Here is a 57,311-nt window from a genome sequence, read left to right as displayed (position 1 = left end):
CGTTTGGTGTTACATCCAGCCGCGTTCCTTGTAGTAGCGGATGGCGCCTTCGTGCAGCGGTGCCGAGAGGCCGTCCTTGATCATTTCCTCTTCCTTCAGGGTGGCAAAGGCCGGGTGCAGGCGCTTGAAGCGGTCGAAGTTCTCGAATACCGCCTTCACTGTCTGGTAGACAGTCTCGTCATCGGTAGCTGTGGAGGCTACCAGCGTTGCACGCACGCCGAAGGTCTCGGTGTCGGCGTCATTGCCACGATACAGGCCGCCCGGAATGATCGCCTTGGCGTAGTAGGGGCGCTCGCTGATCAACTGATCGATTTCCGGCCCGGATACCGATACCAGGTTGGCGTCGACAGTGGTGGTGGCCTCCTGAATGGAGCCGTTCGGATGACCGACGACATACACCATGGCGTCGATGTTGTTGTCACCCAGCGCAGCGGCCTGCTCGGCTGCATCAAGCGCAGAGGCCAGGGCAAAGTCGTCAACTGTCCAGCCCAGCGCCTGCATAACAACGTCCATGGTATCGCGCTGACCTGAGCCCGGATTGCCGATGTTGACGCGCTTGCCCTTGAGGTCCTTAACGCCGGTGATGTTGGCGTCGTTACGGGCTACGATAGTGAGCGGCTCACCATGCAGGGCGAACAGGGCACGCATGTCACTGAAGGGGCCTTCGGATTCAAAGCTCTGAATGCCTTCATAGGATTTGTACTGAATGTCCGATTGCACCACGCCCATGTTCATCTCACCGCCACGGATAGCGTTGACGTTGGCAACCGAACCACCGCTGGAGGGAGCGTTGCAACGAATGCCGTGTTCGGCTGAATTGCGGTTGAGCAGGCGGCAGACCGATTGACCGACGACGTAATAAACACCGGTCTGACCACCGGTACCGATGGTGACAAAGGTTTCGGCTGCCGCGGTTGTTGCACCCAGTGAAGCGTATCCGATTGTGGCTGAGAACAGCAGGGCAAGGGATTTGCGCATCATGTGATGTAGCTCCTTTTTCTGATTGTCTGTGGCGACTGCAAGACAGCAGCCCGCCAGCGTGCAAGGCCCGATCCTGTAACAGGGCCGAACACATTCACCTGTTCAGTGTAGTGGATGATTTGAAATCCATTAGGACCTTAACCGCAGCGCCGCGGTCGGGCAACCCTGATGGGGAAACGAAAACCCGGCCTGAAGCCGGGTTTTACGTGCGGATTACTCTACGGGTGGCCAGCCGCCCATCTCGCGCCAGCGATTGACAATGGTGCAAAACAGGTCTGCTGTCTTCTCCGTGTCATATCGCGCCGAGTGGGCCTCGCGGCCGTCGAAGTCGATACCGGCAGCGCTGCAGGCTTTCGCCAGCACTGTCTGACCGTAAGCCAGGCCGCCCAGCGTCGCAGTATCGAAACAGGAGAACGGATGAAACGGATTACGCTTGATCTGTGTGCGCTCGACCGCCGCGTTAAGAAAGCCCAGATCGAAAAAAGCGTTGTGGCCAACCAGAACGGCCCGCTTGCAGCCGGCAGATTTAACGGCCTTTCGGATGTGCTTGAAGATCTCGGTCAGTGCATGCTCTTCGCTTACTGCCTGGCGCAGCGGGTGGTCCAGCTTGATGCCGGTAAACTCCAGTGCCGCCTGTTCAATGTTGGCACCCTCGAAGGGCTCGACACGAAAGAAGGTCGTGTGGTCCGGGTAGACCATCCCTTCTTCATCCATGTTGATGGTGGTGGCTGCGATTTCCAGAAGCGCATCGGTCGCTGCATTGAAACCGCCGGTTTCAACATCAATGACCACCGGGAGAAAGCCCCGGAAACGATAGGCCAGAGGGGATTTGGCCTTGCCGCTTGGCAAGACGTCCTGTTCTTCGCCTTCGAAGTCGAACTCGCTCACGAAATATCCTTTGCTGTGTCGATGTGGAAGGTCAGACCAGGCGCCAGCGAATCTGTTCGCCGGCACGCAGTGGAACAATGCATTGATCGCCGAAGGGCAACTGATCGGCCACGGTCCAGCTGTCGCGTTCCAGGGTGATGGTGTCGGTGTTGCGTGGCAGACCGTAAAAATCGGGGCCGTGGAGGCTGGCAAAACCTTCCAGTTTCTCCAGGGCACCGAGTTCATCGAAGGCTTCTGCATACAGCTCAATGGCCGCGTGAGCGGTATAGCATCCGGCACAGCCACAGGCGGCTTCCTTGGCATGGCGGGCATGGGGAGCCGAATCTGTGCCGAGGAAGAATTTGCTGCAGCCGGATACGACTGCATCACACAGCGCCTGCTGGTGAGTCTGACGCTTGAGTACCGGCAGGCAGAACAGGTGCGGACGGATGCCGCCAACCAGCATGTGGTTGCGGTTAAACAGCAGGTGGTGCGCAGTAATGGTTGCGCCAACGTTGGCTGGAGCCTGATTGACAAAGCTCACCGCATCAGCGGTGGTAATGTGCTCGAACACCACACGCAGGGCCGGGAAGCGGTCCACCAGTTTGACAAGCTGCTGGTCGATAAAGGCTTTCTCACGGTCAAAAATGTCGACCTCGGCATGGGTGACCTCACCATGTACCAGCAGCAGCATGCCGACCTCGGCCATTGCTTCCAGCGCCGGATAGATGTTCTCCAGCGCGGTAACGCCAGACTGCGAGTTCGTGGTAGCACCGGCCGGATACAGCTTGGCGGCAACCACCAGGCCACTGGCGTGCGCCTGACGCACAATCTCCGGAGAGGTTTTGTCGGTCAGGTACAAGACCATTAGCGGTTCAAAACCGGAACCGGCCGGGCGTGCAGCCAAAATGCGTTCGCGGTAACCAGCGGCTTCCTCAGCGTCACGTACCGGGGGTACCAGGTTCGGCATGATAATGGCGCGGCCGAAGGCGCGAGCTGCGTCAGGTACGGTGTGCTGCAGTACTGCGCCATCGCGCAGGTGAATATGCCAGTCGTCCGGGCGAATAAGCGTCAGGCGGTCGGTCATGCGTGGGGTTCCAGTCCAGATCAATGGCGCAATGCTAACCCAATCAACCCGGCTTTGACACTCCGAGGGCGCCTGTGCACAACGTTAGCCGGCAGATCAGCCACTATGGGTACGCCGTCCAGGCCAGAATCCCGATTGCGGTGACGCCCGGCATTTTTTTGATTTGCAGGATAAAGTTTTTCCCGCACGCGCCGATGACACAGGCAATAGAAGCAGGCGCCCCGGTTTTCAGGGGGCGGCAATCGGAGAACCGTGTGACACGAATCCCTCTGGTCGTTCTGGCAGCGCTAACGTTTTCTGCCGAGGCAATGACCTTTCAGACCCGCATGGAAGACGTGCAATGGCAGGTCGAAGGGGATCAGTTTGCCTGCCGATTGACTCAGTCAGTCGCAGGATACGGTGAGGCGAGCTTTGTGCGGCGTGCCGGAGAGCATCCGCAATTCGAATTGAAAGCCTGGGATAACCCGATGCGCCCCGGCCCGGCCCAGGTATTCAACGATCCGCCCCCCTGGCGTCCGGGAACGGCCGCCCAGCCGGTCGGGCAAATTGTGGTAGGCGCGGGTACCTATACCATGATGGCGCCCTATGAGCAGGCTGGCCGCATGCTCGCCGGACTGGCCTCGGGCCTGCAGCCAACCATCATGCGTGGCAGCCAGGTAGGGGGCGATCCAGTCAGGGTGGTGGTTTCCAGTGTGGGCTATCAAAAGGCGCGGCTTGAATTTCAACAATGCATCAGCGGTCTGCTGCCGATCAGTGCGTCGCAGGCAGCCCAGAGCATCATCAGTTTTGGTGCCGGAGGCAGCAATCTGAGCGCCGACGCCAAAACCAGGCTCGACGCCATCCTGCAGTACATAAATGCCGACGAGAACCTCAGTGGTATCATTCTCGACGGCCACTCGGATAACCAGGGCAACCGCCTGGACAACCGGGAGCTGTCACGCCAGCGCGCGCTTGCCGTGCGGGACTACCTGACCGAGCAGGGCGTTGACGAAAACCTGTTTACAATGCGTTTTCATGGCGACAGCTATCCGGTCGCCAGCAATCGCACCGCCGAAGGTCGTGCAGCCAATCGCCGGGTAATGGTGCGGCTGCAGCACGACTGACGCGCAACCCTTGGATCTGCTTTGCTCAATCGGCACAAGACCCGAAAGTCGAAGGCCTCTCCCCTGTGAATCCTGCTGCTCTGGCGCTAGAATAGGCGCTTTCGTCCATTCCCTATGGGGTGGCGGTTCAGTCTTGCTTAAGGGAGCATGTAATGGCAGAAGTCAACAAAGTCGTCCTGGCCTATTCCGGCGGTCTGGATACCTCGGTCATCCTCAAGTGGCTGCAGGAAACCTACAACTGCGAAGTGGTCACCTTCACCGCCGACCTCGGTCAGGGTGAGGAAGTGGAACCTGCACGTGCCAAGGCTCAGGCTATGGGCGTAAAGGAAATCTACATCGACGACCTGCGTGAAGAGTTTGTCCGCGACTTCGTGTTCCCGATGTTCCGTGCCAACACCGTCTATGAAGGCGAGTACCTGCTGGGTACCTCTATCGCCCGTCCGCTGATTGCCAAGCGGCTTATCGAAATTGCCAACGAAACCGGTGGTGACGCCATCTCCCACGGCGCTACCGGCAAAGGCAACGACCAGGTTCGTTTCGAGCTGGGTGCCTACGCGCTCAAGCCTGGCGTTAAAGTGATTGCTCCCTGGCGCGAATGGGATCTGCTGTCCCGCGAAAAATTGATGGATTATGCCGAGAAGCACGGCATTCCGATCGAGCGCCATGGCAAGAAGAAGTCTCCCTACTCGATGGATGCCAACCTGCTGCACATCTCCTATGAAGGTGGCGTGCTGGAAGATACCTGGACCGAGCACGAGGAAGACATGTGGCGTTGGACTGTTTCTCCGGAGAACGCACCGGACCAGGCCACCTACATCGAACTGACCTACCGCAAGGGCGACATCGTAGCGATCGATGGCAAGGACATGACCCCGGCTGAGGTCCTGACCTACCTGAACAAGGTTGGTGGTGCCAATGGTATTGGTCGCCTGGATATCGTTGAGAACCGCTTTGTCGGCATGAAGTCCCGTGGCTGCTACGAGACCCCCGGCGGCACCATCATGCTGAAGGGCCACCGCGCTATCGAGTCCATCACTCTGGACCGTGAAGTTGCGCACCTGAAAGACAGCCTGATGCCGAAGTATGCCGAGCTGATCTACAACGGTTTCTGGTGGAGCCCCGAGCGTGTGATGCTGCAACAGATGATCGATGCGTCCCAGTTGAACGTAAACGGTGTGGTTCGCCTGAAACTGTACAAGGGCAACATCATGGTTGTTGGTCGCAAGTCTGATGACTCTCTGTTCGACGCCAACATCGCTACATTTGAGGACGACGCCGGTGCTTACGACCAGGCCGACGCTGCCGGCTTCATCAAACTGAACGCGTTGCGCATGCGCATCGCAGCCGGTAAAGGTCGCAAGCTGATCTGATCAGCATTCATTGTGACGGCATAACGCCCGGCGAAAGCAATTTCGCCGGGCGTTTTCGTTTATATGTTGCTAGCAGTGGTGGTAAACCGGTAGCTTTGGCTGCATCGACACGCAAGGGTAGCGATCATGCGAATTCTGCACACCATGCTCCGGGTCGGGGATCTTGAAAAGTCCGTGGCCTTCTACACCGAGGTGCTGGGTATGACCCTGTTAAGGCGCAAGGACTATCCAGAAGGACGCTTTACCAACGTATTTGTCGGCTACGGAAACGAGGCGGACCACGCGGTGCTGGAACTGACCTGGAACTGGGACACCTCTTCCTACGATCTCGGATCGGGATACGGGCACATCGCGATTGAAGTTCATGATGTCTATCTTGCCTGCGAACAGATTCGGCAGGCCGGAGGCAAGATCGTGCGCGAGGCGGGGCCGATGAAACACGGTACTCGGGTACTGGCCTTCGTTGAAGACCCGGATGGTTACCGAATTGAACTTCTGTCTGCCTTGGCATGAACTCGGAAGCTGACCTGGCTTTCGGGGAGGAGTGATAATGGGGGCGGTGCTTGCAGCGATAGTGGTGCTAGTGCTGGTCGGATGGAGCGTCAGCGTCCACTGCAGGCGTCGCCGTGAGCGCAGGGCCCTGCTCTCGGTTCTTGCCCAGATTCGTGTGCTGCGCCAGCTTGTCGAGCAGGTGCAACGTCACCGGGGACTCAGCTACGGGGTCATGTCCGGTGAGCGGAGCCTTGAAGCACGGCGCTGGTCGGTCCACCAGCAGGTCAATCAGTTGCTTGAAACCTGTCAACTCTATCAGCCCTCCCTCCACTGGCACGGCAGCTGGCACGATGCACTGGCGTGCTGGACTCAGCTCGAGGAGGGCAGGGAGGAACAGGATCCGGAGTCGATGCTTCTCATCCACAACGAGATGATACGTAATCTGCTGGCAACGGTGCAGGGATTGGCTGAACGCCATGATCTGGTATGCCTCGGCCGGCTTGCGCCGCAGGCCGAGGGCCTGTGGCTGGAGTTATTGCGTAACACCGAGATCGTTGGTCAATCCCGGGCGATAGGTACCGGGATTGCGGCCAATCGCCAGAATCAGGCGGGCGCGCGGGCGAAGCTGGCGGCGCTGGCGGCGCAGCTTCGTGAACAGTGCTATGCCGTGCTGGCACGGTTGTCCTCGGATCCGGAGCTGCGCTCATTGGTCGACCATCCGGTCAGGGCGGCGGAGGATGCGCTCGATGTACTGCTCGAACGCATCAGCGCTCTGCTTGACAGCCCTGAGCCGGGAATTGACTCAGCCGGGTACTTTCAGACGGCCACGCAGGCCCTGAGCGCGCAGTTATTACTGGTAGACATGCTACTCGCCCGACTTGAAAGGCGAGCGCTCAAGTCCGGCTGATACCGCGAATCTGGGCTGCCATATCGGCTGCATACAGATCGGTCATCCCGGCAATAAAATCCACTACCCGAAGATAGCTGCGATAGGGCGGCCAGTCCGCCTGCGGTATGGTGTGGCCCAGCAGATCGAGAATGCGCTGGTGCTTGAAGCTGAGGTTCTGGCCGGCGTGCAGCTCGTTGACTGCGCCACAGAATGCATCCAGCAGTGTCTCCAGTGTGCTGTAGGCGCCGATTTCGTGCAGCGTCTTGCGTTTGTCCTGGAAGATGCGCTTGCGTGCCATCTGCTTGGCGTCGAGTACGCAGCGCCGCGCTGCGCCATGCATGTGCTCGACCAGATCGCCCTCCAGCTCGCCCGCCAACAGCGCTGGTTGCTGCTCAATGAAGGCCTCCGCAGCAGCGTTGACCAGGTGTTCTATCGCCTTGCCGCGCAGTATGGCCAGCCGGCGGCGCTGGGAGTCCTGGGGGCCTAGCAAACGGTAGGTTTCCGGCAGGTCGTCACCGACCAGATCGAGCAGAACTTGCTCAACTTCAGCGTAGGCAAGCAAATCCATTTCCAGCCCGTCTTCCAGGTCAATCAGGCCATAGCAGATATCGTCAGCGGCCTCGACCAGATACACCAGGGGGTGGCGACTGAAGCGCTGATCTCCCTGGGCGGGTAGCCCGAGCTTTTCGGCAATCTGCTTGAGCAGCGGGTATTCGGCCTGATAACAGCCGAACTTGTTTTTCTTGTAGCCAAGGGTATCGGCATGCCGCGCCGTCCAGGGATACTTGAGATAAGCGCCCAGGGTTGCGTAGGTCAGGCGCATGCCGCCTTCGGCCTGGTGGTATTCGATCTGGGTCAGTACCCTGAATCCCTGGGCGTTGCCTTCGAAGTGCAGGAAGTCATTGCGCTCGGCATCACTCAAGGCATCGAGCAGACCTTGGTCGGCAGCCTGCCTGAACCAGTGACGTATGGCGTCTTCGCCGGAATGGCCATAGGGCGGGTTGCCAATGTCGTGGGCCAGACACGCGGCCTGCACGATGACACCCAGATCTGCAGGCTGGCACCATTCCGGCAACTGCCCGCGCAGCATCTCGCCGACCCGCATGCCGAGCGATCTGCCCACACAGCCAACTTCAAGGCTATGGGTCAGGCGGGTATGGATATGATCGTTGCTGGAGACCGGATGAACCTGGGTTTTCTTGCCGAGCCGGCGGAAAGCCCCGGAGAAGATGACGCGGTCGTGGTCCTTGTGGAAGGGGGTGCGGCCCAATTCCTCATCGCTGGTGAAGGTTTTACCCAGCCGCTCGCGGCACAGTAGTGTTTCCCAATCCATAGAACTCTCCATAGGCAATGCCCTGAGTATGTTGGATGGCTGCACCGCTGCCAAGCGTGGTCGGCAGAGAAGGGCAAACAGGGTAGAATGCCGGCTTTTCAGTTTCTGTGTGCAGCCAATGATTCAGCTCAATCTTTACGGCACCTTGGGGTGCCACCTGTGTGAGGCCGCTCTTGCCGAGCTGGCGCCGCTGATGACGGATGTGCAGGTCAATCAGGTAGATATCGCCGACAGCAACGAGCTGATGGCACGCTACCAGCTGCGCATTCCGGTGCTGCAGCGCCCGGATAGCGGCGCCGAACTGGATTGGCCGTTCGATCTGGCCAGCCTGATGGTCTGGCTGGGTGACAGTCTGCGTGAGGAGGGCTGAGGATGGCGATGCGTGTTGAGCCGTTCTGGAAGCGCAAAACCCTGGAGCAGCTGGATCAGGACGAGTGGGAATCGCTGTGCGATGGCTGCGGCCTGTGCTGCCTGCAGAAGCTGGAAGATGAAGACGAACCGCTGGCAATTTACTACACCCGCATTGCCTGCAAGCTGCTCGACCTCAAGACCTGCCGCTGCAGCGATTATCCCAACCGTCGCCAATTCGTGCCGGACTGCATTCAGCTTACGCCGGGCAAGGCGCAGGATTTTTCCTGGTTGCCACCCAGTTGCGGCTATCGCCTGGTAGCCGAAGGTGAAGACCTGCCGCCTTGGCATCATCTGGTGTGCGGTGATCGCAATGCCGTTCACACTGCCGGTATTTCCCAGTCCGGTCAGATGCTGGCTGAGGGCAGCGTGCTGGACGACGACTGGGAAGACCACATCATTTTCCGCGTCGGCTAGTTGTCGACCTCAAATTCACGCAACTTGGTATACAGGTAGCGTACCTGGTCGTATTCGAACGGACTGTCCAGCGCGCCATAGCGAAAGGGTGTCTGGTAACGCAGATCAATCGCCCAAATGCCCCAGGTCGCCTGATAGTCGTTCATAACGTCCCGGCTGTGCATGTAGTTGACGTAATCCTCCAGCACCCAGTCTGCGGTTCGTCCGGTACCGTCGCGCAGGCTGGATGGCCCCAAAAACGGAAGAACCAGATAGGGGCCCGGTGGCACGCCCCAGACGCCGAGGGTCTGGCCGAAGTCTTCCTTCTGGCGGGGCAGTCCCATTTTTCCGGCCACATCAAATATCCCGGCCAGCCCGAAAATACTGTTGAACAGCAGGCGAGCGGTGGTTTGCCCGCTGCGCTTGAACTTACCCTGCAATAAGCTGTTTCCGAGATTAGGAATCTCACCCAGGTTATTGAAAACATTGGATACGCCTGCTCTAACTGGCCGCGGAGTAGCCCATGCATAGGTGCGCACAACGGGCAAATACACATAGCGATCGAATTGTGCGTTGAAACGATAGATGCGGCGGTTCACGCCTTCGATTGGATCCTGCACGTTGAGTGCACGCAGGCTTGAGCGTTCAAACTGGTAGCGATTTTCGCTTTCATCGATGTCCAGCTCCAGCAGCGGGTCACTGTACAGCGGCACAGTGGCGACCGGCTCGGCGGAGAGCGTTGGCGCGCTGATCAGGCAGGCCAGCAGGGGCAGATTGAGTAACGGCTTCATTGCGAGCCTCCCTGCAAAAACTGCAGATACCGTCGAGCTACCGGCGCATAGTCCAGATTGCCCCCGTGACCACCCGACGGGTACAGAAAGGCGCGCTCGCCAAAGGTCTGCGCGAGGAAATGGTAATCGTCGCGGGTCAGGATCAGCTCACTGGCGTTACTGACCACGGCAACCGTCGCATTGTCGTGCAGAAACGCGCTCAGGTGTCTGAGGCTGGTCTGTTCAGCCATCTGTTGCAGGTCGCCGTCGGCGTTTCGGCTTTGCCAGGCCGGCAGCAATTGGGTTTCGACATAACAGCTGAAATCGCAGAACAGCGCGCGGCGAAGATAGGGTGTGAGTGATGTGCTGACCTTTAGACGTTCATCAGCCGGAGCGTAGCGCCCGCCGCCATTGATCAGGTCGCTCATGAAGTTCAGATCGGCGGCTGCGAAACGAAATACGGCGCCAATCAGCATGGCCAGCTCCGCATCGGTCAGGGCTTGCGGTGAACTCTGAATTTCCTCGAAGAGACTGGCCTGAATATCGCTGTTGCCGCGGCTGGCAAAGTGACGGGACAGTTTCTGAAAGATATGTTCGTAAAAACTGTCGTTGTCGCTGACGCCGGCAATGCGGGTATAGGACAGCGCATCCAGCCGCCGAACCGAGGCATACAGATCCACTGGCGGGTTGAGCAGCAATACGCGCTGAAAATCGAACTGGCCCAGGTGCTCGTCCAGCTCGGCGACGAAGGCCGCATGCAGTGCGCCCAGGCTGAAACCGGCAAGTCGGTAGCTGGTGATTTCCAGATCGAGTTCATTGCGCGCCTTTGCCAGGGCCATGCTCATGGCGGTATGCAGATCACGCGCATCGTCTGCAGCAATGCCCGGCATGCCGCTTCGCGAGGCGGCGGCAATAAAGTCGTGATTGGTAGGCGAGGACAGTACGATGACATGCATGCCAGCCTGCCAAAATAGCCGTTTGAGGTAATCCATGCGGCTGCTGTCGTAGCCGGAGCCGGTGCCGGCAATCAGAAAGATCAGCGGGGCGGGGTTATCGTGCCAGGCTACTCGATAGTGCAGATCGCGATACTGGGACAGTGCCGGCGGCAGGTGGCGCTCGGGCAGCACGCGAACCTTGAGATCGGCCTGCTGTACGTCTACTTCCGGGGGGACTGTAGCCTGCAGCCGTTCAGGCGTGCCTGCAACGGTTGCCATAAAGGGGTTTGACACCGGGTAGGCATAGGGCTCGGCTTGCACCGACAGAGGCAGGCAGGCAAGCAGGGCAGTGCAAAGGGCACGAATTCCGGGAAAGCGTAGCAAGCGGGTTCTCTTCCTGAGGGATTCAGGAGATTTAACCGCAAATCGGGGATAAAGTTCCGCTTTTTCGACTCAGGCAGAGAGCGGAATCGGCAAGCGCGCCCGGCGAACATGCCGGCGGCGCTCCAGCCGATTCCAGAGTTTTTCGTGAAAGTAGAACGCCACGGTGTTGATGGCCGGCTCGATCAACGCGACCGCACCACCGATCATGATGCTGCCGGTCAGCAGATACACCACACCGAAGGCGATGGAAAAGTGCATGCAGGCGAAGGTGATGGTCTTGGTCATGGCAATATCCCTGAACACGCTTAACAAGAATCATTAGTAAGTGTTGTCAGGTTAGCCAGGGCCAAGCGATTAATGAATCGAATTTGTTTAATTGCGCTGATAGATATGAGCGATAGTTCTTGGCAAAAAAAGCGCAGGGCAGGGCCTGCGCTTTCAGGGATGTCAATCAAAATCGAAGTCGCTCAGCTCCCTTTGCAGACGTCGCTCTTCCAGATAGTTATCGATCAAGCGGCGCTTGGTCAGGCTACTTTTGGAAATGGGTGCGCTGTCGGTATCGGGGGTGTCATCGTCTTCGATGAACTCGTCGTCGTCCAGTTCGATATCTGATTTGGCTTGGCTCATGACTCAACTCCACGCTGAACATGTCATTTGCGCACCTTATAAACGCAGATACGAATTTGCGGAAATAGATTTTTTCAATTGAATTTAACGAAAAAACGCAGTGTGTTTTCACTGCGTTTGCGGAGGCAGGATCGCGCTTGGCATTCAGTCGGATGTCTTGTGCTTGTAATCGCACAAATCCTCTATACGACAGCTACCGCATTGTGGCGTTCGGGCCTTGCAGACGTAGCGACCGTGCAGAATCAGCCAGTGATGGGCATCGACCAGAAACTCCTTGGGGACGTGCTTGAGCAGCTTCTTCTCGACCTCAAGGACGTTTTTGCCGGGCGCAATGCCGGTGCGGTTGCTGACCCGGAAAATATGCGTATCCACCGCCATGGTTGGTTGACCAAAGGCCGTGTTGAGCACCACGTTGGCGGTCTTGCGGCCGACGCCGGGCAGGGCTTCGAGTGCCTCGCGGGTTTCCGGCACCTGGCTGTTGTGTTCTTCGATCAGAATCTTGCAGGCGGCAATGACGTTGCGGGCCTTGCTGTTGAACAGGCCGATGGTCTTGATGTACTCGCTGAGGCCATCGACACCCAATGCATAGATGGCTTCCGGAGTATTGGCGACCGGGAACAGTTTGTCGGTCGCCTTGTTGACGCCAACGTCGGTCGCCTGCGCCGAAAGTGTTACCGCCACCAGCAACTCGAACGGCGTGCTGAATTTCAGCTCGGTAGTCGGATGAGGATTGTCCTCGCGCAGGCGGCGGAAGATTTCGTAGCGCTTTTCCTTGTTCATCGCGTCGCCTGTTTCAGCTGATGGTGCCGGTGACACGCACCCGCTTGCTGCCTGCCGCAGCCGGCTTGGCCTCACGAGCTGCAGCGCGTTCCTTGACCTTGGCGTCGATCAGGTTTTTTAGCGCGATCAGCAGCCCCATGAAGACGAACGCACCGGGCGGCAGGATGACGAACAGCACGTCCTTATAGTTGGGGAATACCACCAGCTTCCAGTCTGCGGCAATCGGGCCGAGCAGCAGGTCCATGCCGGCAAACAGCGTGCCGTGGCCGACCAGCTCGCGCAGGCCGCCCAGCACGATCAGCACCAGGGTAAAGCCCAGACCCATCATGAAACCGTCGACCAGCGAGGGCAGCAGCGGATTCTTCGAGGCGAAAGCGTCGGCACGACCAAGGATCACGCAGTTGGTGACGATCAACGGGATAAAAATGCCGAGGATCTGGTACAGCTCATAGGTAAAGGCCTGCATCAGCAGCTCGATGCAGGTGGTCAGCGCGGCGATGATCATGACGAAGGCGGGCAGGCGCACAGCGTCGGTCACGGCGCTGCGAATCAGCGACACGGCAAGGTTGGAGCCGGCCAGCACCAGGATAGTCGCCAGACCCAGACCAAGCGCGTTGACCACGGAGCTGCTGACACCCAGCAGCGGGCACAGCCCGAGCAGCTGAACCAGACCGGGGTTGTTGTGCCAAAGGCCGTCAGCGGTGATCTCGGAGAGCGTCTTGGTCGCCATGGGTTACTCCTCGTCCAGCTGCAGAAGGCTGGCCCGGTGTGCGTCGAAATAGGTAAGTGCCTGATAGACCGCCTTGACGACGGCCCGGGGGGTAATGGTTGCGCCGGTAAATTGGTCAAACTGGCCGCCATCCTTCTTTACCGCCCATTGTTCGGGCACCGGCATGCTCAGACTCTTGCCGTTGAAGTCCAGAACCCACTGGCTTTTTGCGGTCTCAATCTTGTCTCCCAGACCGGGGGTTTCACGGTGATTGACGCTGCGTACCCCAGCGATACTGCCATCGGCATTAATGCCGACCAGCAGGTCAATGCGGCCACTGTAGCCGTCAGGGGCGACGATCGGCAGGATCACGGCGCTGACTGCGCCGTCGTTGCGCGCGCGGTAGGCGTCTTTTGCACCGGTCAGATTCAGGTACTGACGGTCGTCGATGGCAAAATTGTCAGCGAGCAGATCGTTGTCGTGCCGGTCGTGGGGGATGATCTCGTTCAGCGCGCTGAGCTGAACCCGTCGCTGGGCTTCGTCAATGCGCTCTGCTGTGCCTTGCTGGGTAACCGCAATCATGCCCACGGTCGCCATGGCGAACAGGCCCAGAATCAGGCTGTTGCGCAGGATCGAGCTGCTGGTGCTGGTAGGATTTTCCATGGCTCAGTCCGTCTTGCCCATGCCGCGCTTGGCCTTGCTGTGGCCATAGGTGCGCGGCGTGCTGTAGTAGTCGATGGTCGGTGCCGCCAGATTCATCAGCAACACGGCAAAGGCCACCGCGTCGGGGTAGCCGCCCCAGGCGCGAATCACATAGACCAGAATACCCACGCCGGCACCGAAGATCAGGCGACCTTGCTTGCTGGTAGCGCCGGACACCGGATCGGTGATGATGAAGAAGGCGCCGAGCATGGTCGCACCGCTGAACAGATGGAACAGCGGCGAGCCGTTGGAATCCGATCCGCTGCCATTCCAGAACAGCAAGCTCATCACCGCCAGTGCCGCCAGCATGCCAACCGGAGCATGCCAGCTGTAAATACGCTTGTAGAGCAGCACCAGCCCACCGAGCAGGTAGGCAAGGTTGACCCACTCCCAGCCGTAACCGGCAAACTGGCCGAACGCAGGGCTGGTGGCCTGCAACTCGGTCATGGTCAGACTGTTGTTGGTCTTGACCACATCCAGCGCGGTAGCCAGCGTCCAGCCGTCGATCTCGCCACTGACCGGCAGGAAGATTCGGCTCACGCCATCCAGTAGCCCAAGGGTGGCGTGAACGTCGGGCACCACTGCTTCAATGCCGCGCCAGGCCGGCCAGCTGGTCATCTCTACCGGGAAGGAGATCAGCACTACCACGTAACCCAGCATCGCCGGGTTGAACGGGTTTTGACCCAGGCCGCCATAGAGCTGCTTGCCAAAAACGATCGCGAAGCTGACCGCAATGAGGGTCAGCCACCAGGGTGCGTAGGGCGGAAGCGCCAAGGCCAGCAGCCAGGCGGTCACCAGCGCGCTGCCGTCACGCAGGTAAAATCCGATCGGTCGCTTGCGAATCGCCAGGATGAGTGATTCGACCAGCAGGGCGACTGCACTGGCGTAGAGGATGTTGATCAGGGTGCCGAAACCGTAGAACCAGGTCAGCACCGCGATGCCGGGCAGCGTCGCACCCAGTACCCAGAGCATGATGGTCTGGGTGTGGTTGCTGCCCTTGGCGTGTGGCGAAGTCATGCGTACCAGCGCCATCAGTTGGTCTCCTTGCTGGCCATATAGTCGGCGAAGGCCTTGGCGGCGACGTCAAGGGCTGCCCGGCGGGTGGCCAGTTCCCGCTCGGCGGCTGCGGTATCGCCACCAGCCTCGGTCGCGTCTTTGAGCTCACGTTCGGCGCGCTTGAAGTCGGCCTTGGTGGTAGCCAGATTGGTTTTGAGCTCACGCAGTTGCTCATCAACGGGCTTCTTGTCGACACGCTGGCGTTCTGGAGGCGGAATCGGGCTGCTGTTTTCCGCTTCATGCAGTGCTTTCTCAGCCGCGCTGAGCGCCTGCTGCTGGGTTGCAAGTTGCGCTTGCAGGTCAGCATCGTCCGGCGACTCTGCGAGCGCGCGTTCGGTCTTCCTGGTGGCTGCGCGGGCCATGGCCAGATCGAGCTTGGCTTGCTTGAGCGTCTCATCGACCGGCTTTTTTGCCGCCGCAGTCGCCGGTACGCGTGCTTCGGCTGCCTCTGCCTGCTCGCGCAATTTGGCAATTTCGGCTTGCTGCTGGTCGCTGGGGTTGTCGCCAGCCGCACGTTCGGCCTTTTTGAGCGCGGCACGCAGCATGGCGGCTTCGATCTTCAGTTTCTTGGCGTCGTCTTCACCGGCTGCCTGTGGCGCGGGCGCGGCTGGCTGGTTGCTGACTTCACCCTGAGCCTTGTCGAAGGCTTCCTGCGCCTCGCGCGCAGCCTGTTCCAGCTGCGGGATCTGCGCCTGAAGGTCTGCATTATCCGGATTGGCGGTCAGCTGCTTCTGGGCCTTTTTCAGCGCCATCTGGGCGGTTGCCGCAGCGATCTTCAGCTGCTTCTGCTCCGGCGTCAGGCCGCCGGCCTTCGGCGCAGGCGCGTCGGCAGCAGGTACTGCGGCGTCGGAATCGGCCTGTTTGGCCGCTTCTGCTTCTTTGGCGGCCTTGAGGCGGGCGGCTTTTTCGGCACGGGCGATACGGTCGCGTTCTTTCTGCTCTGCCTCGCGCTGCAGGCGTTCCTGGCGGTGCTCGAAGCGTTGACGTGAGTGGTCGGCCTTGTGTTGCTGCAGGTCCAGTGCGCGAATCTCTGACTTGGCCGCGCGGTAATACTGCACCAGCGGAATACTGCTGGGGCAGACGTATGAGCAGGCGCCGCATTCGATACAGTCAAACAGATTTTGGCGCTTGAGCTGATCGTAATCCTTGCCCAAGGCAAAAAAGTGCAGCTGTTGCGGCAACAGGCTGGCCGGACAGGCTTCAGCACACAAGCCACAGCGAATGCACGGCTGGGCGGGTGGCGGAGGCGGCAGTTCTGCCTTGCTGCCGGCCAGCAGGCAGTTGGTGGTCTTGACGATGGGCGCGTCCATGCTCTGCAGGGTAAAGCCCATCATCGGCCCGCCCATGACCAGTCGATAGAGCTTTTCGGGCTGCAGGCCGGCAAAGGTCAGCAACTCACGTATTGGCGTACCGATCAGCGCTTCGACATTGGTCGGGTGGCTCAGGGCATCGCCGGTCAGAGTGGTGATGCGCTTGATCAGTGGTTGGCCCAGAACTACCGCGTCGTGGATCGCCAGCAAGGTGCCGACGTTCTGGCAGACCATGCCGAGATCGGCTGGCAGGCCGCCACTGGGGACTTCCTTGCCGGTGAGGATCTGGATCAGCTGCTTTTCACCGCCGGACGGGTACTTGGTGGGAAAGACCACGACCTGCATGGGGCGCTCGCCAACGGCGGCGCGCATGGCTTCGATCGCTTCGGGCTTGTTGTCCTCGATGCCGATCAGAACCTGCTCCGGGCGCAGGATGTGCATCAGCACTTCGATGCCGCTGACGATCTGCTCGGCGCGGTAACGCATGGCGCTGTCGTCAGCGGTGATGTAAGGCTCGCACTCGGTGCCGTTGACAATCAGCGTGTGGATCTTCTGCTCGGGGCGTGCCTTGAGCTTGACGGCGGTCGGGAACCCGGCGCCGCCCAGGCCGCTGATACCGGACGCGCGGATGATGTCGAGCAGCGCAGCGGGCTCAAGTGCCCGGAAGTCGCTGATCGGATCCAGTTCACACCAGCGGTCTTCACCGTCAGCCTCAATGCGGATGGCCCATTCTTCGAGCCCGGAGGCGTGCGGATAGGGTGCAGGGCCAATGGCGGTGACGGTGCCCGATGTCGGCGCGTGCAGCGGACAACTGACAAAGCCGCTTGCCTCCGCGATCAGTTGGCCCTTGAGCACCTTGTCGCCCACGGCGACGCAGGGCTCGGCGCGGGCGCCAATGTGCTGCTGTAGCGGCACGATCAGCTCGCGCGGCAGCGGCGGGGTTTCGATGCCATGGCCGAGCGATTGCAGCTTGTTTTCTTGCGGGTGAATGCCGCCGGGGATGTCCCAGATTCGAATAGGGCTGGCTGCGGTCATCAGGCGGCCCCTCGGTTGGCGTCGGTAGCAATCAGGGCTGAACTGGGCAGCGGAAAATCCCACTTCCAGTTCTGCGGCGTGGTCGGCAGGGGCAGCATGTCGATACAGTCAACCGGGCAGGGTTCTACACAAAGGTCGCAGCCGGTGCACTCGTCAACAATCACGGTGTGCATCTGTTTGGCAGCGCCAAGAATGGCATCGACCGGGCAGGCCTGAATGCACTTGGTGCAGCCGATGCATTCGGCTTCGCGGATATAGGCAACCATGCGTGGCTTTTCTTCGCCGTGCTCGGCGTCCAGCGGCAGCGCCTCGACATCAAGCAGGTCAGCCAGCGCCTGAATGGTGGATTCGCCGCCAGGCGGGCACTTGTTGATCGGCTCGCCGTTGGCAATGCCTTCGGCGTAGGGGCGGCAACCCGGGTGGCCGCACTGGCCGCATTGGGTTTGCGGCAGCAGGTTGTTGATCTGGTCAACGATGGGGTCGCCGTCAACCTTGAAGCGCACGGCGGCAAAGCCGAGGACCGCGCCGAAGATCAGCGCCAGCCCCAGCAGGACGACAATGGCAGTAATGATCATCGACATGCTTACAACCTTATCAAGCCGGTGAAACCCATGAATGCCAGCGACATCAGGCCCGCCGTGATCATGCCGATGGCGGCGCCGCGGAACGGCGTCGGGACGTCGGCAATGGCGATGCGCTCACGCAGACCGGCGAACAGGATCAGGATCAGCGAGAAGCCGATAGCCGCGCCCAGGCCGTAGGTGGCGGATTTCATGAAGGTCTGTTCGGCGCGGTTGGTGTTCAGCAGGGCGACGCCCAGTACCGCGCAGTTGGTGGTAATCAGCGGCAGGAAGATACCCAGCACCCGGTACAGCAGCGGGCTGGTCTTGTGTACCACCATCTCGGTGAACTGCACGACTACCGCGATAACCAGAATAAACGAAATGGTACGCAGAAACTGCAGATCCAGCGGCACCAGAATGTACTGGAAGGTCAGATAACTGAGGATCGAGGCCAGCGTGAGCACGAAGGTGGTCGCGGCGGACATGCCGATCGCGGTTTCCAGCTTCCCGGAAACACCCATGAACGGACACAGCCCGAGGAACTGCACCAGAACGAAGTTGTTGACCAGTATGGTACTGACCAGAATAAGGGCAAATTCAGCCATGTAACCCAACCCCATGTGTGGCCGGCGTTGTGCAGCTCTTCTGGCTGCTCGGCCGGTCCCGGCTAATCGGGCGGCACAGCCGCCCGGCGATTGCTCTACCGCTTACTTGACCCGCTGGCCCGGCTTGGCGCCCTGATCCGGGCTGAGCAGGAAGATCTCTTCACCGCCCGGGCCTGCCGCCAGCACCATGCCTTCGGAAACGCCGAACTTCATCTTGCGCGGTGCCAGGTTGGCAACATAGAGGGTCAGGCGGCCTTCCAGCTTGCTCGGATCCGGGTAGGCGCTCTTGATGCCGGAGAATACGTTGCGTTTGGCATCGCCGATATCAAGGCTCAGGCGCAGCAATTTGTCGGCACCTTCAACAAACTCGCACTTCTCGATCAACGCCACGCGCAGGTCAACGGCGGCAAAGGCGTCGAAGTTGATTTCCTCGGCCAGCGGTTCCTTGACCAGCTCGCCATTACCCGCCGGGGCAGTGCTCTCGGCTGCAGCCAGATCTTCCCTGGAGGCATCGATCATGGCGTCAATCTTCGCCGGCTCAATACGGGCCAGCAGCGGCTTGAACGCGTTCAGCTGATGGTTGGTCAGCAGCGCCTTGTGATCGTCCCAGCGCAGTGGCGCAACATTGAGGAATGCCTCTGCGTCGGCCGCCAGCGTCGGCAAAACCGGCTTGAGGAAGATCACCAGCTGGCGGAACAGGTTGATGCCCAGGGCGCAGATGGCCTGGACCTCGTCCTGTTTGCCTTCCTGCTTGTTCAATGCCCACGGTGCCTTGTCGGCAATCCAGGCGTTAGCCTTGTCCGCCAGCGCCATGATTTCGCGCATGGCGCGGGAGAAATCACGCTTCTCGTAGGCGTCGGCGATGCTCGGTGCCGCGTCGACAAAGGCGCTGCTCAGCTCCGGAGCCAGGTTGGCCTCGACCATGACGCCGCCGTTGCCCTTGTGAATGAAGCCGGCGCAGCGGCTGGCGATGTTGACCACCTTGCCGACCAGGTCCGAGTTGACCTTCTGCACGAAGTCTTCCAGGTTCAGATCCAGATCCTCTACGCCCCGACCCAGCTTGGCGGCGTAGTAATAACGCAGATACTCGGGGTTCAGATGATCCAGATAGGTGCGCGCCTTGATAAAGGTGCCGCGCGACTTGGACATTTTCTGACCGTTGACCGTCAGGTAGCCGTGTACGTTGACTGCAGTCGGCTTGCGGAAGCCTGCGCCTTCCAGCATCGCCGGCCAGAACAGGGTGTGGAAGTTGACGATATCCTTGCCGATGAAGTGGTACAGCTCGGCGCTGGAGTCCGCATTCCAGAAACCATCGAAGCTCAGCTCGGGGCGGCGGCTGCAGAGGTTCTTGAAGCTGGCCATGTAACCGATTGGTGCGTCCAGCCAGACGTAAAAGTACTTGCCGGGCTCGCCTGGAATCTCGAAGCCGAAGTAGGGCGCGTCACGGCTGATGTCCCATTCCTGCAGGCCGCTGTCGAGCCATTCGGCGATCTTGTTGGCGACCGCGTCCTGCAGGGCACCGCTGCGGGTCCACTGCTTGAGCATGTCGGTGAAGTCCTGCAGGCGGAAGAAGAAATGCTTGGAATCCTTCAGTACCGGGGTAGCGCCGGAAATGGCCGAGCGCGGGTCTTTCAGTTCGGTCGGCTCGTAGGTGGCGCCGCATTTTTCGCAGTTGTCGCCATACTGATCCTCGGCCGCGCACTTGGGACAGGTGCCCTTGATGAACCGGTCAGCCAGGAACATGCCCTTTTCCGGATCGTAGTACTGGGTCACCGAGCGGGTGCTGATGTGGCCAGCCTCTTTCAGCCGGGTGTAAATCAGTTCGGACAGCTCCCGATTCTCCTCCGAGTGGGTGGAGTAGAAGTTGTCGAAGTTGACCAGAAAGTCCGCGAAGTCGGCCGAGTGCTCGGCGTGGACGTTGGCGATCAGCTGTTCGGAGGTGATGCCTTCCTTCTCGGCGCGCAGCATGATGGCGGAGCCGTGCGCGTCGTCAGCACAGACGTATACGGCCTGGTGACCGCGCAGCTTCTGGAAGCGAACCCAAATGTCGGTCTGAATGTACTCCAGCATGTGCCCAAGGTGGATTGAACCGTTGGCATAGGGCAGGGCGCTGGTAACGAGGATCTGACGAGTCGCGGCGATATCGGACATGGGCGTTTGGGATACTTTGCGGTTGAACGTGAAAGGGCTGGGATGATAGCAGAAGGGGCGCAGTGAAGGGAGTCTCGGCACGAACCTGGCAGCGCCTGTGCAGACTGCTGTGCCGTAATTTGCCGTTGCAACTGTATCTTGCCGAGGCGATTGGCGCCGGCGTATAAGGTCGGCCTGCAAGGAGGCGCCATGCCAAATACACCCTCTTCATCATCTCCCGAGTATCCACGGGCTGGCCGCCGCGAATGGCTGGGCCTTGCGGTACTTGTGCTTCCCACGTTGCTGCTGGCTCTGGATATGACCGTGCTGCATCTGGCGGCTCCCCACCTGAGTGCCGATCTCGAGCCGTCCAGCTCCGAGCTGCTCTGGATCCTCGATATTTACGGTTTCATGGTGGCAGGTTTCCTGATCACCATGGGAACACTGGGTGACCGGATCGGCCGGCGGCGCCTGTTGCTCATTGGCGCCACGGCGTTCGGGCTGGCCTCCCTGGCTGCAGCCTTTGCCCATAGTTCAATGATGCTGATTGCCACCCGTGCGCTGCTCGGTGTTGCCGGGGCGACGCTGATGCCATCAACCCTTGCCCTCATTCGCAACATGTTTCACGTCGAGCACGAACGTACCCTGGCGATAACCATCTGGATGACCGGCTTTATTGTCGGCAGTGCTATCGGCCCGCTGGTTGGCGGCGTCATGCTGGCGTTCTTCTGGTGGGGCTCGGTGTTTCTGCTGGCTGTACCGGTAATGGTGCTGTTACTGCTGGTCGGCCCCTGGCTGTTGCCGGAGTTTCGTGACGAGCAGGCCGGGCGTCTGGATCTGACCAGCGCGTTGCTGTGCATCTGTGCGGTGTTGTTGTTGATTTTTGGCATCAAAGACAGCGCCCGTGACGGACTCAATCTGCTGGCCAGCAGCGCCCTGCTGGCCGGTTTGCTGGTTGGCACCCTGTTTGTTCGCCGGCAGCGTCGGCTTGCCGAGCCGATGTTCGACCTCGCGCTGTTTCGTCAACCCGCGTTCAGTGTATCCGTCGCGGCAATGATGCTGTGCATTCTGGCGCTGTCCGGGGCCTGGCTGCTGATTTTTCAGTATCTGCAGGGGGCACTGGGCATGACGCCGCTGCAGGCAGGGCTGGTCATGCTGCCGTCGGCGCTGTTACAGACCGCAGCATCCCTGCTGGTGCCGCGCATGGCCCGCTGGCTTGCTCCGCGGGTGCTGATCAGTGGTGGCTTGCTGGTTGCTGTTGCGGGGTTTGTTGCGTTGCTGCTGATCGGCCGCTATCCCGGGCCGGGACTGATGGTGCTGGCCACTGTGTTACTGGGCATCGGCATCATGCCGATGATGATTCTGGGGACCGATCTGGTGATCGGCTCGGCACCACCGGAGAAAACCGGCGCGGCTGCAGCAACCTCCGAAACCGCAACCGAGATGGGCATGGCGCTGGGTATCGCGGTGATCGGCAGTATCGGTGCGGCCGTGTATCGTTACCGCATGCTCGAGTTGATGCCGTCCGGGCTGAGCGACCATCAGCTTGAAGTGGCCAGCGATACGGTTGGCGGTGCGCTCGGGCTGGCGTCACATTTGCCGGACGCGCTGGCCGCAGCGGTCATGTCTGCAGTGCAGGTCAGCTTCACCCAGGCACTGCAGACCAACGCATTGATAGGCGCTGTGGTAATGCTGGGCGCTGCCTGGTTGACGGGGCGTTATCTCGCAGCGGTAAGGCCCGGTCACTGAGCCTGTTGCGCAGGTAGCTGCGCAACAGGCCGGTGGAAATTGCCCAATTTCAGGGTTGGAGCGCGGCCCTGATTCGAGAACTGTTGTGAGGTTTTCTTCATAAGGTAATGATATAAATCGATTTCAATTACCTGGCGTGGCTTTTGTACGTGTTCTTGAACCCGGCATTCCCGGGATCATTGACACACGCAAGGAGCACAGATGCCAACCCCAGCCTATCTCACTATTGAAGGCACCAAGCAGGGTCTGATCACCGCTGGCACGTTCACTGAAGATTCGGTCGGCAACATTTTTCAGGAAGGACACGAAGATCAGGTGCTGGTGCAGGGCTTCAATCATCAGGTCATTATTCCGCGCGACCCGCAGTCGGGTCAGCCGACGGGGCAACGGGTGCACAAACCGCTGATGATTACCAAGGTGTTCGACAAGTCCTCACCGCTGATTTTCAGCGCCCTTACCTCGGGTGAACGGCTGTCTCGCTGCCGTCTCGAGTGGTATCGCACCTCGGCTACCGGCACCCAGGAGCACTATTTCACCATCGAACTGCAGGATGCAATCATCGTGGACGTGCAGTCGCACATGCCTAACTGCCAGGATCCGAGCAAGGCCCACTTCACCCACCTTGAGGACGTTTATTTCACCTACCGCAAGATTGTCTGGACCCATGAAGTGTCCGGTACGTCGGGGTCGGACGACTGGCGTAGCCCTCTCGCGGCGTGAATCCATGGTGCCGCCTCTTCTGAAACGGGAGAGGCGGTATTGGCGAGACAAACTCCCATCTTGTCTGCCTTCTGTGACGCTGGCAGTATCCGTTGCAGGAAGAACGAACAATTAACCCGGGAGCCCCAATGAAATCTGCCTCAGCCTATCGCCTGTATGGTGCCTCGCATTCGCTGTATACCGGCAAGGCCCGTTGTTATCTGCGTAACCAGGGGTTGCCCTATATCGAGGTGCCAACCTGGCATCCCGACTTCGCAAACCGCATCCTGCCGCAAATAGGCAGAGGCATTATCCCGGTGCTGGAAACGCCTGATGGCGCGGTGATTCAGGACACCATTGATATCATCGATCATCTGGAGGCGCAGGGCGTGCCATGGCCGGCCTACCCGCAAACACCGCTGCAGCACATTGTTGCGATTATCATCGAGTACTACGGTGGCCAGGCGATGCTCAAGCATGCGATGCACTATCGCTGGTCCTATCGGGCAGAACAGGAGGCATTCCTGCGCTGCGCCTTTACGCTTGGTTCCGGGCCGAAAATGGCCGAGCAGATCATGGGGCGGATGAACTCATACCTGCCAAGACTGGGAGTCAACACCGAAAGCATTCCGTTGATTGAAACGTCGTTTCTGCAGCTGCTTGATCGCCTGGAGCGGCACTTTGCCGACTGGCCGTATCTGCTGGGCACACAACCGTCGATCGCCGATTACGGCCTGATCGGGCCTATGTTTGCGCACCTTGGCCGTGATCCGGTACCGCTGACCATCATGCAGCAGCGCGCTCCCAGAGTTCATCGCTGGGTCGAACGCATGACGGCGCCGGGGCTCGATGTCGTCGAGTATGCGCAAGCCGAACCGGGGTTTCCCGCCGGTGATGCATTACCTCCCACTCTGATCCCGGTGCTTGCACATATTGCCGAGGACATCTTCCCAGAGCTGACCGACAAACTGGCATACCTTGACGCCTGGGTTGCCGAACTGAAGCCGGCCAGTGGCACGCCGGTGACGGAGAAGCCGCAGATTCGGCAAGTCGGCATGGTGCACACGTGCTTTCGCGGGGCGCCGATAGAGGTGGGTGTAGAGCCTTATCTGCTGTATGTACTGCAACGTGCGTCCGATACCTTGCGGGCACTACCCGTTGCCGAACGCGGCGCTGTTCAGGCGCAGCTGGCGGAGCTGGGGCTGGCAGATGCGGTGAGTCTTGGTCGCACCTGGAGGGTAGGGCGGCGGAGTAATATCGAGGTATGGGAAATGCCTGCGACAGCCTAGTGTGCTGTGGCCAGCCGATTTCGCACGCCACGCAGTCGGCGCGGCTCGGGGTTTGCTTCGCGCCATTCCAGATAGGCGCTATCCAGCGCCTCGGCGATTTCCTCTGCCTGCGGATTGCGCTTTGAAATCACGTATACCAGTGGCCATTCATCCAGTTGATCACAGCGCGCACCCTGCAGTGGATAGTCAGCCAGCGCTTCCTGCATCGGGTGGCCATAGCTGATCAGGTATTGAGCGCGGCCGCGCAGCAGAATTTCCATCGCTGCGGTGTGGTCCGGAGCAACAATCGGGTGGTAATGGTTCTCCGAGATCACCCGGTTGAGCTGCTCGCGATAGGTGTAACCGCGAATCAGCACCAGATCGTGGTTGGCCAGGTCCTGGTAGTGGCTGATCCGCGGCGTGCCCTGCAGTGCGAATGCGCAGAGTTTTACTCGCACTCCCAGAGAGCTGGACTCAACAGTGAAGTCCTGCAGGGCAGGCACCTGCGGTGAGCCGGGCCACAAGTCAATGTCGCCAGTGTCCAGGCTGCGGTAGATCCGATTGATCGGATAGGACTTCCAATCGACCCGATACCCGCTTGCCGCAGCCAACTCGTTGGTCAGCTCGATGATTGCCCCCCGAGCATGCCCCTGTTCGTCGGTGTAGGCAATCGGCGGGAATTGGATGTAACCCGCTGTCAGTACCGGCAAGTCCTGGTCATTAGCAATGGCAGAGGTCGTAGGAGCGAGCAGCAGCAGACTGGCGACAGCAATACGCATCCACAGACCGGGCGTTTTATGCATGTTCATTTTTATTGTCTTTTGTTGTCACAAACGCGCAGGTGTTGATGAAAGGTAACCAGCGTGGGCCGTACAGTCCAGTGACTAGCCCGAATGGGTTAGACGGCAGGCAGGGGAACATTGATAGCCCGGCGGTGTGAGCGCACCACCGGGCGTGCAGTCAGACAAGCGGCTTTACCGAATCGAGGATAGAACCGAGGTACGGCTTGTTGGCGTCGATTTCGGCGCGACTCAGGCCATTCATCTCGTAGGGGAACACCAGCCAGTCTTCGGTGGTGTGCAGACAGAAGTCAGGTTGCAAGTCTGTTTTTGCGGCGCCGGCACGTTTATAAAGCGTTGCAATGCGGGTGTCGATTGGCATGTTGCGCTTGAGCTGGCCTTTCAGCTTGCCGATTACGGCTTGAACGCTGTGCCCGGTACCAAATGCATCATCAACGATCAGCAGCCGGTCTTCCCGGTTCAGGTTGTCGAGCAGATAGTGGGTGCCATGTACGCGGATTTCCGCTTCTGGTGCGGCGACCATCGCGTCGTAATGGTCCATGCCGCGGTAAGAGGTGCGCAGCGCAATGTGGTCCGTCTTCACGCCGAGTGTTTGCAGGCATTCCTGTACGTAGATGCCGACGGTGCTGCCACCGCGCCAGAGGCCTACGATGAAGTTGGGGCGAAAGCCGCTCTCAAATACCTGGACGCCCAGGCGAAAGGCGTCTTCGATGAGCTGGTTTTCATCAAGGAAACGGCGGTTGCGCGGCCTTTGTTGCGTGGAATTGGATTGGTTCATGGCTTGCAAGGCGGCTCCCTCTGGTGTGATCATGTCGCGATTCTGGAGAAGCTTACGGTCTTATGGCTGAGAAACAATACCTTAGTGCACAAAGTCTGCTCGAAGACGCGTTCAGTCTGGCCGCGCAGATCCTCAATTCCGGCTTTCGTCCGACCTTCATGATAGCGGTCTGGCGAGGTGGCGTACCTATGGGTATCGCTGTCCAGGAGTTCCTCGACTATCACGGCGTTCATACCGACAACATCGCGATTCGCACATCTTCCTATCACGGCATCGATCAGCAGAGCAAAGAGGTCCGGGTTCACGGCCTCAACTACCTGGTCAAGCATGTGACCCACGAGGATTCTTTGCTGATTGTTGATGACGTGTTTGATACCGGACGCTCGCTCGAAGCGATAATCAACGAGCTGCGCAACAAGGCACGTTTGAACACGCCCAATGATATCCGTGTTGCTGTTCCGTACTACAAACCCAGCCGCAACGAACTGGACTGGGAACCGCATTACTATCTGCACAGCACTGACGCCTGGCTCAAGTACCCGCACTCGCTGGAAGGCTTGAGTGCTGAAGAGATCAAGGCTAATCGTCCTGCCCTGTACGAAATTCTCCAGCCGCATCTATCCTCACTCTGAGGATCCTGTAACCAGCCGTCGCCGGCCCTATGGCTGCGCGGCTGACACCTAGCCCAAAACATCTCCTTACTACCTGTCGCCGGGTGTGCCACGCAGCCCCGAGGCACGGTTTTGTCTGACCTTTTGTTTTCGCTTGTATACATTGCGTATAACTTTTGGTAGCTTTTGTGTGTAGTGGCACCAGCACTCGATGCCAAGACACTCGCTTAAAAATGCACCATAGTGTTTTGTAATTGTTATTTTTTTCGTAATTTAATCGATTCCTGCCTATTTCTCATCCGCAGAGCCTTCTTGCATGTTTAACAGAAAACTTAAATATTTGTACAAGAATCAGAGCCGCGATCTGGCAGAACAAAAAGCGCAAATCAGCGCATTGAAAACCCACATGGCTTGCCTTGAATGCACGCCGGATGGCCAGATTATTGATGCAAATACGGCAATGCTGACGTTGCTGGGCTACTCCCGCGAACGTTTGATTGGTCAGTCACACGACCATTTGTGCGACGCCAAGGAGCGATCTGACGGCGCGAGGCATCCGTTCTGGACTGCTCTGGCACAGGGCAGGTCCTGCGCCGGGACCTACCGTCGACTGGGCGCCCGCGGCCAGCCCCTCTGGCTCGAAGCCACCTATGTTCCGGTGCCGGATGCGAGCGGCACAATCAGCAAGGTCGTGATGCTGGCAAGTGATGTGACGGCCGAACACGCAGCCCGACTGGAGCAGAAGGCGTTACTGACAGCGCTGGACAAGTCGCTGGCGGTGATCGAATTTTCTCCAAATGGCGAGATCATCACCGCCAACCGCAACTTCCTGTCAGCGGTGGGTTATTCGCTGCAACAGATCATTGGAAAGCACCACCGGATGTTCTGCAATGAGGCCTTTATCCGTCAGCATCCGGAGTTCTGGGCGGAGCTGGGGCGTGGCGAGTTCAAGTCGGGGCAGTTTGACCGGCTGGACAGCCAGGGCCGGACTATCTGGCTGGAAGCGACCTACAACCCCATTGTGGATGAGCAGGGTAATGTCCTGAAGGTGGTCAAGTTCGCCACCGATATCACCGACAGGATCGAGCAGGCTCAGGCCGTACGTCAGGCAGCAGAGGTTGCGAACAGTACCTCCGAGGAAACAGCCGCCATCGCGCAGCAGGGGATGGCATCGCTGCAGGCGGCGGTTGATACCTCGGCACGCATCGCCGCTCAGATGGCAGACGCCAGCAAGTTGATTGCGCACCTCAATGCGCAGTCCAGAAATATCGAAGAGATCGTGGCAACCATTTCGGCCATTGCCGACCAGACCAATCTCCTTGCGCTAAATGCGGCAATCGAGGCAGCTCGCGCTGGTGAGCAGGGGCGTGGCTTTGCGGTTGTGGCTGATGAAGTGCGTCAGCTGGCTGCGCGTACGAGCAAGTCCACTGCGGAAATTGCCGAGGTTGTTCAGCGTAATCGCGATCTGACTCGCAAGGTAACCGACACAATCGGCTCGGCAAGTGTGACCGCAGAGGAAGGAAACGGGCGCATACAACAGGTCAGCTCAATCATGCAGGAAATCCGTCAAGGTGCCGAAAACGTCTGTCATACGACATCCGGCTTGCTAAACGCCCGGTAATAGCCATCCCGATAGGCCTGGGCGCCGCAGTAGCAAGGTTGCTGATAAAGGCGCAAACGCACAACTTTATCCTTGTCCGGTCTTGAACTGACCAATAAGGCGTTCCAGTTGCTGCGCCGAGTCAGTCAGCTGTCTCGTGTTGAGCGCGGTGTCCTGCAGCTCGCTCAGCACCTTGTCGCCCAAGCTACTGAGCTGGCTCAGGCTTGCGGAGATCTCGGTACTGGTCCTTGATTGCTGTTCGGCAGCAGCAGCCACCTGGCTGGTCATATCGGTAATGGTATCGACCGATGCCGCAATGGATTTCAGCGCAGAACGCGAGTTCTCGACCTGTTGCTGCATGTCTTCGGACTGCCGGTGACTGCTCTGCATCGAGCTGACCGCGTTGGCGGTGACGGTCTGCAATGAGTCGATGATGCTGCGAATCTCGTCGGTCGATGCCTGTGTTCTGCTGGCGAGCGTGCGCACCTCGTCTGCTACCACGGCAAAGCCCCGTCCCTGCTCACCAGCGCGAGCTGCCTCGATTGCCGCGTTCAGGGCCAGCAAGTTGGTTTGTTCTGCAACGGAGCGTATCACTTCAAGCACTGAATCAATGGTGTTCGATTGCGCGTTCAATTCATCCACGGCCGCACCGGCCTGGGCGAGATCGCTGGCAAGCATGCGCATGCTCTGCGAGGTGGTATCTGCTGTGCGTTGACTGTCTGCGGCGTGGCTGCTGGCTTGTCTGGCAGCTTCTGCGGAGTCAGACATGCGCTGAGCGACCTCGTCGGAGGTGGCGCTCATTTCCTCAACCGCCGATGCAATGGTGTCAAGTTCGCTGTTCTGCTGGTTATAAGAGGCCTCTGCCTTGCCCATTGCAAGGCCAACTTCATTAGCGATACGACGATTGTTTGCTACCACCTCACGCAATTCGTCTATGACCTGCGCCAGCTTATCGGTAAAGGCATTGAACCCTGCCGCCAGTTCGCTGATCTCATCAAAGCCGCTGGCGTCCAGGCGGCGTGACAAGTCTCCGTCGCCGGTTGCAATGTCGTTCATTGCCGCCACTGCCTGGGCGAGTGGGCGGTTGACACTCAGGGCGATCAGGAGGTTGACACCCACCAGCAACATCAGACCCAGCGCTGCAACCATAAGCTTGGGCAGCATATCGGCCCAAAAGGTCTCACTGATATCGTCAAGATAGATGCCCGACCCAAGGATCCAGCCCCAGGGTTCAAAGCCGGCGACGTAGGAGATTTTCGGTACTGGATCAGTAACGCCGGGCTTGGGCCACATATAGTCAACAAAGCCGGCTGATTGCGTGTTCACTACCGCAACCATTTCCCGAAACAGATACTTGCCATCGGGGTCCTGGATGTCGGCGACGCTGTTACCTACCAGCTGCGTACTGAAGGGATGCATGATCATCCGCAGGTCATCGGAATGTATCCAGAAATACTCATTGCCGTCGTAACGCATCCCTTGCAGAACGGCGGCCGCCTGCTGCTGCGCCTGTTGTTCGGTCAGCTCGCCGCCCAGTTGCCGTTGATGGAAATACTGGATGACGCCCAGGCCGGACTCAACAAGGTGCTGGGTTTTTATTGCCCGACCATCAAGCAGCGTCTTGTGGTAGTCAACTGCGAAGGCCGTAACCAGCCCTAGCACTATGATCAACACCAGCAAGGTCACAGTAACCAGGCGTTGAAGTATGGAGAAACGGCGAAGCAGGTTCATAGCCAAAGCCCCCGGCGAGATGCGATTGGCACAACGGTGACGTTCAGGTGTGGCTTAACGATATTGCTTTCGTTTCTGTCAGCGTAGCAGTTGCTGGAGGAAACAGGGCAACGGAGTGGTGGGAAGGGCTAAAGCACTGGAAAGCGTGGTTGCCTGATGTCAGCGCAAGGTGGGAAAGGGGCTGCAAGGCGCTGGCCAGTGACATCGGCCGTGCTTGTGCGGTTAATTGCTTTTCTCAATAAATCAAATAGAGCCAATTCGTTTTTGGTATCGTGCGATATGACTCATGATGCCTCCCATGTTCGAAACAGCAAGCAAAGGAGCTACACCATGAGCATGATCAAACGCATCATCAGCCGTCGTGATTCAGTCCGTCCTGTTCAGGTTGCGCAAGCGCATCCGAACTTCTGGATGTACCAGTAACGGCATCAGGCCGCGCCGGACGCATCCAGTTCGGCGAGGGCCTCGGGGTTACTCTTGAAAGCCTTGGCGAAGACCTCGCGGTTGCGCGCCATATAGATACTGATTTCTTCAGCCAGCTGCTCTCCCAGTTGCGGAACGGCACGCTGCAGTACCTCGCCCAGGTTCTCGGCCAGCTCCAGCATCTTGTCATGACGGTCGGCTTGGGCTTTATCCATGAACAGTTGCTCCGGGTCTCTGCTGCTGCGATAAACAATTTCAACGGCCATGCGCACCTCTGGCTTGTTGGCGAGTGGAGTGACCGGCGTGGCCGGTTTTGCTGCTCATTCTACTGTATGTGCGTACAGTGTAAAGACCCATATATCTCCCATTAACAAACGCGCCTGTAGCCCGAGCGAGCCAGCTTGCACAAAGCGCTGCTCTGGGCACGCGATGGTGTTGGCAACACGTGAAGGTCCGGCGCTTCAGTAACTCCGGATAATGGCAGTCAGGCGGTCAGGACAGATCAGTCTGCCCGAAGATACCGGTTTTTCCGGGCATTGATGACGATCAGGCATACCCAGTAGCCGGTGCTTACCAGAGCCGGCAGGTATAGCCAGGCTGGATCGTCTATCGGGATCAGGCCCATGGCGGCCAGGGCTATGGCAATCAGGGCAACAAGGTGCAGCGGTCCAGGTACGAACAGACTGCTGTTGAGAATGCGCTCTTCCAGCTTTGTCAGGTTGTCACAATTGTTGGCAATACCGGCAGCGGCGAAAAACAGTACCAGACTACCGAACAGCATCATCAGATTGACCAACAGCGGGATCAGCACGTGCGCTCCTTGCAGACGGGGGAATGTACCTGTGCAGCATGACCCGAATTGCCTCGGCAGTTAAGCCAGTTTGTCCCGAAACATGAAGTAGACCGCAGCCAGCAGGCATAGACCTGCCCACAGGTAATCGAGTTTCAGCGGTTCCTTCAGATACATGACCGAGAAGGGGACGAACACCGAGAGGGTGATGACTTCCTGAATAATCTTCAACTGACCGACCGACAGCGCGGTATAACCGATGCGATTGGCGGGCACCTGCAGCAGGTACTCGAACAGGGCAATACCCCAACTGATCAGGGCCGCGATGATCCAGGGCTTGTTATTGAGTTCCTTGAGGTGGGCATACCAGGCGAATGTCATGAAAATATTGCTGCACACCAGCAGCGAAATGGAGATCAGCACAGGATGCATGACCGGCGCTCCGACAAGTAGGGATAGGCGGGCGCAGGCAGCGCCGAGTTGAATGCCGCGGCATATTCGCGCCTGGCAGGCGCATTGGCAAGTCTGCGTCAACGTATCGGCTGTTGCTACCGCAGGTTACACCGTGCCATCGGCCGTGGCAGATATCTCACTGCGGCATGGCAGCCGGTGCGGAATCTCGCGCTGCCGTCCGTGCCAGCAATTGGTCTGCCGCTTCTTTGGCCGCATCGGCGTAGGGGATCAGCAACAGATCCACGCCAGCCTTTGCCAAAACCTTGCTGTCGTGTCTAGCGGAACTGGCTATGGCCACCTGGCCACGATAGTTGCTCTGTTTCAGGCCATGCAACAGCATCAGGTTGACGCTGCGTTCACGGACAGTGCTCACAACCCAACTGGTGCTGCCCAGCGGCAGGGTGGCGATAAACTCCGGATCTTCAGCGTCGCCGTAACGCACCTGATAACCGTCACGCACATGCTGCTGAACCGCTGCTGGGTCAAAATCCACAGCGAGCAGCCTGCAGTCGCGGCGCCGAAGGTTATCAGCCAGCGCGGCACCGTAGCGCCCAAGACCAATCAAAAGCACGTCGACAGTATCCTGCCCATCGGGCAAACCATCGCGCTCGCGGTAAGGAACCTTTCGTTCAAAAATTGATAACCAGGGCGCCAAACGCTCATATATCGCGTGGGAGTACAGAATCATATAAGTGGAGACGCTGATGGTAATCAAGCCGACCAGCGTTATCAGCCCGACAGTTTCCTGTTGCAAATGCCCAAGGCTGTAGCCAAGCGCCGCGAGAATCAATGAAAATTCACTGATCTGGGCGACTGTCAGCCCGGCAAGAAAGCCGGTCCGCTTGCGATACCCCATTGCGCCCATGATGATCATGACGATTATCGGGTTGCCAATCAGCACGAACAGCGAAAACACCACTGATGCGCCGATCTGCCCGCCGAGCATGCCGAGGTCCAGTGCAGCGCCCAGTTCAATGAAGAAGAACAGCAGCAAAAAATCCCTCAAGCTGACCAGTCTCGCCGCTATCTGTTCGCGAAATGCAGTAGAGGCGATCGATACACCGGCGAGGAAGGCGCCCACCTCTTTGCTGAACCCCAGCACGTCGCCTGCCACCGCGCCCAGCACCGCCCAGGCGATGGCAAACAGCATCAACAGTTCGGACGAGTGGGCCAGGCGTTGCAGCAGCGCGGGCAGCACATAGCGCATCAGCAAGGCGACCACGGCCAGCATTGCCATCCCCTTGAGCATAACCTGCAGCGCTTCCCAGCCAAGGCTTACCTGACTATCGGCCTTGCCGAATGCGGTAAGACCGATCATGACAAGCACCACCACGATATCCTGGACAATCAGAAAGCCGACCGCGATGCGGCCGTGCAAGGCATCAATCTCGCGCTTGTCGGAGAGCAACTTGACGATAATGATGGTGCTGGAAAAAGTCAGCGCTACCGCAACATAGATAGCCGCCACGTGCGACAGACCGAGCAGCAGGGCAAGCAGGTACCCTACAACAGAGGTAAAGACAACCTGACCGAGACCAGAAGCGAGTGCTACCGGCCCGACTGTTCGAATGATATGCAGGTCCAGTTTCAGGCCGACCACAAACAGCAGCAGGGCGATGCCGAGGCGGGCGAACAGCTCGATCTCGCTGCTCTGGGCAACCAGTTCCAGCCCGGAAGGGCCGACCAGAATGCCAACCGCAATGAAGGCGACGATCAGCGGTTGGCGCAGCAGTTGCGCCAGGGCGCCGCCGAGAACAGACAACCCCAGCAGAATGCCGATCTGTACGAAAATATTCCCGTCCATGCCTTGCTCCCTGACTCCCTGACGCGGGCTGCCGACGCTGCTTTAAACAGCGTGCAGGCTAACCGGTCCGACGATGCTGTTGCCGATCAATATACTCGGCGCCGCGCCGGCAATGACTGATCGGAAGCAGTTTTACCGGGGCAGGGCGGAGCACGTCGCGGGGAATTTGCAACAGCACATTTCCGGTAGTGCCACCTGAACACTCAATTCGAGCGGGAAGCGAGACAGTCGCCACGCTGAATGCATCTGTGAGAGCACTCGGTAGGGCTAGCGCATTTCGAACAGCTCCTGGTGAAACCGTGCGCCAGGCAAGCCCTGACTGACAAAGTCGCGGCGCAGCGTTTGACCGAACTCCGTCGGGCCACAGAACCAGAAGCTGGCCTGGCGCCATTCGGGAACCAGGGTCCTGATCTGCTCCGCCGTAAGGTGCCCATCGCGGGAGGACAGGCGCAGATGCAGGCGAACACCGGCCGCAGCGGCATCCGCAGTGAGTTTGTCGAGTGCCATTTGGTCAACATCGCGGGTCACATGAAAGAAATCGACGTTATGCTCGCCGCCCTGCTGCGCGAGGGAGTGCATACGTGCGATGAAAGGCGTGACGCCAATACCCGCGCCGATCCACACCTGTCGCGGCGCCGGATCGGAAAAGTCGAAACAGCCGTAAGGCCCTTCAACGCTCACCCGCATGCCAACCTTGAGCCAGGTCTTTAGCTGCGAGGTCCAGTCGCCAAGCGCCTTTACCACGAAGGTGACTGTTGGCGTTGACGGGTTCCAGGCCGAGGCAATGGTATAAGGATGGGCGCCTTCACCGCTCTTGGACGTAACAAAGGCAAACTGCCCCGGAGCATGTCCGTGCCATCCTTCGCGCAGCGCGATCCTGGCTTCGATAACGTCCAGGCCCGGATAATGGGTCAGCTCCTCAATCTGCCCCACGACACGGTTACCCCTGCCCACGCGTCCGGTTATCACCATAATGGCCGAGACGCTGCCGGCGATCAGCAGTATGAGTGTCAACCAGCCAACCGGTTGGCTCCAGTAACTGAATTTCACGAGTATCAGGCTGTGCCAGGCCAGCGCCAGATAGCCAACCGCCAGCCAGTTATGGGTCTTCTTGAACCATCGGTAAGGGAACGTCTTGATGAGCGCCAGAATGATCAGGATGGCGGCTGCATAGAACGCCCATTCGCCGATCGACTCGGCGAGTCCGCGCTGGTCACGGAACCACTGTTCAATGCTAGGCAACACCTGTGCGGCGCCATCCTTCTTGCGCTCGGGGCGGGTTAGCCAGCCCCAGCCAACCATCCATTTGGTGCCCTTGGCAAACCACCAGTGCGCGGTGCTGGCGATCAGAGCGCCAATGCCGAGCCATTTATGCAGGCGATACATCTTGTCGAGGCCGTTCAGATGGCGCTCCAGCCAGCGTGGGCGGGTAGCCAGAACCATTGCAACGCTCATCATCGCGATACCCAGCAGGCCGGAATACTGAACAAACACGCTGCGAAAGGTGAAATAGCCAAACGGGTCAGGCATCAGCGTGTCCGCGGCCAGCCAGGCTGCGGTAATGAGAGCCAGCAGGAACAAGAGCACAAGTTTGATTCGGTTCATCAGTTGGTCCAGCTTGATTGTCGACTCAAGGCGATCAAACAGTCTTCGGCGGTTGCCCTGATTGGTAGCCTGATAATGTAACGATCTAGTCTGACGTGCGCGAAGGCGTGTCCGCGAAACAGACTCGATTTCGGCCGGCGTGCTTGGCTTGATAAAGTGCTTCGTCGGCACGTGACAAGCCTGATTGAATGCTGTCGTGGGCGGTATCCAGCTGCGTCACGCCCAGGCTGAGCGTGACATGCAGCGGAGCGTCAGTTCCAATGTCAAACCGGCTGCGTTCGACCTCCGAACGAATGCGCTCCGCGCACTGCAGAGCCTGATTGAGGTCAGCATCCGGCAGCAGGATGACAAACTCCTCGCCACCAAAGCGTGCCGGCAGATCGCGGTTGCGACTGCAGGTTTTCAGAATCCGGGCGATGTGTTCGATCACCTTGTCGCCAGCCGCGTGGCCCCAGGTGTCGTTGACGGCCTTGAAATGATCGATATCGGCCATCACCATGGCCACAGGCTGCTGTTGAGCACGACACTGATTCAGCAGGGCCTCCGCCGTTGCAGCGAAATACCGGCGATTATGCAGCCGGGTCAGCGGATCCGTCGCGGCCTGACGTTTCAGCTCATCCTGCGAGGCGCGAATGCGCTCAAGTATCCTGATGCGGTGGGAAATAATGAACGCCAGCATCAGTGCTTCCAGCACGATACCAATGCCTACGCCATGACTGGCGACATAGTTCGGCTCAATCAGTCCCTTGTAGAACAGCACCGCCAGTGTGTTGAACAACACGAACAGCAGGTGTCCCAGAAGAAAATACTTGGCCAGCGGGTTGCCCTTGCGAAGCAGAGAGATACTGACCGACAGCGTGACGATCATCATCACCAGCGCCACGCTGCTGGCCGGCTTCAGCGCGGCGGAAATGTCAAACAACCCCCAGATGAACATGCCACACAGCGGTACCAGAACGAACTGCAGGCAACGGTGCTCAAGCGGATAGTGCTGGCGAGTCTCAAAGATGGCCATCATGAACAGCAACAGGAAGATGGGCATGGTGATCAGCGACAGATTGAGCATAAACACAGCCTGACCATAGAGATCGAACAGGCTGGCAACCAGACCATATGACAGGGCAATCCAGACCAGACCGGAGATCAGGTAGCAGGAGTAGTAAATGTTTTCGATCTTGCTGGTGGCGAAGTAAAGCAGCAGATTGTAAAACACCAGCGCGAGCATCATTCCGACCATAAGGGCAATGTCGTTTGAGACGCCCACCAGCGCTCGTCGGGAATGCTCAAGGTCGTATATGTTCAGCGCAAACCATTGGTGCGAATAGGCGTGGCTGCGCACATACAGCGTCGTGCTGCTTGCCGCGGGCAGTGTGAGCTGATAGATGGCACTGCCGCGGAACATCAGCCCGGTATCTGCAGGCTGATCAAGGTTGAGCTTTTCACTGCGCACCAGCGTGCCATCACGTTCTTCATAAAACCGAATGGATTGCACATGGTAGGCATGGGGTAAATGCAGATTGAGATCTAGCGTCTGGCTTGCCCGGTTTTCAAGCGACAGGCGATACCAGGCAACGCGTGCATTGGTGCCAAGGGACGTGCTACTGGCGGTTTCACTGAAGGTTTTGCCGCGGACCTCGGGATAATCCAGATTCTGCGAATCGTCGATGTAGTAGTCGATGCGGAAGTCGGTCAAATTGACCGGCAGTGCTTCGATTACGATTCGTGCCTCGGCAAAGCAAGCGAAGCAGCTCAGCAGCAGCCAGAAAACCATCTGCCGGGTACGAGTGAAAAGCACTAGGTCCGTCCTTGGTAAATGCCGGCGTATTGTGCCGCCTTTGCGCGAAATACTAACCCACAGCAGCGCTGTTACCAATGGCTCCGGCCGCAGGCAGCAGCGAAAATCGCAACAAGACGCGGAAGGGGGCTTGTTGTCAGTCGGTGGCGCCATTGTGTTCGACAGCGCTGCCTGGCGAGAGAATTATTGGCGTTACGCGCGGGCTCTTGCCCATAAAGAAAGGATTGGGGCGAGCCTTGCCGGTCAGTTTCCACAACAGCATCCGCAACAGCAACTTGCGCATGTATACCTGGCCTGGCGCGGTCTTGACACTGTCTCTGGGGATCTCTGCCGTGGCACCCTTGAGGTTGACTCGTGCGCGCACGGGTCCGATCTTTTGCTCGGCAAAGGGGTCACTGATAAAACTGTGAATCAACCCGACCAGTGGAACCCCGGGTCCGAGCGTATTGCCGATTGGCGTGTTGCAGCAGCCTGCATACCAGCGGTACAGCCCCTTGGAGCTAAGACGCAGGCAGCGGATCTGGTCATGCCCCTGATGAATCTGCAGCCTCGCTGGCGGCAACTGATAAATATCCGTGCCGCCCTGGGCGTCCAGCACGCGCTCGGCAGCATTGAGTGCATGGGCAAATGCCTGACAGTCCCGGCAGTAACAGACCACACGGGTACCATCGACAGGGTAGACCCGGATTGCGCGGCCCCTGACGGTACCGCATTGACACTGTAGCGCCAGGTTATCCATAGGCCTTTTTCCTCCTTTGTGAGCGCTACCCGCAGACCTGCCTACCTAAACAAGCTGGGCGGCTTCTGTGATTTGGGCCTGAGCCCTGAGATAACGGGTCGCCTCGTTACCGGGCAGCGGCTTGCTGAACAGGTAGCCCTGAAACAGGTCACAGTCCATGGCTGCCAGAATCTGTTTTTGCTCTATGGTTTCTACGCCTTCGGCCACGACCGACAATCCGAGCTTGTGCGCCAGAGCAATAATGCCCGCACACAGATCAGCCTCACGAGGGTCAGTAGCAATCTGCTGGATGAAGCTGCGATCGAGTTTGATCCGGTTTACCGGTAAACGCTTGAGGTAGGCCATCGATGAATAACCTGTTCCGAAGTCATCAATCGAGAGAGTGATGCCCAGATTGCGCAGCCGCTGCAGGTGCACGATGGCCTCTTCCGGATCGTTGAGCATCATCGATTCGGTCACTTCCATGTGGATCATGTCCGCACCGATACGGTACCGCTCCAGGAATCCAGCCACACGATCGACCAGGGTCCTCTCGACCAGTTGTGCAGGAGACAGATTTACCGCAATCGAGATTGCCAGCCCCTCGCGCGCCCAATTGGCAACCTGCTCGCATGCTCGATCAATAACCCAGTCGCCGATCTGAACAATCAAACCAAGTTGCTCGGCCAGCGGAATAAACCGGTCAGGTGCCATCATGCCGTAGCCAGGACGATCCCAGCGAATCAGTGCCTCTACACCGACGGTCTGACCATTGCGGGCCGATATTTTGGGCTGGTAGTAAAGTTCAAACTGATTGGCCGCGAGCGCCGCACGCAGGTCCCGCTCCAGATCCAGTCGCTCACTGACCGCAGCTCCCAGCGAGGATGAATACAAGCACCAGCGATCCCGGCCCAGCTCCTTGGCGTGATACATGGCCGATTCGGCGTTTGCCAGCAGCGCCTGAGCGTGATCAGCGTCTTCGGGATACAGGCTGACGCCCAGACTCGCCGTCAGGTGAAAGGGTTGGTTATTGAGCACATAGGGCATGCCGATCAGCAGCCGAATACGCTCGGCCATTGAGGCTGCGTCGCCGGCTCCGGCGGCCAGGTTCGGCAGGACCACGACAAAGGTGTTGCCCACCAGACGGGCCGGGTGTCCATTCAGCCAATTGGCCGTCTCCAGACGCTGTGCTGTCTGCCGCAGAATGTCGTCGCCGGCAGCGTGGCCAAGGGTGTTGTTCAGGTATTTGAACTGGTCCAGATTGAGCATGATCACGGCCAGGGTATCTGCGCGCTGGTCGGCAGCACTGATCTTGCGGTTCAAAATGTCTTCAAGTGCATCGCGATTGAACAGTCCGGTCAGCGGATCGATGGTTTTGGCCAGGGCGATATCCTGGCGCAACGTCAGCAATTCCGTGATGTCCGATGAAAAGCCTATCAATGCATTGGGGTGTCCCGGCAGACTGATTGGCATCTTGACCGACCAGAAGTGCCTGGCAGCGCCACTGGGGTCAAGCAACACTTCCTCGCTGGCCTGGCGTTGTTGCGAGTCGAGCACCCGGCGATCGAGCTTCATCAGCCGTTCGGCGACTTCAGGTCCGTGAATATCGATATCGTTCAAACCGATTACATCGTCGTTATTCTGCCCGTAGAGCGAGGAAACCTGCTGATTGGCATACAAGTAGGTGCCATCCGCTCCCTTGACATAAATATAGGCGTCGACGTTGGACAGAATGGTGTTTAGCAGTCGGTTGTGACGGATGGCGTCGGAGGTGTTGGCGTAGATATTGTCGAGTTCCGATGAAATGCCACTGAGCCCGATAATGTTGTTGCTGGCGTCGCGGATCGGAACCTTGATGGTCCAGAACGATCGCGGCCTGCTTTCATGCAGGAGAAGCATTTGCTCCTCCTCGTGAACTTCTGCCCCGTATTCGATTACATGGCGATCATTGCGAACCAGGCCCGCCGACAGAGATATATCCATGAAGGTGCTATCGTCATGACCCAAAATGTCTTCCAGGGGGCGCTGGTAAAGATCGCATACCGCCTTGTTGACATACAGGTATCGGCCGCTGCGGTCCTTGGCGTAAACATAGGCACCCACTGCATCGAACAGGGAGTGCAGCTTTATGGTGGTATCTTCACCAAGGCCAGATTCCGCTTTCATGGACGTGTCTCTGAGATATGACGGACATTTCCGTTTCCAATCAAAATGGTTCAGGCCCCACGCCATGTCAATATCCGGCTGGAGGAAATACCCTGCTGGCCTGGCGCCGCATGCATTGGCATAAAGCAGTTGACCATGATCAGTTTGTCGGTCATAGGTGCGTATTAGAATGTACCAGTGACAGTCAGATAAAATGTCACGAGCAAACGTAGGGACCGGTCACAAGGGGGCTGATTTGCAGAGCAAGGATCGGATTGAGCGTAACGCACATGCATTGGCCAGTGTTGACCGCGGGGCGTTTGTCCTCGGTGATGGGGAGCATCGGGTATCCGGCAGGGGAATTCCGCCGGAAAAAACGGTCGCGCAGATTCTTGAGATATGTCATCTCGGCCCGGATGCCAGGGTACTGCATCTGGGCTCGGGTTCTGGCTATCTCACTGCGGTGCTGGCCATGCTGGCCAAAGAGGTCATAGCAGTTGAGCGGCTGCAGAAACTGGCGGACTTTTCTCGCCAGACGCTTGCTGCCCAGGGGCTGACGAACGTAACAGTCCGTTGCGCCGATGCCAGCCTGGGGGCTGCGGATCTGGCCCCATTCGACCTGATCGTAGTTTCCACACCCAAGATTACCACTCGAGAACCGCTCTGGGACCAACTGGCATTACGCGGCGAATTCATCTGCGTCGAGATCGGTGACGCCTCACGCCAGATGCTGGTGAAATACATCAATCGCGGCAACAAGCGCATAGCGCGCAGCGAACATGGCTATGTCGAGTTTGTTACCAACGGCGATGACATTTACGTCGAACTGGGCTTTGTGTCGCCAGACATGCTGCGCGAGGCGCGAGCCCAGGCCGCCCGCAATCGTACCCTGTTGGTTGACGAGATCAGCCGCCTGCAGAATCTGGACGCGCAAAAACTGTATAGAGCGCTGTCGGAACGCTATGGCCTGCCACTGCTCAGTGCCAGTGAGGTCATGGCCCGGATTGATCCGCAACTGCATGCCAACATCTCACGCGCCTACCTGAGTCACGAGCACATCATTCCAATCAAGTCCGATGGCAAGACGGTAATAGTGGCTTGCCGTGACCCTAATGCGTCGATGGATGAAGTCCAGCAACTGTTCCCGGGGCTGAAGATTGACCGGGTTCTGGTCACGCCGGTTGATTACCGGCGCATCTGGGGAGCGCTTGAGCGCGGTGGCAAGACCCTCGACCGTATCGACGAAACGACAGTAAAGGGCGGCGACAGCGACCTGCTCGTCTCCCAAGGTGAGAACAGCGAAGCCAAACTGGTCAATCTGTATGAGGCATTACTGCTGGACGCCGTTGCAGACCGGGCCAGTGATATCCATCTGGAGCGATATGGCGCTGATATTCGTGTGCGGCTGCGTGTCGACGGCGAGTTGCGCGACCTTAATCACTACTACATCACGCCGACCGAGTATGCAGGGCTGATCAACGTGATCAAACTGCGCTCCGAGCTGAACATCGCCGAGCGGCGACTGCCGCAGGGCGGGCGTTCCCAGGCGCGGGTAGGTGACGCGCGCTTCGATCTGCGCGTTCAGGTTCAGCCGTCGCTGCATGGCGAGCACGTTGTAATCCGTCTGCTGCCACAGAACTCCTCGCTGATCAGCATCGAGAAACTGGGGATGCAGGAGCATATCGCCAACGCGTATCGCCGCCTGCTGCGTAACCCTGCCGGCCTGGTGCTGGTAGTCGGCCCGACCGGTTCGGGCAAGACCACGACCCTCAATGCCGGCCTGCAGTTGCTGGCTGAGGATACGACGCGCAAGGTAATCACGGTTGAGGATCCGATCGAGTACTCCATCGACCGCATTCAGCAAACCCGGGTACGCCCTGACATCGGCTTCAATTTCGCTGACGCCATGCGCTCGTTCGTACGCCAGGACCCGGACGTCATTCTGGTCGGCGAGATTCGCGACCATGAAACCGCGCTTGAAGCTATTCGTGCATCCCAGACTGGCCACGTGGTGCTGTCGACCCTTCACTGTAACGACGCGGTAGATGCGGTGCAGCGCCTGTTCGATCTCAACGTCCATCCGAACTCGCTGGCCAGTGAGCTGCTGGCGGTTATTGCCCAACGACTGGCCAAACGGGTTTGCGAGCACTGCAAGATCGAGGATGACCCTGACCCGGAGATTCTCAAGGAGCTGTTTCCGAAGGCAATCCCCCGGAGTTTTCGCTGCTATCGCGGCAAGGGATGTCCACAGTGCAATGGCACCGGCACCCGTGGCCGGGTCGGGGTTATCGAGTATTTGCAGTTCAACGGTGAGTTGCGCAATGCGGTATCTCGCCATACGCCGGTCGGCGAATTGCGTGCGCTGGCCCTCGATTCGGGCCTGTACACGATGCGTGACAGCGCCCTGGATCACGTTATCCAGGGCAATATTCCGCTCAGCGAGTTGCCGCGTATCCTGCCACAGGAACGCATGGCACCGGAAAAACGCGGTCAATGGAAGGCCTGAGGAGAATGGACATGAAAGACAAGGCTATCCAGCGGCCGGCCGCCGAAGACCGCTTTCACGATCAATTGGTCATGCTGCAGCAGGAGGATCACGGGCCGGTCCCACCAGGCTGGCTGCTGTCGCCAACCGCCATCGAGCACTTTGTGCTCGGCAACGAGGCACTGGGTATCGAGCGCAAGTTTGTTGCGCCGCGCGAGATGGTCAGTCGGGTAATCGTATCACTGGCCACCAACCGGGGCGCCATGCTGATCGGTGAGCCGGGTACCGCCAAGTCCTGGCTGTCGGAGCTGATCGCCTGCGGTGTCTCTGGCCAATCACGGCTGACCATTCAGGGCGGCACCATTTCCCACTATCGACAACTGATCTACGACTGGAATACCAGCTTGCTGGACAAGCTCGGGCCGTGTCGCGAGGCGCTGATTCCCGGCCCGCTGTTTATCGGTATGGAGCAGGGCAAGCTGGTTCGCTTCGAGGAGCTGGCCCGCTGCCCGCAGCTGGTTCAGGATGCACTGCTGTCGATTCTGTCCGAACGTCAGCTGCAGATTCCTGAACTGCAGGGCGAGGATGGCGTGCTCTATGCCCGGGAAGGGTTTAACGTCATTGCAACTTCAAACTCGCTGGACCGTGGCCTGTTTGATATGAGTGCGGCGCTCAAGCGCCGGCTGAACTTTGAAACCATTGAGCCGATTGACGATATCGACGCAGAAATGGATATCGTGCTGCGCGAGGCAACCATGCTGGCGCGCCAGTCGGGTGTAGATATGGCACCTGACCATTCCATTGTGGAGATGCTGGTTACCATCTTTCATGAACTGCGCAGTGGTCAGACGCTGAGCGGGCGCAGTACCGACCGGCTTGCGGCGGCGGTCATGTCAACGGCAGAAGCGGTAGCGGTAGCGCATGCGCTGATGGTCTACGCCTGGTACTACCGGGACGGCAAGATGGCGCCGGAAGACCTGTTGCACTTCATGATCGGTGCGGCGCTGAAAGACAACCCGCAGGATCGGCGTCGGGTCGGCCACTACTTCGATACCGAGGTAAGCAGCAAACCCGGCGAACATTGGCAGCAACTGTACCGGCACCGCCAGCTGCTCGCGTAATATATTGGGCCACTACGCCGCAGGCAGGTGCAAAGCAGGCCTGCGGCGTAAGTGATCCTTCAGGCCAGCTGCGCCCAGAGGTCATACTCGTCGGCGTCGGTGACTACAACGCTGACGATATCGCCCGGCTTGAGGTCTTCGTCGGTGTCCAGGTACACGTTACCGTCGATCTCCGGCGCATCGGCCATCGAGCGGCCGATAGGGCCTTCGTCGTCAACTTCATCGATGATGACCTGTATGGTCTTGCCGATCTTCTGCTGCAAGCGTGCAGAGGAGATCGCCTGCTGGTGCGCCATGAAACGCTCCCAGCGATCCTGCTGCACATCCTCCGGAATCGCTTCCAGCCCCAGATCATTGGCCGGCGCGCCTTCGACCGGGGAGTACTTGAAGCAGCCAACGCGATCGAGCTGCGCTTCGGTCAGCCAGTCCAGCAGGTACTGGAAGTCTTCCTCGGTTTCGCCCGGGAAGCCAACGATAAAGGTTGAGCGGATAGTGAGCTCGGGGCAGATCTCGCGCCATTTCTTGATCCGCGCGAGGGTCTTGTCTTCAAATGCCGGGCGCTTCATGGCCTTGAGTACGGTCGGGCTGGCGTGCTGGAACGGGATGTCCAGATACGGCAGGATCTTGCCCTCGGCCATCAGCGGGATCAGCTCATCCACGTGCGGGTACGGGTAGACGTAGTGCAGACGCACCCAGATACCCAGTTCACTGAGCGCTTCGCACATTTCGGTCATGCGCGACTTGACCGGGCGACCGTTCCAGAAGCCGGTGCGGTACTTGATGTCGACACCATAGGCGCTGGTGTCCTGGGAGATGACCAGCACCTCCTTGACACCGGCTTTGGCCAGACGCTCGGCTTCGCTCAGCACTTCACCCACCGGACGGCTGACCAGCTTGCCGCGCATGGATGGGATGATGCAGAAGCTGCAGCTGTGGTTGCAGCCCTCGGAAATCTTCAGGTAGGCATAATGGCGGGGAGTCAGCTTGACGCCCTGTGGCGGTACCAGGTCGATCAGCGGATTGTGATCCTGTTTCGGTGGCACGACTTCATGCACCGCATTGACTACCTGCTCATACTGCTGAGGACCGGTGACGGCGAGCACACTCGGGTGCACGTCACGGATCGCGCTTTCTTCGACGCCCATGCAACCGGTGACGATAACGCGACCGTTCTCGGCGATGGCCTCGCCAATAGCGTCCAGCGATTCGGCCTTGGCGGTATCGATAAAACCGCAGGTGTTGACCACCACCACATCAGCGTCTTCGTAGGTGGGGACCACCTGATAACCTTCGGTGCGCAGCTGGGTCAGAATGCGCTCGGAATCGACCAATGCCTTCGGGCAGCCGAGTGAAACAAAGCCAACTTTGGGGGCGTTGGACGGGGTGGACATCAGGGACCTCACGGAAAACGTTGGCAGTAACTGCCTGTCGTTGGAAACCGCGTAGTTTATCCGCCCGAAAGTTAGGCTGCCAGCCTTGCGTTGATCTCAACCTGCTATAGCCGACGGGCTGCTTGGCGGCAGCTTCACTACCGCGACAGAGTTGGCCGGGCAATGTGCTGTGGCCTGTTCCCGTGGATCAAAGGGCAGGTGCTGGAGCAGCTCGGCAGGGTGCCGGGAGCCCTTGGTCTGGGGGGGGATTGCATCAGCTTGACCACGTCGACCCTCCAGTCGGCGACGATTCTGACTGGAGGGCTTGGTGGAGCTATTTAGCGCGATCACCATCGTGACTCAGCGCTCGATGATCTCCTCGACATCCTGCTGCTGCATCTGCCGATCGCGATCGGTCGCATCTTCAAATTCGATCATGCCGGTTTCGTCGTCAATCTCCGGCTTGTCTTCAGCTTCCATGATCTGGCCATCAGTAGTGCGAACCAGATAGTCATTACCGCAACCGGCAAGAATGAACAGGCCCAGCAGGCCAAGGGTAAGCACTTTCCAGTGTTTCATCGGTGGTTCCTCCTTCAGTAAACACATTGGCTGTGACCGAGGGAGGTGCGAGGGGTTCAGAATGAACCTGGAGGCTGTGACCTGGATCACGGCGCCAGAACGGCGCCGCTTGCTGGAAAACGTCAGGCGGCCTGCTGACGCTGAAGTTGGCGACGAATGAAATCGATCGTCGTGTCGGGCTGGGTGATTGGCAGCATGTGCCCACCGTCGATTAGCTCCAGCTCCACGATCGACAACCGGTCGGCCAGAGCCTGCCCCTGTTCCTGCGGATCAAGAATGCGGTCGTGACGGCCGTACAGCACCCCGATGGGAAGATGTAGATCGTCATAGCGCATCTGCATCAGCGGCATCACACTTTCCAGCGCGTTCATATCGCTCGAGGCTGCGATGAAGTGGCTGGGACGCAGGCCGAGCAGGCCGCCACCGCGGATCGGGAAGTCCGCAGGAACGGCTTCGGGACCGAACACAATATCCATAACCTGCTCGCGTTTGCGGATGGACAAGGGCACCGCAAGCGTCCAGCCGACCAGCGCGCGCAGCCAGGGCTGGCGTATCGAAAACGCCGCAAAGGCAGCCGAAACCTTGCTTGGCATGTGGGTCAGCGGTGCGACCAGCGCCAGACCACTTACCTTGTCGGGATGACGCAGCGCCGTTGCCAGCGAAACAGCACCTCCCAGCGAGTGACCGACCAGCAAGGGCTTGCCCAGATGCAGCGCATCGATAACCCCGGCTACCACATCGGCCTGCACCGCAAGCGAGGCGGACGAGCGGGCAGGGCGGATCGAATAGCCACTACCCGGACGGTCAATGGCGATCACCCGGTGCGTTTTGGCCAGCTCGCTGATGACCCCATAACCGAAGTTTTGCGCCACGCCGCTGAGCCCGTGGATCAGCAAAATGGAATCGGGACCGCTGCCTTGCTCGATGTAATGGATCCGATTGCCCATCACGGTAATGAAACTGCCTTCTGGTGGCAGCCCCAGCTCTACGCGCTTGGCAATGAACAGGGTGTAGAGGTACAACCCGGCAATCCCCAGCAACAGCACGATCAGCACAATACTGAACAGATAATTCACGTTGATCTCCTCGTATGATCCGTCACGCGTCGCTGTCGGCCAGCCCTGGCAGCAGGCGCCAGTAGTTGACCGGCATAAGACGCTCCAGCCATGACAGGATGCGGGCGTCGTTGCCAACAATAACCCGTGGCTTGTTGCGCTCGATGCCCCTGAGGATAATTTGTGCCGCCTTGGGCGGTGGCATGCGCAGCAGTCGGTTGGCACGCGCCAGTTTCCTCTGCTTCTCTGCGTCACTTTCACTGTCAGGAGAGCGGGCACTGGTCGCGATAGCAGTGGCGACGCCTCCCGGGTGCACCACGGTGACGCCAACATTGGTGTTGGTCAGCTCCAGTCTCAAGGCGTTGGAGAATCCGCGTACCGCAAACTTGCTCGCACAGTACGCGGTCTGGCCGGCGGGGGTAATGAGCCCGAACAGGCTGGAGATATTCACGATACGTGCCTCAGGCCGCTGTCGGAGCAGCGGCAGAAATGCCCGGCACAGGGTTACTACCGCGTCAAAATTGATCGACATCAGCCAGTCGAAGTTCTCCTCGCTGACCTGATCGAAGGTGCCGCCCAGGGCGACGCCGGCGTTATTGATCAGCAGATCAACACTGCCATGCTCTGCAACGACCGCTGACGGTAATGCGGCAACGGCTGACCGGTCCGATACATCTGTCGGATGCTCGCTGACCCTGGCACCAAGCGCCCGAGCCTGTGTCGCGGTTTCCGCCAGCGAATCGGGGTTGAGGTCCACGAGTGCCAGATGGCAACCACTACGGGCCAGCGCCACTGCCAGAGCCCGGCCGATACCGCTGCCGGCGCCTGTCAGTACTGCTACACAATCCTTGATCTGCATGTTGTCTGTTTTCCTTGTTATTGAAACTGCATCACGCCGTCGTCGATACGGCCGTACTGAATGGTCAGCTTGTCTTTCAGGTAGCTCTGATGCACCTGCCAGGGCGCACGATCCCCCTGTTTGGGCAGCACATTGGCAGCGCGCTGAACGTAACCGGAAGTGAAGTCCAGGAAGGGTTGCTCCTGCACCGACGGGTCGCGGCGGACAACGGCGGTACGGTAGTGGTGCTTGTCCATATAGCGCAGCAGGCGGCAGGCGTAGTTGGCAGTCAGCTCGGCTTTCAGCGTCCAGGAAGCATTGGTGTAGCCAAAGGTCACTATCATATTGGGTACGTCACTGAGCATCATGCCCTTGTAGGACATGCGTTCATTGAAGCGCATCGGCTGCCCGTCAACACACACAGTCACATCGCCAAGGGCGTTCACCTTGAGCCCGGTCGCAGTCACGATGATGTCGGCCTCCAGCTCTTCACCAGAACTCAGGCGGATGCCATTCTCGGTGAAGCTGTCGATGGTATCGGTCACGACGCTGGCGCGACCGGCGCGCACGTCGCGGAACAGGTCGCCATCGGGTACTGCGCAGAGGCGCTGGTCCCATGGTTTGTAATCCGGGGTGAAGTGCTTCATGTCAACATCGCCGACCTGCGTCTTGACCATGTGCAGTACACGTTCCTTGAACTGCTCCGGTCGGCTGCGGGCGATACGATAGAAGAACTGGGTCAGGAAGACGTTTTTCCAGCGGGTCAGCGAATGGGCTGCCTGCAGTGGCAGCCATTTCTGCAGCGTGTGAGCAACGCCGTCACGCTGCGGCCGGGCAACCACATAACTGGGAGTGCGCTGCAGCATGGTTACGTGGGCAGCCTTCGCCGTCATCGAGGGAACCAGAGTAACTGCCGTTGCACCGCTGCCGATGACAACGACGCGCTTGCCAGTGTAATCAAGGTCTTCAGGCCAGAACTGCGGATGAATGATCTGCCCCTTGAATGCCTCTTCGTTTGGAAATGCGGGGCGGTAGCCTTCGTCGTAGCTGTAATAGCCGGAGCAAGAGAACAGGAAACGTGCCTGGTAATGCTCCTCTTGCTCATTACCCTCTGCGTCGGTAAGCAACGCAACCACATCCCACCGCCCATGTTCGCTGGACCAGTTGGCGGATACCACGCGACGCTGGAAGCGGATGTTATGAATGGCGCCCGAGTCTTCGGCAATTTCCTCGATATAGCGCTTGATGTCCGCGCCGTCGGCAATGGACTTGCGGTTGGCCCACGGCTTGTAACTGTAGCTGAGGGTATACATGTCCGAATCGGAGCGGATGCCAGGGTAGCGGAACAGATCCCAGGTTCCGCCGATCGCCGCGCGGCGCTCCAGTATCAGATAGCGCTTGTCGGGGCATTGACTGCTCAGTGCATGTGCGGCGCCGATGCCCGACAGGCCTGCGCCGATGATAAGAACATCCAGTGGTACAGGTTCAAATGCATATTGTTCTTGTGTCATTGTGGTATCCCGTCACGTGGGTAGTGGTGACAATCTAGATTGTCATATACTCTTTGGCAATCCCCGTTGTCAGAATTCACCGAATGAATACAGCTACCTCAGTCAAACGCCGCTATCGTGGCTCCTCAACCGAAGAGCGCAGGGCGCAGCGCCGGCAGCAATTGATCGACGCCGCAACACGTATTTACGGCGAACACGGATACCGGCACTCCGGCGTCAAGCAGGTTTGTGACGCCGCCGGACTGACCCAGCGCTATTTTTACGAGTCCTTCGGGCACAGTGACGAGTTGCTGATTGCCTGCTATGAACAGACCGCACGCAAGGTCCGCGAGCTGAATATGGCTGCAGCCGAAGCTGCCGGAGATGACCGTTCGGCCCGCAGCCGGGCAATGCTGCAGGCGTACTTCACCTATCTGCGGGATCATCCCCAGGAGGCACGCCTGTTACTGGTCGACATTCGGGGTATTAGCCCGTCAGTTGACGAAGCCATAGACCGCTCCCTCAGAGCCAGTAGCCAGGATATGACCCGCGCACTGGCACAGCCCGGTCAGCACTTCGACGAGATGCTGCAGGCCGGTATTCTTGGCGGGGTGATTCATATTGCTCTGTACTGGATGGAAAGCGGCTACCGGCATTCGGTGGAAGCGGTCACCGAGACAGCACTCAAGCTGGGAGCATCGCTGCTGGAGTAGGGTTTGCCGGTTTTGCGCACCCGAGGCGAAGGTGTCAACTTGAAAAGCTCCGCAATGCGCCGACAGTATTCCGGCCAGGGCAAGCGAAGCACCTGACTCGATCTTCTCATGCAGCCATCTGCCGAAAGTATCGGCACTTGCTGGGACACCGCGGAGACGCTGCTCTTACTCCGTCGTACAGGCTGATACAGGGTCGTCGTAGCCGGTAAGCCAACGCTTTCTCCGCCAGGGCAGTATCGGAGTCGGGACAGATATTCTTCCGTGTGCCCTGAGATTCTGCAAAGCAAAAAAAACCCCGCACGAGGCGGGGTTTTTTACGAGGCAGCTATCAGAGCTGAGCGACCGGGATGGACGCAGCGGCTTTCTGGTAGGACTCGATTTCGTTGAAGTTCATGTAGCGGTATACGTCGGCAGCCATGCTGTCGATCTGCGCGGCGTATTCCATGTACTCTTCAACAGTCGGCAGTTTGCCCAGGATCGATGCAACCGAGGCCAGCTCGGCAGACGCCAGGAACACATCTGCACCATCACCCAGACGGTTCGGGAAGTTCCGTGTGGAGGTGGAGACAACGGTCGACTTGGCAGCAACACGTGCCTGGTTACCCATGCACAGCGAGCAGCCCGGCATTTCCATGCGCGCACCGGCCTTGCCGTAGATGCCGTAATAGCCTTCTTCGGTCAGCTGGTACTGGTCCATCTTGGTCGGCGGAGCCAGCCACAGACGGGTCGGGATAGCGCCCTTGTTCTTCTCGAGCAGCTTGCCGGCAGCGCGGAAGTGGCCGATGTTGGTCATGCAGGAACCGATGAAGACTTCGTCGATTTTCTGGCCGGCAACCTCAGACAGCAGACGGGCATCATCCGGATCGTTCGGTGCACACAGTACCGGCTCCTTGATGTCGGCCAGATCGATTTCGATCACGGCGGCATACTCGGCGTCAGCATCGGCAGCCATCAGGCTCGGGTTGGCCAGCCACTCTTCCATGGCCTTGGCGCGACGCTCCAGGGTACGCGGATCCTGATAGCCGTTGGCAATCATCCAGCGCAGCAGGACGATGTTGGACTTCAGGTACTCGGCAACCGACTCTTCGCTCAGCTTGATGGTACAGCCGGCAGCAGAGCGCTCGGCAGACGCATCAGACAACTCGAACGCTTGCTCGGCGGTCAGGTGATCCAGACCTTCGATCTCGAGAATACGGCCGGAGAAGATGTTCTTCTTGCCTTTCTTCTCGACAGTCAGCAGACCTTCCTGAATGGCGTAGTAGGGGATGGCATGAACCAGGTCGCGCAGGGTGATACCAGGCTGCATCTTGCCCTTGAAGCGAACCAGGACGGATTCCGGCATGTCCAGCGGCATTACGCCGGTGGCTGCTGCGAAGGCGACCAGACCGGAGCCGGCCGGGAAGGAGATGCCCATCGGGAAACGGGTGTGAGAGTCACCACCGGTACCAACGGTATCAGGCAGCAGCATGCGGTTCAGCCAGCTGTGGATGATGCCGTCACCCGGACGCAGCGCAACACCGCCACGGTTGTGGATGAAGTCGGGCAGGGTGTGGTGAGTGGTTACGTCGATCGGCTTCGGATACGCCGCGGTGTGACAGAACGACTGCATGACCAGATCGGCAGAGAAGCCCAGGCAAGCCAGGTCCTTCAGCTCGTCACGGGTCATCGGGCCAGTGGTGTCCTGGGAACCGACGGTAGTCATCTTCGGCTCGCAGTAGGTGCCGGGGCGGATGCCCTCAACGCCGCAGGCCTTGCCGACCATCTTCTGTGCCAGGGTGTAACCCTTGCCAGTGTCAGCCGGCTGATCGGGCTTGCGGAACAGGTCGGAAGCGCCCAGACCCAGTTCAGTGCGGGCCTTCTCGGTCAGGCCGCGGCCAATGATCAGCGGGATACGGCCACCAGCGCGAACTTCGTCCAGCAGTACCTGAGTCTTCAGTTCGAAGGTGGTGATGACTTCGTCAGTGCCGTGCTTGCAGACCTTGCCTTCGTAAGGGTACACGTCAATGACGTCGCCCATGTTCAGGTCGGTGCAGTCGAACTCGATCGGCAGCGCGCCGGCGTCTTCCATTGTGTTGTAGAAGATCGGGGCAATCTTGGTGCCGAAGCAGAAGCCGCCAGCACGCTTGTTCGGAACGTAAGGAATGTCGTCGCCGAAGAACCACAGAACCGAGTTGGTTGCAGACTTACGGGAAGAGCCAGTACCAACAACGTCGCCGACGTAGGCAACCGGGAAGCCCTTGGCCTTGGCTTCTTCGATCTGCTTCAGCGGGCCAACAACGCCCGGCTCGGTCGGCTCGATACCGTCACGGGCCATTTTCAGCATGGCCAGAGCGTGCAGCGGGATGTCAGGGCGGGACCAGGCATCCGGAGCCGGAGACAGGTCGTCGGTGTTGGTTTCGCCCGGCACCTTGAATACGGTGAGGGAAATCTTTTCGGCCACAGCAGGCTTGTTGACAAACCATTCGCCGTCAGCCCAGGACTGCAGTACCGCCTTGGCGTGAACGTTGCCAGCCTTGGCTTTTTCGGCAACGTCGTGGAAGGCGTCAAACATCAGCAGGGTGTGCTTGAGTTGTTCGGCAGCAGTGGCGGCCAGTGCTGCGTCGTCCAGCAGCTCCACCAGAGTGGCGATGTTGTAACCGCCCTGCATGGTACCCAGCAGCTCAACTGCGCGCTCTTTGGTCAGCAGCGGCGAGGTGGCTTCGCCCTTGGCGATAGCGGAGAGGAAACCGGCCTTGACGTAGGCGGCTTCGTCTACGCCCGGCGGGACGCGATTGGTGAGCAGGTCAAGCAGAAACTCTTCTTCACCTGCCGGCGGGTTTTTCAGCAGATCAACCAGACCTGCAGTTTGTTCGGCGTTCAGCGGCTGAGGAACGACGCCCTGAGCAGCGCGCTCTTCAACGTGTTTGCGATAGGCTTCAAGCACAGTTATTACCCTCATCAGTCTGTTCCGATCGTGTCGGAACGGTCATCCTCTCGGACTCCGGGAAGCACTGAATAAGCATCTTGGACAAGGGAGTTATTCAGTGCTTCCCTAAAGTGTGGCGACTATAAGACTGTGACAGACGTCTACCCGTTCTGGTGGGGGGCAACCTGGGGTAACTGGTGGCAGATACGTAACGGGTTGCGGGCTGACGCCTGAAACACAGCCCTAACGGCGGGCCGATTCTACAGGATGCCGAACGTAAAGTTAAGTTGCAGCGCAGCTGTATCCCCACTGAGTCAATCAGCTGTTCCGGGTAGGACCGGTCCTTTATCATGCGCATTTTAAGCGTTGGCAACTCGAGTCTATGGCGGATCAACCTCTTTACTACGAAAAAACACCCTGTATCGGTCTGTGTTCGACGGTATACGGCGATCAGGTCTGCCGGGGCTGCAAGCGATTCAGCCATGAGATTGTGGCCTGGAATCGATACGATGTGACGGCGCGCAAGGCGGTCTGGCTGCGACTGGAACACCTGCTTGAACAGATTGTCTGGGCGCGCCTCGAGCTGGTCTCGGCGCTTGAGTTGAGTCAGGCGCTGGAACGTTCCAGAGTGGCAGTGGATGCGGCGATGCCGCTCGGCGTCAAGGTGCAGCGTTGGCTGGCACGGGCGGGAGATCTACCGCTTCAAGCGGCTGGGCTGAGACTGCGGGACCGATGGGAAGGGCTCTCAACCCGGCAGCTCCGGGATGAGATAGATCAAACGTTTCTCGTCTTGTCGCAGGCCTATTACGACCGGCGTGTGCCGCCGGTCGCATGATGCAGGACTACTTTTCCAGCAACGCTTCCAGGTGCGCCAGAGTGTCTTCCGGCTTGAGCACCAGAATATCGCTGTCGAGCTGATCCAGCACCACTTCGGCAGTGTTGCCGATGAGCGCACCAGCCAGCCCCTTGCGGGCGATGGTGCCAATCACCGTAACGCTGGCACCCAGCTGCCCAGCAACCTGGGGGATGAGGAAATCGGCCGGACCTTCTGCAATATGCAGGTGCGCCGAATCGATGCCGTACTGCGTTGTGTATTGGCCGGCCTTTTCCAGGTAGTCGGCGGCGATACGCTCCTTCAACTGGTAATCCGGATCTGCAGACGACAACATCGGGGCAGGGTGAGCGCTGACCAGATGCAGTTGGCCGCCGACCATCTCGGCAATGTCCGCTGCGTGACTGACGATGGTGTCGTGCAGCACGTGGTGCTGGTCATCGTGATTACCGACATCGACCGCCGCCAGCACGTTGCCCTTCATCCAGCTGTCACCATTCTTGACCATCAGAACGGGGGCAGGGCAGTAGCGCAGAAGCTTCCAGTCATCCGGGGTCAGCAGCGCCTTGCGCAGCGGATTGTCGGGGCGGTGCTGCTTGACCACCAGATCGCAGCCCTCACGGGTAACCGCGCGACAAATGGTGTCAGTGAGGTTGTTGTGCCAGTCCTGGGTAACACTGCAGCGAATGCCCTTGGCATCCTGTTCCACTCGCAGGCGTGCCAGCAGATCGCTGTAGTCCTGGCGGTCCTCACAGACCAAAAGATGCAGTTCGCATTCAATAAAACCTGCAATGAGGCTGGCACGGGTCAGCGCAACCTGCTCCTGCTGGGATGGGTCGATAACTACTAGAATGCGTTTGACGGCTTGCATGCGGTTCTCCCTGTCTTGATTTTTTAACGCGTTTGAACGTTGACTTAAATGTAGCCGCTTTTCACCTGGCTTGTGTTGATCCAAGTCTATTCGGGCTGCTGATAGAGTCTCTCAGCAGGTATACTGCCGGGCGTTAAGAACTGACCTGTGACGGACACCATGCTGCCCGAAGAATTGCTCGCGTTTCTGCCTTGCCGAACCCCTGATGCCTGGATCGAACAGGCACTTAACCATCCCGAAGAGCTGCTGATCGACCACGCCAACTGTGAGAAGAAGGCCGCCTCAACTGCGTTGATGCTGATGTTTCGCTACGTCGACAAACCGGATCTGCTGCAAAAAATGTCCCGACTTGCGCGTGAGGAGTTGCGCCATTTCGAGCAGGTTACCAGCATCATGAACAAGCGCGGCATCAGCTATCGAGGGCTGTCTGCCAGCCAATATGCCCAGCGTCTACGCCAGCATGTGCGCACTACCGAGCCAGGCAGGCTGGTCGATACCCTGATTGTCGGTGCGTTTATCGAGGCGCGGTCCTGTGAACGCTTTGCCAAGCTGGCACCGCATCTGGATGAGGAGCTGGGTGATTTCTATCGTTCGCTGCTCAAGTCGGAGGCTCGCCACTATCAGGACTACCTGCGCCTGGCGAAAAACTACGCCGGCGAACCTATTGACGAACATATTGCCCGCTTTGCCGCGGTTGAGCGTGACGCCATTTTCGCTGATGATGCCGACTTTCGGTTCCACAGTGGTGTTGCCGCCTGATCACCGAACTCAGGCTGCGACGAAGAGTCTGTCGTGGTACCACATCCATTTCGGAGCAAGGGAATGAGCATGTCGAGGTTGTCGAGCCTGCAGCAATTTACCCGTCTATGTGCGCTTGGCGCCGGATTGCTGATTGGCGGTGATACGCTGGCAGCAGTCGAGAACAGCTGCGAGCGCATCGTCGCTACTGGCAATCCCGACTACCCCCCACTGGTTTGGGCGCCTGAGGGTGAAAAGGCGCTGACCGGTGTCGCCATTGAAATGTTGCAACTGGCGCTCAAAGACTCGGGGATCCGTATCGAAGTACTGGACCTGGGGTCACGAGCCAAGGCGCTGGAGGCGGTCGAGGCAGGGCAGGTTGACGTGATGGCTGGCCTTTACCTGTCGCGCGAGCGATTGCAGACCCTGGATTTCGTCTATCCGGCGATCATCGATGTACCAAGCGTCATCTTCGTCCGGCGCGGCGCGGCGTTCCCCTACAGCGGCTGGCAAGACCTTCAGGGCCGTCACGGGGCTGCGCAGCAGGGCAGCCGTTTCGGCCTGTCCTTCGACACCTATGCAGCAGACAATCTCGCGCTGGAGCGGTTGAGTACCGGTGAGGCGGCGTTGCGCAAGCTGCTGGACGGCAAGCTCGACTATGTAGTGCTTGAGCGTTATCAGGGGCTGGCTCTGGCCCAGCAGATGGGCGTTGATGCGCAGCTCGATACCCTTGAGGGCTCCTTTATCAACGCGCCGCTTTACCTCGCGGTCTCCCACAACTCGGTGTGCAATTCACCGGCTCTGCGCTCTGCACTGGCCCTGGGCATGCAGGAGCTGGCTCAGCGGAACGAGGCGGGCAGGCTGCTCGACAAGTATCGCCAGCTCTGGGCGGCCCCGTTTCGGCCGGCGACCGAAGCTGCGGACATACCTGTCGCGGAATAACCTCCAGGCCGCCTGCACACAGATGCTTGACGGCTGATCTGTACTGGTCAACTGTATTGTATCTGTAGCTTTTGCAGCGGCAGTGCTGCGAGTTAGTCTTCGCGCTCAGTCACCACTCTGTCGGAGGAAGCCAGTATGACCAGTCTGCTCTATCAAAAAATTGCGCGGCAGCTGGCAGAAGACATCCAGAAGGGCGTATACCGTCCCGGCGAGCGAGTCCCCTCGGTACGCAAGCTGAGCACCCAGAAGGGTGTCAGCCACGCCACGGTGCTGCAGGCCTATGCAACCCTTGAGGATCAGGGGCTGATCCATGCTCGTCCACAATCCGGATACTACGTTCATCAGACTCCGGCACTGACCGCACCAACCCCTCAGATTGCCAGGGTTGAAGCGCCCTACGCGGTGACGCGCAGCAGCATCATTACCGAGATTCTGTCGCAGGCGCGTCGTGAAGGCGCCATCCCGCTTGGAGCGGCAGTGCCGTCGAGTGAATACCTGCCACTGCGGGCGCTGCACCAGCAAATGAGCAAGGTGACGCGCTTCCACAGCCAGAAGGCCTTCAGCTACACCTTCAGTCCCGGATTTGAGCCGCTGCGGCGCCAGGTGGCCATACGCATGCGCGATGCCGGAGCGATGGTAGATCCGGCCAACGTCGTCATTACCAATGGTTGTGTGGAGGCGCTGCAACTGTCTTTGCGTGCAGTCACTCGGCCAGGCGATCTGATTGCAACCGAGTCCCCCAGTTATTACGGTCTGGTGCAGCTGTGCCAGCTACTGGACCTTAAGGTCGTCGAGATCCCTACCGACCCTGACAGCGGACTAAGTCTGGAAGCGCTGCAACGTGCTCTGGACAAGTGGCCGATCAAGGCGCTGGTGATGACCGCAAGAGCGGGCAATCCGATGGGGGCTACCATGCCGGAGGCGCGCCAGCGCAAGCTTGTGGCAATGATGGCGCAGCGTCAGCTGACTATTATTGAAGATGACATCTATGGCGAGCTGATGTTTGATCATGGCCAGTCCAAGGCACTCAAGGCTTATGACTGCTCGGACACCGTGATTTACTGCTCCAGTTTCTCCAAGACCATTTCACCCGGAGTGCGCACCGGCTGGCTGGTTACGCGGCGCTATCAGGAGGCCATTGAGCAGCTGCAGACTTTTACGACGCTGTCGGCTTGCAGTGTCAGCCAGATGGCGGTTGCGGCCTATCTTGAGAACGGCGGTTACGACCGGCACCTGAGGCATATTCGTCAGGAATATTGCAAAAACCTTAGCCAGTTCCAGCTTGCGGTCCAGCAATATTTCCCCGAGGGTACTCAGATCACCAGGCCAAAGGGCGGCTTCATTCTCTGGGTCAGCCTGCCGGGCGGCGTAGACACGCTGACGCTGTTCAACCGTGCAATGGCCCACAACATCAGCATCGCCCCGGGAGTGGTCTTTAGCAACTCCGACCAGTTCAACCACTGCCTGCGTCTGAACTGCGGCATCCCGTGGAATCGGGCGACAGAGCAGGCGGTCATGACGCTTGGCGTGCTGGCACGTCAGTTGATTCTTGAAACAGAACAGTCCAGAGTAGAGAGTCAAAGAAAAATAGCAATTTAAATCAAATAGTTATAGCCTTTATTTAAAGTAAAAAAGCCTGCATGTGCAGGCTTTTTTGATTCTGTCTGAAGCTATTGGGCAGCAGCAGCGCTGGCACTTTCACGCAGCTTTTGGTGTTCCCGGGTCAGCTTCTGCGACAGTTCGATGATCTGCTCACGCATCCAGCGGTTGGCGGGATCCTGATCAGTGCTCTCGTGCCAGAACAGGTGGGTTTCGATGGCAGGCACATCATCGATTGGCAGCGTCGTCCAGTGGAGGTTATGTCGCTGCGC

At 58.9% G+C, this 57,311-nt stretch carries 53 protein-coding genes (1 of these 53 cut by a window edge); 18 read left to right on the top strand and 35 right to left on the bottom strand.

The genetic code is table 11. From position 1 onward, the window contains the following. Nucleotides 1-9 precede the first annotated feature (9 nt). From B7O88_RS06065 to pyrC, 3 genes are all read right to left on the bottom strand, one after another. Entirely contained in the window at nt 10-981 is a 972-nt protein-coding gene (locus B7O88_RS06065) for a TAXI family TRAP transporter solute-binding subunit (protein WP_088274304.1), read from the bottom strand. 213 nt (nt 982-1,194) lie between these two features. Further along, nucleotides 1,195-1,830, bottom strand: a complete 636-nt coding sequence (gene rnt / locus B7O88_RS06060) for a ribonuclease T (protein WP_412779064.1) — start codon at nt 1,828-1,830, stop codon at nt 1,195-1,197. A 70-nt stretch (nt 1,831-1,900) separates the two neighbouring features. Continuing rightward, on the bottom strand, nt 1,901-2,935 hold the full coding sequence (gene pyrC / locus B7O88_RS06055) for a dihydroorotase (RefSeq protein ID WP_088274302.1): 1,035 nt from the start codon (nt 2,933-2,935) through the stop codon (nt 1,901-1,903). Between the two features lie 254 nt (nt 2,936-3,189). Here pyrC and B7O88_RS06050 point away from each other — a divergent pair, with 254 nt between their 5' ends. From B7O88_RS06050 to B7O88_RS06035, 4 genes are all read left to right on the top strand, one after another. Next, nucleotides 3,190-4,038 carry a flagellar protein MotY gene (locus tag B7O88_RS06050; RefSeq protein WP_160003149.1) on the top strand — a complete coding sequence of 283 codons (849 nt, stop codon included), beginning with the start codon at nt 3,190-3,192 and terminating at the stop codon, nt 4,036-4,038. Between the two features lie 152 nt (nt 4,039-4,190). Further along, nucleotides 4,191-5,408 carry an argininosuccinate synthase gene (locus tag B7O88_RS06045; protein ID WP_088274300.1) on the top strand — a complete coding sequence of 406 codons (1,218 nt, stop codon included), beginning with the start codon at nt 4,191-4,193 and terminating at the stop codon, nt 5,406-5,408. Between the two features lie 126 nt (nt 5,409-5,534). After that, a complete protein-coding gene (gene gloA, locus B7O88_RS06040) occupies nt 5,535-5,921 on the top strand; it encodes a lactoylglutathione lyase (protein WP_088274299.1) in 387 nt (128 codons plus the stop codon). Between the two features lie 37 nt (nt 5,922-5,958). Continuing rightward, nucleotides 5,959-6,807, top strand: coding sequence for a nitrate- and nitrite sensing domain-containing protein (locus B7O88_RS06035; protein WP_088274298.1), 849 nt, complete (start codon nt 5,959-5,961; stop codon nt 6,805-6,807). On the opposite strand, the gene B7O88_RS06030 is transcribed toward B7O88_RS06035, so the two are convergent. Beyond that, on the bottom strand, nt 6,794-8,122 hold the full coding sequence (locus tag B7O88_RS06030) for a deoxyguanosinetriphosphate triphosphohydrolase (protein WP_088274297.1): 1,329 nt from the start codon (nt 8,120-8,122) through the stop codon (nt 6,794-6,796). The genes B7O88_RS06035 and B7O88_RS06030 overlap by 14 nt on opposite strands. Nucleotides 8,123-8,240: 118 nt before the next feature. On the opposite strand from B7O88_RS06030, the gene B7O88_RS06025 reads away from it, so the two are divergent. Together B7O88_RS06025 and B7O88_RS06020 are read left to right on the top strand one after the other, a co-directional pair. Beyond that, nucleotides 8,241-8,492 carry a glutaredoxin family protein gene (locus tag B7O88_RS06025; RefSeq protein WP_088274296.1) on the top strand — a complete coding sequence of 84 codons (252 nt, stop codon included), beginning with the start codon at nt 8,241-8,243 and terminating at the stop codon, nt 8,490-8,492. Nucleotides 8,493-8,494: 2 nt separating this feature from the next. After that, the gene (locus B7O88_RS06020) at nt 8,495-8,947 is read left to right on the top strand and encodes a YcgN family cysteine cluster protein (RefSeq protein WP_088274295.1); all 453 of its coding nucleotides are present in this window, start codon (nt 8,495-8,497) and stop codon (nt 8,945-8,947) included. Here B7O88_RS06020 and B7O88_RS06015 read toward each other — a convergent pair. The 12 genes from B7O88_RS06015 to metG form a co-directional block, all read right to left on the bottom strand. Beyond that, nucleotides 8,944-9,717, bottom strand: coding sequence for an MlaA family lipoprotein (locus tag B7O88_RS06015; RefSeq protein ID WP_088274294.1), 774 nt, complete (start codon nt 9,715-9,717; stop codon nt 8,944-8,946). The genes B7O88_RS06020 and B7O88_RS06015 overlap by 4 nt on opposite strands. Further along, nucleotides 9,714-10,910 (bottom strand): serine/threonine protein kinase, encoded by a 1,197-nt coding sequence (locus B7O88_RS06010; RefSeq protein WP_140418567.1) that lies wholly within the window; start codon nt 10,908-10,910, stop codon nt 9,714-9,716. The genes B7O88_RS06015 and B7O88_RS06010 overlap by 4 nt, the downstream gene beginning before the upstream one ends. A gap of 174 nt (nt 10,911-11,084) precedes the next feature. Next, the gene (locus B7O88_RS06005) at nt 11,085-11,300 is read right to left on the bottom strand and encodes a DUF2061 domain-containing protein (protein WP_088274292.1); all 216 of its coding nucleotides are present in this window, start codon (nt 11,298-11,300) and stop codon (nt 11,085-11,087) included. A 162-nt stretch (nt 11,301-11,462) separates the two neighbouring features. Continuing rightward, on the bottom strand, nt 11,463-11,642 hold the full coding sequence (locus B7O88_RS06000; protein ID WP_088274291.1) for a PA3496 family putative envelope integrity protein: 180 nt from the start codon (nt 11,640-11,642) through the stop codon (nt 11,463-11,465). Nucleotides 11,643-11,786: 144 nt separating this feature from the next. Next, nucleotides 11,787-12,422, bottom strand: a complete 636-nt coding sequence (gene nth / locus B7O88_RS05995; RefSeq protein ID WP_088274290.1) for an endonuclease III — start codon at nt 12,420-12,422, stop codon at nt 11,787-11,789. A 13-nt stretch (nt 12,423-12,435) separates the two neighbouring features. Next, nucleotides 12,436-13,152, bottom strand: a complete 717-nt coding sequence (locus tag B7O88_RS05990; protein ID WP_088274289.1) for an electron transport complex subunit E — start codon at nt 13,150-13,152, stop codon at nt 12,436-12,438. A 3-nt stretch (nt 13,153-13,155) separates the two neighbouring features. Continuing rightward, complete coding sequence (gene rsxG / locus B7O88_RS05985; RefSeq protein ID WP_088274288.1) at nt 13,156-13,794, bottom strand: electron transport complex subunit RsxG; 639 nt, start codon at nt 13,792-13,794, stop codon at nt 13,156-13,158. A gap of 3 nt (nt 13,795-13,797) precedes the next feature. Next, complete coding sequence (rsxD, locus tag B7O88_RS05980) at nt 13,798-14,865, bottom strand: electron transport complex subunit RsxD (protein ID WP_088274287.1); 1,068 nt, start codon at nt 14,863-14,865, stop codon at nt 13,798-13,800. Then, nucleotides 14,865-17,234 carry an electron transport complex subunit RsxC gene (gene rsxC / locus B7O88_RS05975; protein ID WP_088274286.1) on the bottom strand — a complete coding sequence of 790 codons (2,370 nt, stop codon included), beginning with the start codon at nt 17,232-17,234 and terminating at the stop codon, nt 14,865-14,867. The genes rsxD and rsxC overlap by 1 nt, the downstream gene beginning before the upstream one ends. Further along, on the bottom strand, nt 17,234-17,815 hold the full coding sequence (gene rsxB / locus B7O88_RS05970) for an electron transport complex subunit RsxB (protein ID WP_088274285.1): 582 nt from the start codon (nt 17,813-17,815) through the stop codon (nt 17,234-17,236). Before rsxB ends, rsxC begins: the two co-directional genes overlap by 1 nt. A 2-nt stretch (nt 17,816-17,817) precedes the next feature. Further along, nucleotides 17,818-18,402 (bottom strand): electron transport complex subunit RsxA, encoded by a 585-nt coding sequence (gene rsxA, locus B7O88_RS05965; RefSeq protein WP_088274347.1) that lies wholly within the window; start codon nt 18,400-18,402, stop codon nt 17,818-17,820. Nucleotides 18,403-18,504: 102 nt separating this feature from the next. After that, a complete protein-coding gene (gene metG / locus B7O88_RS05960) occupies nt 18,505-20,544 on the bottom strand; it encodes a methionine--tRNA ligase (RefSeq protein WP_088274346.1) in 2,040 nt (679 codons plus the stop codon). A gap of 198 nt (nt 20,545-20,742) precedes the next feature. Between metG and B7O88_RS05955 the strand changes: the two genes are divergently transcribed. The 3 genes from B7O88_RS05955 to B7O88_RS05945 all read left to right on the top strand — a co-directional run bounded on the left by B7O88_RS05955 (nt 20,743) and on the right by B7O88_RS05945 (nt 24,269). Continuing rightward, nucleotides 20,743-22,281: an MFS transporter gene (locus B7O88_RS05955; RefSeq protein ID WP_088274284.1), complete on the top strand. Its 1,539-nt coding sequence runs from the start codon at nt 20,743-20,745 to the stop codon at nt 22,279-22,281. Nucleotides 22,282-22,482: 201 nt separating this feature from the next. Next, nucleotides 22,483-23,001: an Hcp family type VI secretion system effector gene (locus tag B7O88_RS05950; RefSeq protein ID WP_088274283.1), complete on the top strand. Its 519-nt coding sequence runs from the start codon at nt 22,483-22,485 to the stop codon at nt 22,999-23,001. Nucleotides 23,002-23,129: 128 nt separating this feature from the next. Then, the gene (locus B7O88_RS05945) at nt 23,130-24,269 is read left to right on the top strand and encodes a glutathione S-transferase family protein (RefSeq protein ID WP_088274282.1); all 1,140 of its coding nucleotides are present in this window, start codon (nt 23,130-23,132) and stop codon (nt 24,267-24,269) included. Here B7O88_RS05945 and B7O88_RS05940 read toward each other — a convergent pair. Further along, nucleotides 24,266-25,057: a substrate-binding periplasmic protein gene (locus tag B7O88_RS05940; protein ID WP_088274281.1), complete on the bottom strand. Its 792-nt coding sequence runs from the start codon at nt 25,055-25,057 to the stop codon at nt 24,266-24,268. The two genes, B7O88_RS05945 and B7O88_RS05940, sit on opposite strands and share 4 nt — an antisense overlap. 151 nt (nt 25,058-25,208) lie before the next feature. Next, complete coding sequence (locus B7O88_RS05935) at nt 25,209-25,859, bottom strand: phosphoribosyltransferase (RefSeq protein ID WP_200818417.1); 651 nt, start codon at nt 25,857-25,859, stop codon at nt 25,209-25,211. A gap of 29 nt (nt 25,860-25,888) precedes the next feature. Between B7O88_RS05935 and B7O88_RS05930 the strand changes: the two genes are divergently transcribed. Continuing rightward, nucleotides 25,889-26,458, top strand: a complete 570-nt coding sequence (locus tag B7O88_RS05930) for a phosphoribosyltransferase (protein ID WP_088274279.1) — start codon at nt 25,889-25,891, stop codon at nt 26,456-26,458. Between the two features lie 385 nt (nt 26,459-26,843). After that, entirely contained in the window at nt 26,844-28,058 is a 1,215-nt protein-coding gene (locus tag B7O88_RS18275) for a methyl-accepting chemotaxis protein (RefSeq protein ID WP_200818416.1), read from the top strand. 66 nt (nt 28,059-28,124) lie between these two features. Here B7O88_RS18275 and B7O88_RS05920 read toward each other — a convergent pair whose 3' ends face one another. The 9 genes from B7O88_RS05920 to B7O88_RS05880 all read right to left on the bottom strand — a co-directional run bounded on the left by B7O88_RS05920 (nt 28,125) and on the right by B7O88_RS05880 (nt 39,522). Further along, a complete protein-coding gene (locus B7O88_RS05920; RefSeq protein WP_088274277.1) occupies nt 28,125-29,768 on the bottom strand; it encodes a methyl-accepting chemotaxis protein in 1,644 nt (547 codons plus the stop codon). Nucleotides 29,769-30,196: 428 nt separating this feature from the next. Beyond that, on the bottom strand, nt 30,197-30,457 hold the full coding sequence (locus B7O88_RS05915; RefSeq protein WP_088274276.1) for a YebG family protein: 261 nt from the start codon (nt 30,455-30,457) through the stop codon (nt 30,197-30,199). A gap of 236 nt (nt 30,458-30,693) precedes the next feature. Further along, nucleotides 30,694-31,002, bottom strand: a complete 309-nt coding sequence (locus tag B7O88_RS05910) for a hypothetical protein (RefSeq protein ID WP_088274275.1) — start codon at nt 31,000-31,002, stop codon at nt 30,694-30,696. A 60-nt stretch (nt 31,003-31,062) separates the two neighbouring features. Then, nucleotides 31,063-31,413, bottom strand: a complete 351-nt coding sequence (locus B7O88_RS05905; RefSeq protein WP_088274274.1) for a DMT family protein — start codon at nt 31,411-31,413, stop codon at nt 31,063-31,065. A 157-nt stretch (nt 31,414-31,570) separates the two neighbouring features. Next, the gene (locus B7O88_RS05900) at nt 31,571-33,238 is read right to left on the bottom strand and encodes a cation:proton antiporter (RefSeq protein WP_088274273.1); all 1,668 of its coding nucleotides are present in this window, start codon (nt 33,236-33,238) and stop codon (nt 31,571-31,573) included. Nucleotides 33,239-33,505: 267 nt separating this feature from the next. Next, nucleotides 33,506-34,843, bottom strand: coding sequence for a ferredoxin reductase family protein (locus tag B7O88_RS05895; RefSeq protein ID WP_088274272.1), 1,338 nt, complete (start codon nt 34,841-34,843; stop codon nt 33,506-33,508). A gap of 85 nt (nt 34,844-34,928) precedes the next feature. Beyond that, nucleotides 34,929-36,638 carry a sensor domain-containing diguanylate cyclase gene (locus B7O88_RS05890; protein ID WP_200818415.1) on the bottom strand — a complete coding sequence of 570 codons (1,710 nt, stop codon included), beginning with the start codon at nt 36,636-36,638 and terminating at the stop codon, nt 34,929-34,931. A gap of 136 nt (nt 36,639-36,774) precedes the next feature. Further along, nucleotides 36,775-37,377: a DUF6151 family protein gene (locus tag B7O88_RS05885; RefSeq protein WP_088274270.1), complete on the bottom strand. Its 603-nt coding sequence runs from the start codon at nt 37,375-37,377 to the stop codon at nt 36,775-36,777. A 45-nt stretch (nt 37,378-37,422) separates the two neighbouring features. Further along, nucleotides 37,423-39,522, bottom strand: coding sequence for a putative bifunctional diguanylate cyclase/phosphodiesterase (locus B7O88_RS05880; protein ID WP_160003148.1), 2,100 nt, complete (start codon nt 39,520-39,522; stop codon nt 37,423-37,425). Nucleotides 39,523-39,757: 235 nt separating this feature from the next. Between B7O88_RS05880 and B7O88_RS05875 the strand changes: the two genes are divergently transcribed. Next, complete coding sequence (locus B7O88_RS05875; RefSeq protein ID WP_200818414.1) at nt 39,758-42,007, top strand: ATPase, T2SS/T4P/T4SS family; 2,250 nt, start codon at nt 39,758-39,760, stop codon at nt 42,005-42,007. Between the two features lie 11 nt (nt 42,008-42,018). After that, nucleotides 42,019-43,107 carry an ATP-binding protein gene (locus B7O88_RS05870; protein WP_200818413.1) on the top strand — a complete coding sequence of 363 codons (1,089 nt, stop codon included), beginning with the start codon at nt 42,019-42,021 and terminating at the stop codon, nt 43,105-43,107. 59 nt (nt 43,108-43,166) lie between these two features. Here the strand turns inward: B7O88_RS05870 and rimO are convergent, their stop codons facing one another. The 5 genes from rimO to B7O88_RS05845 all read right to left on the bottom strand — a co-directional run bounded on the left by rimO (nt 43,167) and on the right by B7O88_RS05845 (nt 48,460). Beyond that, nucleotides 43,167-44,498 (bottom strand): 30S ribosomal protein S12 methylthiotransferase RimO, encoded by a 1,332-nt coding sequence (gene rimO / locus B7O88_RS05865; RefSeq protein WP_088274266.1) that lies wholly within the window; start codon nt 44,496-44,498, stop codon nt 43,167-43,169. A gap of 339 nt (nt 44,499-44,837) precedes the next feature. After that, a complete protein-coding gene (locus B7O88_RS05860) occupies nt 44,838-45,056 on the bottom strand; it encodes a YgdI/YgdR family lipoprotein (protein ID WP_088274265.1) in 219 nt (72 codons plus the stop codon). A 122-nt stretch (nt 45,057-45,178) separates the two neighbouring features. Further along, nucleotides 45,179-46,132, bottom strand: a complete 954-nt coding sequence (locus B7O88_RS05855; protein ID WP_088274264.1) for an alpha/beta fold hydrolase — start codon at nt 46,130-46,132, stop codon at nt 45,179-45,181. Between the two features lie 22 nt (nt 46,133-46,154). Further along, nucleotides 46,155-46,970, bottom strand: a complete 816-nt coding sequence (locus B7O88_RS05850) for an SDR family NAD(P)-dependent oxidoreductase (protein WP_088274263.1) — start codon at nt 46,968-46,970, stop codon at nt 46,155-46,157. A 17-nt stretch (nt 46,971-46,987) separates the two neighbouring features. Further along, nucleotides 46,988-48,460 carry a flavin-containing monooxygenase gene (locus B7O88_RS05845; protein ID WP_088274262.1) on the bottom strand — a complete coding sequence of 491 codons (1,473 nt, stop codon included), beginning with the start codon at nt 48,458-48,460 and terminating at the stop codon, nt 46,988-46,990. An 83-nt stretch (nt 48,461-48,543) separates the two neighbouring features. Between B7O88_RS05845 and B7O88_RS05840 the strand changes: the two genes are divergently transcribed. Continuing rightward, entirely contained in the window at nt 48,544-49,152 is a 609-nt protein-coding gene (locus tag B7O88_RS05840; RefSeq protein ID WP_088274261.1) for a TetR/AcrR family transcriptional regulator, read from the top strand. A gap of 328 nt (nt 49,153-49,480) precedes the next feature. Here the strand turns inward: B7O88_RS05840 and acnB are convergent, their stop codons facing one another. Further along, complete coding sequence (acnB, locus tag B7O88_RS05835; protein WP_088274260.1) at nt 49,481-52,075, bottom strand: bifunctional aconitate hydratase 2/2-methylisocitrate dehydratase; 2,595 nt, start codon at nt 52,073-52,075, stop codon at nt 49,481-49,483. 364 nt (nt 52,076-52,439) lie between these two features. Between acnB and B7O88_RS05830 the strand changes: the two genes are divergently transcribed. After that, complete coding sequence (locus tag B7O88_RS05830) at nt 52,440-52,892, top strand: DUF1289 domain-containing protein (protein WP_088274259.1); 453 nt, start codon at nt 52,440-52,442, stop codon at nt 52,890-52,892. 7 nt (nt 52,893-52,899) lie between these two features. On the opposite strand, the gene B7O88_RS05825 is transcribed toward B7O88_RS05830, so the two are convergent. After that, nucleotides 52,900-53,760 (bottom strand): universal stress protein, encoded by an 861-nt coding sequence (locus B7O88_RS05825; protein WP_088274258.1) that lies wholly within the window; start codon nt 53,758-53,760, stop codon nt 52,900-52,902. Nucleotides 53,761-53,919: 159 nt separating this feature from the next. On the opposite strand from B7O88_RS05825, the gene B7O88_RS05820 reads away from it, so the two are divergent. The 3 genes from B7O88_RS05820 to B7O88_RS05810 all read left to right on the top strand — a co-directional run bounded on the left by B7O88_RS05820 (nt 53,920) and on the right by B7O88_RS05810 (nt 57,039). Then, the gene (locus B7O88_RS05820) at nt 53,920-54,519 is read left to right on the top strand and encodes a MiaE family protein (RefSeq protein WP_088274345.1); all 600 of its coding nucleotides are present in this window, start codon (nt 53,920-53,922) and stop codon (nt 54,517-54,519) included. Between the two features lie 69 nt (nt 54,520-54,588). After that, nucleotides 54,589-55,440 (top strand): substrate-binding periplasmic protein, encoded by an 852-nt coding sequence (locus tag B7O88_RS05815; protein ID WP_160003147.1) that lies wholly within the window; start codon nt 54,589-54,591, stop codon nt 55,438-55,440. 135 nt (nt 55,441-55,575) lie between these two features. Then, a complete protein-coding gene (locus B7O88_RS05810; protein ID WP_088274256.1) occupies nt 55,576-57,039 on the top strand; it encodes an aminotransferase-like domain-containing protein in 1,464 nt (487 codons plus the stop codon). A 71-nt stretch (nt 57,040-57,110) separates the two neighbouring features. Here the strand turns inward: B7O88_RS05810 and B7O88_RS05805 are convergent, their stop codons facing one another. Further along, nucleotides 57,111-57,311, bottom strand: partial view of a LysR family transcriptional regulator gene (locus B7O88_RS05805; RefSeq protein WP_088274255.1) — the 3' end only. It continues 750 nt past the right edge of the window; the window shows 201 of its 951 coding nt (coding positions 751-951); the start codon falls outside the window, past its right edge; the stop codon is at nt 57,111-57,113.

Source organism: Halopseudomonas aestusnigri, from assembly GCF_002197985.1.
Lineage (GTDB): Bacteria > Pseudomonadota > Gammaproteobacteria > Pseudomonadales > Pseudomonadaceae > Halopseudomonas > Halopseudomonas aestusnigri.
Note: the sequence above shows the minus strand (reverse complement) of the source record. Positions and strands in the feature narration are given on the sequence as shown.

Excerpts from the sequence above, each read along its gene's own strand:
- B7O88_RS06065 (WP_088274304.1), bottom strand. The coding sequence starts at position 981 with ATGATGCGCAAATCCCTTGCCCTGCTGTTCTCAGCCACAATCGGATAC.
- pyrC (WP_088274302.1), bottom strand. The coding sequence starts at position 2,935 with ATGACCGACCGCCTGACGCTTATTCGCCCGGACGACTGGCATATTCAC.
- B7O88_RS06045 (WP_088274300.1), top strand. The coding sequence starts at position 4,191 with ATGGCAGAAGTCAACAAAGTCGTCCTGGCCTATTCCGGCGGTCTGGAT.
- gloA (WP_088274299.1), top strand. The coding sequence starts at position 5,535 with ATGCGAATTCTGCACACCATGCTCCGGGTCGGGGATCTTGAAAAGTCC.
- B7O88_RS06035 (WP_088274298.1), top strand. The coding sequence starts at position 5,959 with ATGGGGGCGGTGCTTGCAGCGATAGTGGTGCTAGTGCTGGTCGGATGG.
- B7O88_RS06030 (WP_088274297.1), bottom strand. The coding sequence starts at position 8,122 with ATGGATTGGGAAACACTACTGTGCCGCGAGCGGCTGGGTAAAACCTTC.
- B7O88_RS06025 (WP_088274296.1), top strand. The coding sequence starts at position 8,241 with ATGATTCAGCTCAATCTTTACGGCACCTTGGGGTGCCACCTGTGTGAG.
- B7O88_RS06020 (WP_088274295.1), top strand. The coding sequence starts at position 8,495 with ATGGCGATGCGTGTTGAGCCGTTCTGGAAGCGCAAAACCCTGGAGCAG.
- B7O88_RS06015 (WP_088274294.1), bottom strand. The coding sequence starts at position 9,717 with ATGAAGCCGTTACTCAATCTGCCCCTGCTGGCCTGCCTGATCAGCGCG.
- B7O88_RS06010 (WP_140418567.1), bottom strand. The coding sequence starts at position 10,910 with ATGGCAACCGTTGCAGGCACGCCTGAACGGCTGCAGGCTACAGTCCCC.
- B7O88_RS06005 (WP_088274292.1), bottom strand. The coding sequence starts at position 11,300 with ATGACCAAGACCATCACCTTCGCCTGCATGCACTTTTCCATCGCCTTC.
- B7O88_RS06000 (WP_088274291.1), bottom strand. The coding sequence starts at position 11,642 with ATGAGCCAAGCCAAATCAGATATCGAACTGGACGACGACGAGTTCATC.
- nth (WP_088274290.1), bottom strand. The coding sequence starts at position 12,422 with ATGAACAAGGAAAAGCGCTACGAAATCTTCCGCCGCCTGCGCGAGGAC.
- B7O88_RS05990 (WP_088274289.1), bottom strand. The coding sequence starts at position 13,152 with ATGGCGACCAAGACGCTCTCCGAGATCACCGCTGACGGCCTTTGGCAC.
- rsxG (WP_088274288.1), bottom strand. The coding sequence starts at position 13,794 with ATGGAAAATCCTACCAGCACCAGCAGCTCGATCCTGCGCAACAGCCTG.
- rsxD (WP_088274287.1), bottom strand. The coding sequence starts at position 14,865 with ATGGCGCTGGTACGCATGACTTCGCCACACGCCAAGGGCAGCAACCAC.
- rsxC (WP_088274286.1), bottom strand. The coding sequence starts at position 17,234 with ATGACCGCAGCCAGCCCTATTCGAATCTGGGACATCCCCGGCGGCATT.
- rsxB (WP_088274285.1), bottom strand. The coding sequence starts at position 17,815 with ATGTCGATGATCATTACTGCCATTGTCGTCCTGCTGGGGCTGGCGCTG.
- rsxA (WP_088274347.1), bottom strand. The coding sequence starts at position 18,402 with ATGGCTGAATTTGCCCTTATTCTGGTCAGTACCATACTGGTCAACAAC.
- B7O88_RS05955 (WP_088274284.1), top strand. The coding sequence starts at position 20,743 with ATGCCAAATACACCCTCTTCATCATCTCCCGAGTATCCACGGGCTGGC.
- B7O88_RS05950 (WP_088274283.1), top strand. The coding sequence starts at position 22,483 with ATGCCAACCCCAGCCTATCTCACTATTGAAGGCACCAAGCAGGGTCTG.
- B7O88_RS05945 (WP_088274282.1), top strand. The coding sequence starts at position 23,130 with ATGAAATCTGCCTCAGCCTATCGCCTGTATGGTGCCTCGCATTCGCTG.
- B7O88_RS05940 (WP_088274281.1), bottom strand. The coding sequence starts at position 25,057 with ATGAACATGCATAAAACGCCCGGTCTGTGGATGCGTATTGCTGTCGCC.
- B7O88_RS05935 (WP_200818417.1), bottom strand. The coding sequence starts at position 25,859 with ATGATCACACCAGAGGGAGCCGCCTTGCAAGCCATGAACCAATCCAAT.
- B7O88_RS05930 (WP_088274279.1), top strand. The coding sequence starts at position 25,889 with ATGGCTGAGAAACAATACCTTAGTGCACAAAGTCTGCTCGAAGACGCG.
- B7O88_RS18275 (WP_200818416.1), top strand. The coding sequence starts at position 26,844 with ATGGCTTGCCTTGAATGCACGCCGGATGGCCAGATTATTGATGCAAAT.
- B7O88_RS05920 (WP_088274277.1), bottom strand. The coding sequence starts at position 29,768 with ATGAACCTGCTTCGCCGTTTCTCCATACTTCAACGCCTGGTTACTGTG.
- B7O88_RS05915 (WP_088274276.1), bottom strand. The coding sequence starts at position 30,457 with ATGGCCGTTGAAATTGTTTATCGCAGCAGCAGAGACCCGGAGCAACTG.
- B7O88_RS05905 (WP_088274274.1), bottom strand. The coding sequence starts at position 31,413 with ATGCATCCTGTGCTGATCTCCATTTCGCTGCTGGTGTGCAGCAATATT.
- B7O88_RS05900 (WP_088274273.1), bottom strand. The coding sequence starts at position 33,238 with ATGGACGGGAATATTTTCGTACAGATCGGCATTCTGCTGGGGTTGTCT.
- B7O88_RS05895 (WP_088274272.1), bottom strand. The coding sequence starts at position 34,843 with ATGAACCGAATCAAACTTGTGCTCTTGTTCCTGCTGGCTCTCATTACC.
- B7O88_RS05885 (WP_088274270.1), bottom strand. The coding sequence starts at position 37,377 with ATGGATAACCTGGCGCTACAGTGTCAATGCGGTACCGTCAGGGGCCGC.
- B7O88_RS05880 (WP_160003148.1), bottom strand. The coding sequence starts at position 39,522 with ATGAAAGCGGAATCTGGCCTTGGTGAAGATACCACCATAAAGCTGCAC.
- B7O88_RS05870 (WP_200818413.1), top strand. The coding sequence starts at position 42,019 with ATGAAAGACAAGGCTATCCAGCGGCCGGCCGCCGAAGACCGCTTTCAC.
- rimO (WP_088274266.1), bottom strand. The coding sequence starts at position 44,498 with ATGTCCACCCCGTCCAACGCCCCCAAAGTTGGCTTTGTTTCACTCGGC.
- B7O88_RS05860 (WP_088274265.1), bottom strand. The coding sequence starts at position 45,056 with ATGAAACACTGGAAAGTGCTTACCCTTGGCCTGCTGGGCCTGTTCATT.
- B7O88_RS05850 (WP_088274263.1), bottom strand. The coding sequence starts at position 46,970 with ATGCAGATCAAGGATTGTGTAGCAGTACTGACAGGCGCCGGCAGCGGT.
- B7O88_RS05845 (WP_088274262.1), bottom strand. The coding sequence starts at position 48,460 with ATGACACAAGAACAATATGCATTTGAACCTGTACCACTGGATGTTCTT.
- B7O88_RS05840 (WP_088274261.1), top strand. The coding sequence starts at position 48,544 with ATGAATACAGCTACCTCAGTCAAACGCCGCTATCGTGGCTCCTCAACC.
- B7O88_RS05830 (WP_088274259.1), top strand. The coding sequence starts at position 52,440 with ATGGCGGATCAACCTCTTTACTACGAAAAAACACCCTGTATCGGTCTG.
- B7O88_RS05825 (WP_088274258.1), bottom strand. The coding sequence starts at position 53,760 with ATGCAAGCCGTCAAACGCATTCTAGTAGTTATCGACCCATCCCAGCAG.
- B7O88_RS05820 (WP_088274345.1), top strand. The coding sequence starts at position 53,920 with ATGCTGCCCGAAGAATTGCTCGCGTTTCTGCCTTGCCGAACCCCTGAT.
- B7O88_RS05815 (WP_160003147.1), top strand. The coding sequence starts at position 54,589 with ATGTCGAGGTTGTCGAGCCTGCAGCAATTTACCCGTCTATGTGCGCTT.
- B7O88_RS05810 (WP_088274256.1), top strand. The coding sequence starts at position 55,576 with ATGACCAGTCTGCTCTATCAAAAAATTGCGCGGCAGCTGGCAGAAGAC.